The sequence below is a fragment of the Streptomyces sp. NPDC089915 genome (assembly GCF_040684675.1).
GTDB lineage: Bacteria > Actinomycetota > Actinomycetes > Streptomycetales > Streptomycetaceae > Streptomyces.
Map to the genome: position 1 here is coordinate 55813 of NZ_JBFBGN010000008.1, position 44714 is coordinate 100526.

Below are 44714 nucleotides of genomic sequence, written 5' to 3' on the forward strand. Positions count from 1 at the left end.
CGCCACCCTGCGCGGCCTTGGCTATGTGCCGGCCATCGCGTTCGAGAAGCGGTGCAGGAACTACACGTTCCAGGCCCGGGGGCGGCAGATGCTTGCCACCCTGGTCCGCGTCCCCGAACTCGACGGCACCTTCCTCGAACTGGAGGCCCAGGTGGAGGAGAAGGACCTCCCAGCAGCCCTCGACGACATCAGGACGGTCCTGGCCGAACTGGGCATTGCCCCGGACGACCTCACGACCGAGCTGTACACCGCGTCCGTCAAGGCCCAGCGCCTGAGTGGGCAGAAAACGGCATGAGCGCCAGCGCCTCGCCGAGCGGGTCAACGCCACTTCACTCGGTTTCGGTTGCCGGGGTCGTGGTGCGCGATGACGGTCGGCTGCTGGCCATCCGCCCTGCCGACAACGGCACCTGGGAGCTACCCGGCGGCGTGCTGGAGCGGCCCCCACGTCCGCAGCCACGACGGACGCCAACTCCTCCCCGCCCAGCCCAAGACGGCCGTCAGACGCCGAGACCAGCGAAGCGCGTAGCGATCTGACGCGCTCACCCCTCCCGGATGACGGGTCAGTTGGCATTTCATGCGGGTAGCGACCCCAGACGGCCGCCGGACGCTGAGATGAGAGAAGCGCGTAGCGATCTGATGCGTGGGGTGGCACCGATTGCCGCTTGCGGCTGTTGGGGGCCGGATGCTCGGTCTGCCGTGTCCCGACGACCCCGACTCGGCGCTGATTCGGCCGCATGCCCGCTTTACATCCGTCCCGTTCCTTTGGGGGGTTCCCGGCAGTCTTCGGCATTTCGCGGCGGGTCGGTCTGTCAAGAGTGGAGCGCAGCGACATCGCGAAGCGACGCGACGAAGGAGCGCTCTTGACTGACCGGCCCGCCGCGGAAGGACGATGAGACTGGCGGGAAGCCCCCAACCCTCTCTGAGACCGCCCGGCTCGGACCCCGGCCTTCCTGGCCCCGCCCGGCTGTCCAGCCCCGTCCGCCGGGCCCCCGCCCCCACCCACCGCCCCGCACCCGGGGAGGCGGGTGGGCAGCCACCGACCCGCCCCCGGCACCTCGAGGGGGAGGCAGCGGGCCCGCACCGCGAGGTGGGCACCCCGCTCAGCCCGGTAGGGGGATCCCCGTCAGCGCGGCTCCCGCCGTGACCAGGGTGTCGCCCGCCAGGGTCAGTGGCGCGGTGGCCGCCGTCTCGTGTTCCCACAGGCGGCGGGCTCGGCCCGAGGTCAGCTCCAGGCCCGTCACGAACGGCGGGGAACCCCGGCCCAGGAGGCCGCGTCTGGCGCCGTGCGCGGACCTCACGTACAGGACGCCCCGCCGGACGCCCAGCAGTTCGAGTGCGCACTCCGTGCCCTCGCGGCGGGTGAGCGGCTGCTGCCAGCGCGGCGCCCCGGTGCCGCCGTCCAGGGCGAACACCGTGTCCGCGCCCTGCTCCGGCCGGTACGCGGCCACGTACACCACCCCGTCCTCGACCAGCAGCCGCTCCGCCGCCACGCCCGGTTCGAAGCGCCACAGTTCGTAGCCCCCGCGCCGGTCCAGCGCCCGCACGACGCCCCCGTCCAGCACGTGCACCGTGCCCGCCGGCAGGTCCGGGAGCTCCCGCCCGCCGGCGCCGTAGCCGCGCGGCCACGACCAGAGCGGGGACCCGGTCGGCAGGTGCAGGGCCCGCAGCTGGCGGCCGTCGCCGAGGACGAGGCACTCTCCCGACACCGTCACCGTGCGCGGGTTCGGCTCCGGCAGCGGCTGCCGCCACACCGGCTCGCCGGTGTCCTTGCGCAGGGCGCTCAGCCCGCCGTCCGCCGCCAGGAGCAGGAGGCCGGGCGCGGGCGTCAGCGAGGCCGGGCCCGGCAGCGCCCGCCACCACCGCACCCGCCCGTCGGCCGGTTCCCGGACCACCAGCCGGCCGTGCGGCCCGTGCGGCCCGTCGTCCGCCTCCACCACCACGCACACGGTGTCCGCGTCGGCCGCGCACCACACCCGTTCCCTCCCGGGCAGCGGAGGGGCGGCGACGCCCTCGTCGGCGTACGCGGTCCAGTGCGTGGTCCCGGAGTCGGCGTCCAGGCACCCCACCTCGGCCGCCGCCGCCCACACCACCCGCCGCCCGGCCGGGTACAGCGCGTCCGGCCGGGTCTGCCCCGCCTCCCCGGCCTGCCAGCGCTCGGCGCGCGACGGGCCCGGGCGGGCCGGGAGCCCCGCCGCCCGCCCGGGGCCCGAGGTGACGGAGTGCGGCGGGCGGGTGCCGGGGTCGGCGGCGGCGGACGCCAGCCAGGGGGCGTCCGCCGTGCAGTCACGGGCGATCCAGGCCAGCTCGCGGCCCCGCTCGGCCGGGTCGGGGAGTTCCCGTGCGGCGGCGGCCCGCTCCCGTGCGGTGGCCGGCTCCAGTGCCGGCCGGTGGCCCTCGGCGTTCAGCTCCCGGGCGGCCTTCAGGGTGGCGCGGGCCGCCTCCACCTCCTCCTCCCGCTGCCCGGGCGCCGCCACCAGTTCGGCCAGCGCCTCCTCGGCCCGGTCGAGGGCCTCGGCCGCCCCGTCCCGGTCGCCGACGGCCAGCCGTTCGCCCGCCGCCCGGGACAGCGCCCGCACCCTGGACCCGCCGACGGGGATCCGCGCGGCCAGCCGCAGGGCGGTGGGCAGGTCCTGCCGCGCGACGGCGGTGACGGCCTTGGACTCGGTGGCCGTACGGACCGCCGCGCTCGGGATCCGGGCCAGCCAGTGCTCGGCCCGCGCGAGGTCGGTGGGGGCGCTGGCCAGGGCGGCCCGGGCCAGTACCGCCTCCTCGGCCGTGCCGCCGGGGAAGTGCCGCCGGGCCAGGCGCACCCCGCGCTCGGGGGCCACGGCCGCGAGCTCCTCGGCGACCTTGCGCAGCCGGCTCGCGCGGCGGGGCCCGAACACCGGGAACAGGGCCTGCTGCGCGTCGGTCAGGACCCGTTCGGTGCGGGCGGGGGCGTCCCGTGAGATCCGCCGGGCCAGCCCGGTCAGCAGCCCGGCGACGCGGGCGCCGTCGCCGCCGCCGTCGGCCCAGGCCCACCGCTCGGCGTCCGCGAGCAGCCGCCCGGCGAGCCCGGCGTCGAACCGCGCCGCCGCCTCGGCGGCCAGCGCGAGCCCCTCGATCCGTACGTCCCCGGCCCCGACGGGCAGCCCGCCCAACACCTCCTCGGCCTCCGAGAGCAACCCCCGCACGAACCCGAAGCCACCTTCACCGAGCGACCCTTCCCCACCCGCGCCACCACCCTCCGGCCCGCCGCCCGGCGCCCCGCCCCCGGCGGGCGCCCCGGCCCCGTGCCGGTCCGGGGTCCGGTCCCCGCCCACGGTGGGGCGGGGGGCCGGCTCCGCGGCCTCCCGGGAGCGGGGGTCCGGGGCAGGGTCCCGGGGAACGGTGGAAGGGCGGGGCGGGGAGGAGCTCCGCGCAGCGGCCCCCGCCGGGTCCGGGCCCACGGCCGTCGGCCCGTCCGCCACACCCCCGCCGGAGGCCCCCGCCAGCCCCCGCAGGGTGCGGGCCACCGCCTCCGCCGAGGTCGGGCGGTCCGGCGGGGACTTCGCCAGGAGGGTGGCCACGAGGGTCTCCAGGGCCTCGGGCACCGCCACCCCCGCCTCCCGCAGCGGCAGCGGGGTGTCCTCGATGTGGCGGCGCATCAGGACGTACGGGCCCTCGTTCTGGCCGAACGGCGGCTCCCCGCTCAGCAGGGCGTACAGCACGCACCCCAGGGCGTACAGGTCGCAGCGGGCGTCCACGTGCTCGCCCCGCCACTGCTCGGGCGCCATGTACGGCGGGGTGCCGAACATCCGGCCCGTGACGGTCCAGCCCGCCGTCGCGTCCGCCGAGTGCGCGATGCCGAAGTCGCAGATCTTCAGCCGGCCGCCGGGCAGCAGGAAGAGGTTCTGCGGCTTGAGGTCCCGGTGCACCACCGCCCGTTCGTGCGCGGCCGCCAGCGCCTCCGCCGTCTGCGCGGCCAGCTCCACCGCCTCGGCGACCGGCAGCCCGCCCCGCTCGCGCGCGAGCACCGCCCCCAGGTCCTCGCCGGACAGCAGCTCCATCACGATGAACAGCCGTCCCTCGTGCTGCCCCACGTCGTGCACGACGGTGATCCCCGGATGCTGGAGCCGCGCCCCGATCGTGGCCTCCCGCCGGAAGCGGGCGATCAGCTCCTCGTCGGTCGCCGCCTCCAGCAGCACCTTCACCGCCACCGGCCGGTCCAGGGCCAGGTCGTGCCCCGCCCACACCTCGCCCATGCCGCCCGCACCGAGCCGGCGCTCCAGCCGGTACCGGTCCGCCAGCAGTTCCCCCACCCGCACCGCGAAGCCCCCTGACACCACGTCATCCGACGGTCGTCCAGGGGGCATTGTCGCTCGCGAAGTGAACTACCGGGGGTCGGAGGGAGAACGGCGGCGGATCCGGCTGCCCAGCCACACCAGCGGGTCGTACTTGCGGTCCACGGCCCGCTCCTTCAGCGGGATCAGGGCGTTGTCGGTGATCTTGATCCCCTCCGGGCAGACCTCCGTGCAGCACTTGGTGATGTTGCAGTAGCCCAGCCCGTGCTCCTCCTGGGCCGCCCGCTTGCGGTCCAGGCCGGCCTCCTCGGCCGCGTCCAGCGGGTGCATGTCCAGTTCGGCGACCCGCATCAGGAAGCGCGGACCGGCGAAGGCGGACTTGTTCTCCTCGTGGTCGCGCACCACGTGGCAGGTGTCCTGGCACAGGAAGCACTCGATGCACTTGCGGAACTCCTGCGAGCGTTCCACGTCCACCTGCTGCATCCGGTACTCGCCCGGCGCCAGCCCGGCCGGCGGCACGAACGCCGGGACGGAGCGGGCCTTCTCGTAGTTGAAGGACACGTCCGTCACCAGGTCCCGCACCACCGGGAAGGCCCGCAGCGGGGTGATCGTGACCGTCTCGGAGCGGTCGAAGACCGACATGCGGGTCATGCACATCAGCCGCGGCCGCCCGTTGATCTCCGCGCTGCACGAGCCGCACTTGCCCGCCTTGCAGTTCCAGCGCACCGCCAGGTCCGGGGCCTGGGTGGCCTGGAGCCGGTGGACGATGTCCAGGACCACCTCCCCGTCGTGCACCTCGACGGTGAAGTCCCGCAGGTCCCCGCCCTCCGCGTCGCCCCGCCAGACCCGGAAGCTGGCGTCGTAGGTGGTCATCCGTAGAGCTCCTCTTCGGCGAGGTACTTGGCCAGTTCGTCCTTCTCGAACAGGGCGAGCAGGTCGGGGCGGATGGGATCGGTCCGGACGCGTTCGAGCGCGATCCGGTCGGCCGCCGGATCGGCGGGGGCCGGGTCCACGGGGCGGCACAGCAGGTTCACCGGCCGCCACGCCCGCTCCATCGACGGGCGGTCCTCGCGGGTGTGCCCGCCCCGGCTCTCGGTGCGCTCCAGGGCGGCGCGGGCCACGCACTCGCTGACCAGCAGCATGTTGCGCAGGTCCAGCGCCAGGTGCCAGCCCGGGTTGAACTGCCGGTGCCCCTCGACCCCGGCGCGGGCGGCCCGTACGCGCAGGGCGGCGAGCCGTTCCAGGGCCTCGGCCATCTCGGCCTCGCGGCGGATGATGCCGACGAGGTCGTTCATGGTCGTCTGGAGCTCCTGGTGGAGCGTGTACGGGTTCTCCGCGCCCTCGTCGGCGTGGAAGGGGGCCAGCGCCTCGGCGGCGGCCGCGTCGATCCGCTCCTGGGAGACCGCCGGCCGCTCCCCGCCGCCCGCCGCGTGCTCCGCGGCGTGCAGACCGGCGCGCCGTCCGAAGACCAGCAGGTCGGAGAGGGAGTTGCCGCCGAGCCGGTTCGAGCCGTGCATCCCGCCCGCGACCTCGCCGGCCGCGAACAGGCCCGGTACCCCGACCGTGGCGGCGGTGTCGGATTCGACCGCGATCCCGCCCATCACGTAGTGGCAGGTCGGCCCGACCTCCATCGGCTCGGCGGTGATGTCCACGTCCGCCAGCTCCTTGAACTGGTGGTACATGGAGGGCAGCCGCCGTTTGATCTTCTCGGCCGGCATCCGGGTGGAGACGTCCAGGAACACCCCGCCGTGCGGGGAGCCGCGCCCGGCCTTGACCTCGGAGTTGATGGCCCGGGCGACCTCGTCGCGGGGGAGCAGCTCGGGCGGGCGCCGGTTGTGGTCGGGGTCCTCGTACCAGCGGTCGCCCTCCTCCTCCGTCTCGGCGTACTTCTCCTTGAAGACGTCGGGGACGTAGTCGAACATGAACCGCTTGCCCTCGGAGTTGCGCAGCACCCCGCCGTCGCCGCGGACGGACTCCGTGACGAGGATGCCCTTCACGGACGGGGGCCAGACCATGCCCGTGGGGTGGAACTGCACGAACTCCATGTTGAGCAGGGGGGCTCCGGCGAGCAGGGCCAGCGCGTGGCCGTCGCCGGTGTACTCCCAGGAGTTGGAGGTGGTCTTGAAGGACTTGCCGATCCCTCCCGTGGCCAGCACCACCGCCGGGGCCTCCAGGACGAAGAACCGGCCGGTCTCGCGCTCGTAGCAGAAGGTGCCCGCGACCCGGTCCCCCTCCCCGTCCCCGTCCTTGAGGATCCGCGTGACCGTGCACTCCTGGAACACCTTGAGCCGGGCCTCGTGGTCCCCGTGCTCGCGGAAGTCCTCCTGCTGGAGCTGGACGATCTTCTGCTGGAGGGTGCGGATCAGCTCCAGGCCGGTCCGGTCGCCGACGTGCGCCAGGCGCGGGTACTCGTGCCCGCCGAAGTTGCGCTGGGAGATCCTCCCGTCGGGGGTGCGGTCGAAGAGCGCGCCCCAGGTCTCCAGTTCCCAGACCCGGTCGGGGGCCTCCTTGGCGTGCAGTTCGGCCATCCGCCACTGGTTGAGGAACTTCCCGCCGCGCATGGTGTCGCGGAAGTGGACCTGCCAGTTGTCGTGCTCGTTGGCGTTGCCCATGGAGGCGGCGATCCCGCCCTCCGCCATCACCGTGTGGGCCTTGCCGAAGAGGGACTTGCAGATCACGGCCGTACGGGCGCCCCGCTCCCGGGCCTCGATCGCGGCCCGCAGTCCGGCGCCGCCCGCGCCGACCACGACCACGTCCCACTGCTGCCGGTCGACTTGGGTCATCAAAAGATCCTCGGGTCGGTGAAGGTGCCGGTGGCCAGCAGGTACACGTAGAAGTCGCACAGGGCCACGCTGATCAGCGAGGCCCACGCGAGCTGCATGTGCCGGGTGTTGAGCCGGCCGACCCAGCTCCAGAGGCGGTAGCGCACCGGGTGTGCGGAGAAGTGCTTGAGGCGGCCGCCCATGATGTGCCGGCAGGAGTGGCAGGACAGGGTGTAGGCCCAGATCAGCGTGATGTTGACCAGGAACAGCAGGGTTCCGAGGCCCATGTGCCCCCACGCGTAGTGCCCGTCGCGGAAGGTCAGGACGGTGTCGTACGTGAGGATCCCGGCGACCGGGACCGCGGCGTAGAAGAAGTACCGGTGCGCGTTCTGGAGGATCAGCGGGAAGCGGGTCTCGCCCGTGTACCCGGTGTGCGGTTCGGCGACCGCGCAGGCGGGCGGGGAGGCCCAGAAGCCCCGGTAGTAGGCCTTGCGGTAGTAGTAGCAGGTCAGCCGGAAGCCGAGGGGGAAGACCAGGATCAGCAGGGCGGGGGACAGGCCCCACCAGCTGCCGAACAGGTCGAGGTTGGGGCCGCCGCGCATCGTCTCGCAGTTCTCCGCCAGGCAGGGGGAGTAGAAGGGGGAGACGTAGGGGGCCGCGTAGTAGTGGGCGTTCGCGAACGCCCGCCAGGTCGAGTAGACGATGAAGGCGAGCAGCCCGGCCGCGGTGCCGGCGGGGGCCAGCCACCACCGGTCGGTGCGCAGGTGCCGGGGCGTGATCGCGGCCCGGGAGGGGGAGTGGACCCCGCCGGGCCGCTGCCGGGATGGTTCCGTGCCTGTGGCCAAGGAGAACTCCGGGTGGAGTGCGATGAGGGGTGGCCCAGGAGGCCCGGCCGCTCGCGCGGCCGGGCCAGATGGGAGAGGGCGGGTCCGGGGACGTCAGGGGGCGCGGCGGTCGCGGACGCCGAGCCCCTCGTCGTCGGTGTCCGTCCACTTGGACTGGTCGTACGGGGTGTCCGGGACGGAGACCATCCCGGTCGGGCCGGAGGGCCTGGGGGCGGCCGGCGACTGCCGGGCGACGTCCTGCTCCAGCCGTTCCACCGAGCGGACCAGCTCGTTCAGGTTGCGTCGTACGGCCGTCAGATCGTCTTGCAGGGACATGACGTGACCTCACTTCCGCGGGGGTGCGGTGGCAACGCTCACGGGCGCCTGCGAGTGTCGCGCCTCCCGTCCCCGGTTGTGAAGGGACGTGCAGCGATTCCGGGCGCGCAGGCGCAAACCGTGCGCCCCTCCCTGCCCCCATTTTCATCCCTCGAACGAGGGAACGCCCGTCCGGGCCGCAACCGGGATTGGTCCGCACGGGTGGGGTTCGCGGCGTGGCGCGGGTCCGGTCCGGAGCACCCGGCGGGCTGTCTATTTCAGTGGGTTTCGGCACCAGTGTGATCAGCTCCATATACCGCCGAACGTGATCAAGACCCCCCTCTTTCACGGCTCCACGCCCCGCCCCGGAGGTACCACCCATGACCCAGAGAACGCGCAGGTCCTTGGCGCTCCTCACCTCGGGAGTCCTTGCGCTGCCGCTGCTCGCGGGCTGCGGGGCGGGCGACGACGACGGGGGTCCGGCCGCCGCCGCGCCGGACATCGCGCTGACCGCCCGCGACCAGGTCGCCGACGGCGGGGTGCTGCGCTGGGCGGTGGACGCGCTGCCGGAGACCCTGAACGGTTTCCAGGCCGACGCGGACGCCGCCACGACCCGGATCACGGGGGCGGTCCTGCCCCACCTGTTCACGCTGGACGCCAAGGGGCGTCCGGTGGCCGATCCGGACTACCTGGAGAAGGCCGAGGTCGTCGAGCGGGAGCCCAAGCAGGTCGTCCTGTACAAGCTGAACCAGAAGGCGGTGTGGAGCGACGGGCGCGAGATCGGCGCCGCCGACTTCGTGGCGCAGTGGCGGGCCCTGAACGGCAAGGACTCGGCGTACTGGACGGCCCGCAACGCGGGCTACGAGCGGATCGAGAAGATCGAGCGCGGCAAGAACGACCTGGAGGTCAAGGTCACCTTCGTCCGCCCGTACGCGGACTGGCGCTCCCTGTTCAGCCCGCTCTACCCGAAGCAGGTCATGGGCACCCCGGAGGCCTTCAACGAGGGGGCCCGGGGCGCCCTCAAGGTCACCGCCGGCCCCTTCAACCTGGGGGCCGTCGACAAGAAGACCGGCACGGTGGCCCTGACCCGCAACCCCCGCTGGTGGGGGCGGCCCGCCAAGCTGGACACCCTGGTCCTGACGGCGGTCCCGCGCGCGGCCCGTCCGGCCGCGCTGGCCGCCGGGAAGGTGGACCTGGCGGACGTCGACCGCGCGGGCGCCGACCGGATCGCCCTGGCCCACCGCGACGCCGGCCGGGTCGACGGCACCCACGGCCCGGGCGCCTCGCTGACCCCGGCGCAGGCCACCCTCTCCTGGGCGCTGGCCCACGGCGCCGACGAGGCCAAGGCCCGGGAGGAGCAGGAGAGCCGGCAGAAGAACGCCGAGGCGGTGAAGACGTACGCGGACGAGCAGTCGGCCCTGCGCGGCTTCGAGGTCCGCAAGTCGCTGGAGCCCGCGTACACCCAGCTGGCGATGAACGGGGCCTCCGGCCCGCTGTCGGACGAGCGGGTGCGCCGGGCGATCGCCCGGGCGCTGGACCGCAAGGAGCTCGCGGAGATCGTCCTCAAGCCGCTGGGCCTGCCGGCGAAGCCCGTCGGCAGCCACCTGGCGCTGGCCGGGCAGCAGGCGTACGCCGACAACAGCGAGGCCCTCGGCGGCCAGGACACCCACGCGGCCCAGGCCCTCCTCGCGGACGCGGGCTGGCGCAAGGGCGGGCGGCTCACCGAGCCGGCCGGCGCGAAGGCCGGCCCGGAGGGCGAGGGCGGGACGGACGACGGGAAGACCCCGCGCGGGGCCAAGCCCGGACCGGGCGACGGCACCGGCAACGACGGCCTCTACATCGTGGGCCAGGACGACGGCCGCAACGGCGCCGCGCGCAAGGACCGCCCGGACCGCCAGGGCCGGCCGGCGGCCCCCGGCGCCCGTGCCGCGGGCCCGCGGGCGCTCCAGGAGGGCCCGGCGGTCTTCGACGGGGAGCTCGGCCTGGGCGCCCCGGGCGAGCGGCCGTCCCCGGCGCTGGCCCCGTCCTCCCTGGCCGCGCAGCAGGAGGAGGCCCTCCTGGCCCAGGCGGGCGCCGTCGAGGACGGCAAGCGGGCGGCCGCCGCGAAGGCGGCGGCCGCGGCGAAGGCGGAGAACGAGGGCGAGGGCGAGGACGCCAAGGAGCCGGCCCGGGCGACCCCGGCCCCGGCCCCGGCCAAGCAGACCGCCCCGCGCACCTCGGGCGCCATGCTGGCCAAGGACGGCAAGCAGCTCACCCTGCGCTTCGTCCTGCCGGCCGGCCCCGGCTCGGAGGCCCTGCGCGCGGTCGGCGAGCGGATCTCCCGGACGCTCCAGAAGATCGGCATCAGCACCCAGACGACCAAGGTCCCGGACGAGAGCTTCTTCAAGGACCACATCGCCTCGGGCCAGTACGACCTGGCCCTGTACTCCTGGCCCGCGACGGCCTTCCCGGCCACCGACGCCCGGCCGATCTTCGCCAAGCCGGAGCCGGCCGCCGACGGCTCGCTGCTCGTCGAGCAGAACTACACCCGGGTCGGCACCGACCACATCGACCAGCTCTTCGACCAGGCGGCCGGTGAGCTGGACGAGGCGAAGGCCCGCGACCTGGTGCGCAAGGCCGACGCCCGGATCTGGGCCGCGGCCGGCTCGGTCCCGCTCTACCAGCGCCCCGAGCTGGTGGCGGCCAAGCCGGGCCTGGCCAACGCCGGCGCCTTCGGGCTGGGGGTGCCGCGCTTCCAGGACATCGGCTGGAAGAAGCCGCCCACGGCGAAGGACGCGAAGGAGAAGAAGTAGCGGAGCGGCGGGCGTGCGGGGGTCCGCCGGCCGGAAGGCGCCCTGGCGAAGAAGTGGTGAAAAAACGGGGCCTGTCGGGTTGACCGGCGGGTAGCAAGCTCAGAAGTGACTCAAGTTCCTTGCCCGCCGGAATCCCGGCGGGCAAGGTCGTGCGTACCCGTTGACCCGCATGAACACAGGCCGCACCCACAGCCGGGAACCCCCACCCACGTCCCGGCCGTCCTCAGTCGTCCGGCCTCTTGACAGACCCCCCGGCAGGCGGTTCCCGCCGATCGACGTACGATGGGGTAAGGCCGTGGCAGGTTTTCCGCCCGGCAGAGGCTCGCGTGCCAGGCCGTACGCGACGCCATCCACGATCCCGGGAGAAGCGCCGAAGTGCCCACGCGCCACGACATCCGTAACGTCGCCATCGTCGCCCACGTCGACCATGGCAAGACGACCATCGTCGATGCCATGCTCAAGCAGGCCGGTGCCTTCGCCGCCCACCAGCAGCTCGACGACCGCATGATGGACTCGAACGACCTGGAGCGTGAGAAGGGCATCACGATCCTCGCCAAGAACACGGCGGTGAAGTATCACCCCAAGGACGGCGGGGCCCCGATCACGATCAACATCATCGACACCCCCGGCCACGCCGACTTCGGTGGCGAGGTCGAGCGCGGTCTGTCGATGGTGGACGCGGTCGTCCTCCTGGTGGACGCCTCCGAGGGTCCGCTGCCCCAGACCCGCTTCGTCCTGCGCAAGGCCCTCCAGCAGCGCAAGCCGGTCATCCTCTGCATCAACAAGACGGACCGCCCGGACTCCCGGATCGACGAGGTCGTCAACGAGACGTACGACCTCTTCCTGGACCTGGACGCGGACGAGGACCAGATCGAGTTCCCGATCGTCTACGCCTGCGGCCGTGACGGCGTCGCCTCGCTGACCAAGCCGGAGGACGGCACCGTCCCCGCGGACAGCGACAACCTGGAGCCGTTCTTCTCGGCGATCCTGGAGCACGTCCCGGCCCCGGTGTACGACGAGGCGGCCCCCCTCCAGGCCCACGTCACCAACCTGGACGCCGACAACTTCCTCGGCCGCATCGCGCTGCTCCGCGTCGAGCAGGGCGAGCTGCGCAAGGGCCAGACGGTCGCGTGGATCAAGCGTGACGGCTCGATCTCCAACGTCCGCATCACCGAGCTGATGATGACCGAGGCGCTCACCCGCAAGCCGGCCGAGGTGGCGGGCCCCGGTGACATCTGCGCGGTCGCCGGTATCCCCGACATCATGATCGGTGAGACCCTGGCCGACACGGAGAACCCGGTCGCGCTGCCGCTGATCTCGGTCGACGAGCCGGCGATCTCCATGACCATCGGTACGAACACCTCCCCGATGGTCGGCCGCGGCGGCACCGGCAAGGGCGCGGACGCCAAGGCCGCGGTCAAGGACCGCAAGGTCACCGCCCGCCAGGTCAAGGACCGTCTGGACCGCGAGCTGATCGGTAACGTCTCGCTGCGCGTCCTGGACACCGAGCGTCCGGACGCCTGGGAGGTCCAGGGCCGCGGTGAGCTCGCGCTCGCCATCCTGGTCGAGCAGATGCGCCGCGAGGGCTTCGAGCTGACCATCGGCAAGCCGCAGGTCGTCACCCAGGAGATCGACGGCAAGACGCACGAGCCGGTCGAGCGCATGACGATCGACGTGCCCGAGGAGCACATGGGCGCGGTCACGCAGCTCATGGGCGTCCGCAAGGGCCGCATGGACAACATGTCGAACCACGGCTCCGGCTGGGTCCGCATGGAGTTCGTCGTCCCGTCGCGCGGTCTCATCGGCTTCCGCACGGAGTTCCTGACGAACACCCGCGGTACGGGTATCGCCCACTCGATCCACGAGGGCCACGAGCCGTGGTTCGGCCCGCTGGTCACCCGCAACAACGGTTCGCTCGTCGCGGACCGCTCGGGCGCGGTCACCCCGTTCGCCATGATCAACCTGCAGGAGCGCGGCGTCCTGTTCACCGAGCCCGGCACCGAGGTGTACGAGGGCATGATCGTCGGCGAGAACTCGCGCTCCGACGACATGGACGTGAACATCACCAAGGAGAAGAAGCTCACCAACATGCGTGCGGCCTCCGCGGACAACACGGAGAACGTGATCCCGCCGCGCAAGCTCTCCCTGGAGCAGTCGCTGGAGTTCTGCCGCGACGACGAGTGCGTCGAGGTGACCCCGGAGGCCGTGCGCATCCGCAAGGTCGTCCTGGACCAGAAGGAGCGTTCGCGCACCGCTTCCCGCGCCAAGTCGGCCAAGTAGTACCCGAGTAGGCTTCTGGCCGAAACGCGTACGTTCGGCGACGGCCCCTCCCCGCACCGGTCCGGTGCGGGGAGGGGCCGTCGCCGTTTGTCAAACGGATTGTGTCGCTCAAGTGTCCGCATACCGACCGTGACACTCCGGAAGATGAACTAACCGTCCGTTTCGCACGTGTCTGTCTCCTATCCGTTTGTCCGGATTTCGGGTTTTCGCCATACGGTGATGTTGTGAAAACGAGACCACTTAAGTGTGGTTTACGGTCTGGGCGTCCCTGAGGATGGCTCCATTGAGCTCGGGTCAATGGGTCACACGCTGTGGGGAGCGTCGACTCACGAGCACACACGACGGGACCGGATTTCGCTGTCAGGGGTGTCAGCGGAGACCGGGACCACTTCATCGACAGTGACTCCTGAGGAGGCAATTACCCATGCGCGGAGCAACGAGCGCCAAGTGGGTCGTGGGTGCCGTCATCGTGGCGATGGCTGCCACGGCATGCAGCGGTGGCGACAAGGACACCAAGGCTGACGGCGCCAAGGGCGGCACGTTCCGGATGGGCATCACCGAGCCCACCGCGATCGACCCCTACAACTCGCAGGAGTCCGAGGGTGCGCTCGTCACGCACAACCTCTTCACCGGCCTCTACAGCGCCACGGTGGACGGCAAGCTGAAGCCCGAACTCGCCGAGTCGGTCCAGACCAGCGACGACGGCAAGACCTGGACCTTCAAGATCAAGCAGGGCACGAAGTTCTCGAACGGCGAGCCCGTCGACGCCGAGTCCTTCGTCCGCGGCTGGACCCGTGTGGTCGCCAAGGACTCCGCCTCCGACGTCGCGTACCCGTTCGCGGGCATCGCCGGCTACAAGGAGCTCAACGGTGGCGGCGCCACCACCTTCGCCGGTGTGACCGCTCCGGACGCCGGCACCCTCAAGGTCGAGCTCTCCGAGGCCGACTTCGAGTTCGACAAGAAGACCGTGCACCAGGCCTTCAGCCCGGTCCCGAAGGTCGCCGGCGCCGCCAGCAACAAGGCGTTCAACGACGCGCCGATCGGCAACGGCCCCTTCAAGATGGAGGGTTCGTGGCAGCACAACAAGTCGATCACCCTCGTCCGTAACGACGACTACGGTCTGGAGAAGGCCAAGCTCGCCAAGGTCGAGATCTCGATCCTGAACGCGGCCAACGGCTCCACCCTGGAGTACCAGGGCTTCCAGTCGGGCCAGTTCGACTGGGCGCGTATGCCCACCCCGCAGCTTCCGGTCGCGAAGGCCAAGTACTCGCCGAAGAAGCAGTGGATCGAGGCCGACACCTCCGGTGTCAACTACCTGGTCGCCTTCAACCAGGTCGCCCCGCTGAACAACCCCGACGCGCGCAAGGCGATCTCCTACGCGATCGACCGCGAGGCCATCGCCAAGGGCGTCTTCCAGGGCATGCAGAAGCCCGCCACCTCCGTCCTGCCGCCGTCCTTCGCGGACACCTACCAGGACGGCGTCTGCTCCTCCTGCGTCAAGCAGGACAAGGACAAGGCCAAGCAGTACGCGGAGAAGGGCGGCCTGAAGCCGGGCACCGTCCTCGACTTCGGCTACAACACCGGCGCCGGCCACGAAGAGTGGGTCCAGGCCGTCGCGCAGCAGCTGAAGGACGTCCTCGGCCTCGACGTCAAGCTGAACGGCAAGCCGTTCAAGGAGGCCCTGGCGCAGCAGCAGGACAAGGGCACCGGCGGTCTGTGGCGCTCGGCGTGGGGCGCGGACTACCCGACCCCGGACAACTTCCTGTACCCGCTGCTCGACTCCGGTTCGATCAACGAGGACCCGGCGACGGGCAAGGCGGCCGGTGACAACCGCGGCCGCTACAACAACCCGAAGTTCGACGAGCTGATCACCAAGGCCCGCGGCACCAAGGACCCGGCGGCCCGCGCCGCGGTCTACAAGGAGGCCGAGAAGCTGGCGGTCGACGACGAGCAGGGTCTCATCCCGCTGTGGAAGCGCACCCAGTTCCGTCTCGCGGCGAACGACAAGTTCAACAACATCCAGCTGGACTTCTTCGAGGACCCGAACCTCGCTGAGATCTCGGCCAAGTAAGAGCCTCCTCATCAACAGGTAGGCGAAGGTCGTGGGGCCCGGAGTCACACTTCGGCCCCCACGGCCTTCGCCCAGTCCCGGGCGCACCCCTCAGTCTCGTCGATCCGCGCCCGGATGCGGCCAATCTCCCGATCGGATGATGCCGCCAACCCCCACGCCCGGTATGTGAAGGAGGCATCGTGGGAAGGTATGTGATCCGGCGGCTCGGACAGATGGTCGTCGTGCTCTTCGGTGCGACGGTTATTCTCTTCTGCTGTCTTTTCGTGCTCCCCGGCGACCCTGTGGGTTCGCTCGGTGGTGACAAGGCCCGTGACCCGGCCGTCGTCGAAGCGCTCCGCGAGCGCTACGGCCTCAACGACCCGCTGCCCGTGCAGTACGGGCACTTCGTCTCGAACCTCGTGCAGGGTGACCTCGGTGAGGACTACACCCAGCGCCGGCCCGTGACGGAGGTCCTCGGGCCGAAGCTCGCGAACACCGCGCAGCTCGCCCTGGCCGCCATCGTCCTGGACATCCTGATCGGCCTGCTGGCGGGTCTGATCGCCGCGCTGTTCAGATATTCGTTCTGGGACGTGCTGATCACGCTCTTGACCACGATGGCAGTCGGCTTCCCGTCCTTCGTGATCGGCATGGTGCTCCAGAAGGTCTTCGTGGTCCAGCTCGACTGGGTCCCGCTGATCTCCGACGGCACCATGAAGTCGCTGATCCTGCCCGCCTTCACGCTGGCGATCCTCGACGCCGCCCTCGTGGCCCGGCTCATGCGCGGCACCATGCTCGAGGTGCTGCGCGCCGACTACGTCAAGACGGCCGTCGCCAAGGGTCTGCCCCGGCGGACCGTGCTCGTCAAGCACGTCATGCGCAACTCGATCATCCCGGTCGTCACGTACCTGGGTATCTCCTTCGGCTCGCTGCTCGGTGGCGCCCTGATCACCGAGGCGATCTTCAACTGGGACGGCATCGGGCTCGCCCTGGTGCAGGCGGTCCAGCAGCAGAACAACCCGATCATCATCGGCGTGGTGAGCTTCGGCGTCGCCGTGTTCGTTCTGCTGAACCTCCTCGTCGACCTCTTGTACGCGGTCCTCGACCCGCGCATCCGCCTCGCCTGATCCAGGCAGCCCGTTCTAGGAGTTACCCATGACCGAGCTCACCAAGAGCACATCGGTGGCGGGGGACGCGACCGCTCCGGCGCAGGCCGCGAACGCGGAGGCCGAACCGGCCGTCGCCCGCGTGACCCAGTGGGGCGAGATCCGCCACCGCTTCCTCGCCAACAAGCTGGCGGTCGTCGGCCTCGGCCTCGTCGCCCTGCTGTTCCTGACCGCGATCTTCGCCCCGCTGATCGCGCCGCACGACCCGCTGGCCCAGGACCTCACGAACACCCTTCAGGACCCGGGCAACGGTCACCTGCTGGGCACCGACGCCCTCGGCCGCGACCAGTTCTCCCGCATCATCTACGGCACCCGCATCGCCGTGATCATCGGTCTCGCGTCGATCTTCCTGGCCTGCCTCATCGGCATCGTCGTGGGCGCGCTGGCCGGCTACTTCGGCCGCGCCACCGACTCGGTGCTGATGCGCATCGCCGACGTCTTCTTCGCCTTCCCGCTGCTGATCGGTGCCATCGTCATCATCATCGTGATGGGCCGGGGCATCATGCCGGTCATCATCTCGCTGGCGATCTTCTCCTGGCCGACGGTCTCCCGTCTGCTGCGCAGCTCGATCCTGTCGGTCCGCGAGGCCGACTACGTGCTGGCCGCCCGCGCCCTGGGCGCGGACACCCGCCGGATCATCCTGCGGCACATCATCCCCAACTCCATCGCCGCCGTGATGGCCTACGCCGCGTTCAGCGTCGGCGGCGCCATCGTGGCCGAGGCCTCGCTGTCCTTCCTGGGCGTGGGCGTCAGCCCGGAGGTCCCGGAGTGGGGCAACATGCTCGCCGCCGCCAAGGACTTCATGGGTGTCAAGGACTTCCTGTGGACCTACCCCAGCATCGCGATCGTGCTGACGGTCCTTGGCTTCGTATTCGTCGGTGACGGGCTCCGCGACGCCCTCGACCCGAAGCTGCGCTAGAAGGGCGGCACCACCGAAATGACTGCATCAAGCATCACCGCAGACGCGCCCCGCAAGAGCGGCGGCGACGCCGAGGTGCCCGTGCTCGAAGTGCGCGACCTGCACGTCGAGTTCGCGACCCGCGAAGGCGTCGTCAAGGCCGTCAACGGCGTCAACTACAGCGTCTCCTCCGGCGAGACCCTGGCCGTGCTCGGCGAGTCCGGCTCCGGCAAGTCCGTGACCGCTCAGGCGATCATGGGCATCCTCGACTCGCCCCCCGGGCGGGTCGCCAAGGGCGAGATCCTGTTCCGCGGCGAGGACATCCTCAAGCTTCCGGAGAACGAGCGGCGCAAGCTGCGCGGTCCGAAGATGGCGATGATCTTCCAGGACGCGCTGTCCGCGCTGAACCCGGTCTTCTCCGTCGGCAACCAGCTGGGCGAGATGTTCCGCGTCCACCAGGGCATGTCGAAGAAGGACGCCAAGGCGAAGGCCATCGAGCTCATGGACCGGGTGAAGATCCCCGCGGCCAAGAGCCGGGTCAACGACTACCCGCACCAGTTCTCGGGCGGTATGCGCCAGCGCATCATGATCGCGATGGCGCTCGCCCTGGAGCCGGACCTGATCATCGCGGACGAGCCCACCACGGCGCTCGACGTGACGGTCCAGGCCCAGGTCATGGACCTGCTGGCCGACCTGCAGCGCGAGTACAACATGGGTCTGATCCTGATCACCCACGACCTCGGCGTCGTCGCCGACGTCGCGGACAAGATCGCCGTGATGTACGCCGGCCGCATCGTCGAGCAGGCCCCGGTCCACGAGCTGTACTCGCGCCCCGCGCACCCGTACACCCGTGGTCTGCTGGACTCGATCCCGCGCCTGGACCAGAAGGGCCAGGAGCTCTACGCGATCAAGGGCCTGCCGCCCAACCTGCTGAAGGCCCCCTCGGGCTGCGCCTTCAACCCGCGCTGCCCCAAGGCGCAGGACATCTGCCGCACCGAGATGCCGCCCCTGCTCCAGGTGACCGAGCAGGACGGCACCGAGCTGGCCGGCCGCGCCAGCGCCTGCCACTTCCGCGAGGAGCAGCTCCATGGCTGAGTTCGACAAGAAGGACGACGCCGTGGACGCCACCCCCGGCATCAGCGAGGTCGAGGTCGTCGAGGCGGCGACCGAGACGGCGGCCGTGGCCGCCATCGAGGCGCCCGTCGAGCGCGGCGAGCCGATCCTGCAGGTGCGCAACCTGGTCAAGCACTTCCCGCTGACCCAGGGCATCCTGTTCAAGAAGCAGATCGGCGCCGTCCGCGCGGTCGACGGGATCTCCTTCGACCTGCACCAGGGCGAGACCCTCGGCATCGTCGGCGAGTCCGGCTGTGGCAAGTCCACGGTCGCCAAGCTGCTGATGCTGCTGGAGACGGCGACGTCCGGCGAGGTCTTCTACAAGGGCCAGGACATCACCAAGCTGTCGGGCAAGGCCCTCAAGGCCGTGCGCCGCAACATCCAGATGGTCTTCCAGGACCCGTACACCTCGCTGAACCCGCGCATGACGGTCGGCGACATCATCGGCGAGCCCTTCGAGATCCACCCCGAGGTGGCCCCGAAGGGTGACCGGCGGCGCCGGGTCCAGGAGCTCCTGGACGTGGTGGGCCTGAACCCGGAGTACATCAACCGCTACCCGCACCAGTTCTCCGGCGGCCAGCGCCAGCGCATCGGCATCGCCCGCGGCCTCGCGCTCCAGCCCGAGATCATCATCTGCGACGAGCCGGTCTCCGCGCTCGACGTGTCGGTGCAGGCGCAGGTCATCAACCTGATGGCGAAGCTGCAGGACGAGTTCAACCTGTCCTACATCTTCATCGCGCACGACCTCTCGATCGTCCGGCACATCTCGGACCGCGTGGGCGTCATGTACCTGGGCAAGATGGCCGAGATCGGCACCGACACCCAGATCTACGACCACCCCACCCACCCGTACACCCAGGCGCTGCTCTCCGCGGTGCCGGTGCCGGACCCGGCGGCCCGCGAGGGCCGCGAGCGGATCATCCTGACCGGTGACGTCCCGTCGCCGGCCAACCCGCCGTCGGGCTGCCGCTTCCGCACCCGCTGCTGGAAGGCGCAGGACATCTGCTCCACCGAGGTGCCGCTGCTGGCGGTTCCGGAGCGGTTCAAGGGCGAGGCCACCGAGGCCGCGCACGAGTCCGCGTGCCACTTCGCCGAGGAGAAGACGGTCCTGGCCGTCTGATCCCCCGCGCGCAACCGACCGGGCACGGCCGTTCACGGCCGTGCCCGGTCGGCGTTCGCGGGGGCGGGGGCGTACCCGTACCGGCTCGGTAACGTGACCGCTCAGGTATGTTCTATGGGTCCGGGCGTCCCCGAGGATGGCCCCATCGAGCTCGCGTCTCGGGTCAAGCGCTGTGGGGAGCGTCGGCTCACGAGCACACCGACAGTGACTCCTGAGGAGGCAATTTCCCATGCGCGCAGCAACACGCGCCCGGTGGGCCGTCGGCACGGTCGTGCTGGCGATGGCCGCGACGGCCTGCGGCGGCGGTGACGACCCCGCGGCCGAAGGCAGGAACGGCGGCCACATCAGCGTCCGGCTGAGCGAACCGCAGCACGGCCTGATCGGCCAGAACACCGGCGAGTCCGAGGGCGCGGAGGTGCTCCACGCGCTCTTCACCGGCCTCGTCACGTACGACAACAAGACCAGCGAGCCCAAGCTCGCGGTCGCCGAGTCCATCGAGACGACCGACTCCAAGACCTGGACGGTCAAGCTCAAGGACGGCTACACGTTCCACAACGGCGAGAAGGTCGACGCGCAGTCCTTCGTCCGCGCCTGGAACTGGGGGGCCAACCAGGAGAACAACGCCGAGGCGATGGGCTTCTTCTCCAAGATCGAGGGCTCCGACGAGCTGGCTCCGGGCAAGGGGAAGACCCCCACCGCCAAGGAGCTCAAGGGCCTCAAGATCGTCGACAGCAAGACCTTCGTCGTGACGCTGAAGGCGCCGTTCTCCCAGTTCAAGACCATGCTGGGCTACAACGCCTTCTACCCGCTGCCCAAGGCCTTCGAGGCGGACCCGCAGAAGTTCGGCGAGGCGCCGATCGGCAACGGCCCGTTCCAGATGGACGGCCGGTGGGAGCACAACAAGCAGATCAAGGTCAAGAAGTACGCGAAGTACCCGAGCGACGGCCGGGCCAAGCTCGACGGCGTCACCTTCAAGATCTACGACAACCTCGACACCGCCTACGCCGACCTCCAGGCCGGCAAGCTGCAGATCACGGACAAGCTGCCGGTCACCGCGCTGCCCACCGTCTCGCAGGAGTTCGGCGAGCGCTACATCTACAAGCCGGAAGCCTCCATCGGCTACATCGGCCTGCCGCTGGAGGCCAACCGCGAGGCCTTCGGCAAGCCGGAGGTCCGCAAGGCGATCTCCATGGCGATCGACCGGGACGCCATCGCGAAGAGCATCTTCAACGGCACCCGCAAGCCCGCCGACGACTTCATCAGCCCCATCGTGCCCGGCTACCGCAAGGGCGCCCTGGGCGAGGCCGGGCTGTTCAACCCGGTCAAGGCCCGGGAGCTGTTCGAGCGGGCCGGCGGCATCCCCGGCAACAAGATGGAACTGGGCTACGACGCCGACAGCGACAACAAGGAGTGGATCGAGGCCGTCGCCGCCCAGCTGAAGACGAACCTGGGCATCGACGTCACCCCGAAGCCCTTCCCGAAGGCCGGCGCCCTGCTCGACGAGCTGAAGGCCCAGAACTTCGAGGGCGCCTTCCGCACCGGCTGGGCCATGGACTACCCGGCGGCCGAGGACTACCTGCGGCCGGTCTTCTCCAAGGAGGCCATCGCCAACGGCTCCAACTACGGGCACTACAAGAGCGAGGAGTTCGAGGCGGCCCTCGCCGCGGCCGACCGCTCCACCGACCCGGCCGACAGCACGAAGCTCTACCAGAAGGCCGACGACATCGTGATCCGGGACCTGCCGTACATCCCGGTCTTCACGTACATGTCCGCCGCCGCCTACACCAAGGCCGTGACCCACGTCGAGGTCGACGCCCAGGGCCGCATGGACCTGGCGAACGTCCAGATCACCTGAGCCGCCCCGGCCCGCCGACGCCCGCCCCCGGAGCCCCGGGGGCGGGCGAAGCCGGTTGCGGCCGCCCGCCGGCGCGGCCGACAGTGGGCGGATGGCCAACGACACGCTGACCGTCCGCCCCGCCGGTCCCGGGGACGCCCAGGACATCTGCGCCCTGCTCAACGCCGTCGACCTCGCCGAGATCGGCAGACCAGAGACCGACCTCGGCAGCGTCGAGGCCGACCTCAACCACCCCGACGTGGACCTCGCCGCCGACTCCTGGCTCGCCTTCCAGGGCGGCCGGCTCGTCGCCTACGGCCTCGTCTGGGCCGACTCCGGCCCGGGCCTGATCGACGGCGACCACTACGTCCTGCCCGGCCGTGACCGGGCCGGGCTCGCGGTGCTGTCGCGCATGGAGGGCCGGGCCCGCCGGATGGCCTCCGGCGCCGGACCGGGTGCTCGCCTGCGCATCCAGCTCAACGTCCGCCCCACCCTCGACCTCACCCTCCTCACCGGCCGCGGCTACCGCAGCGTCCGCCGCTACCAGGTGATGACCCGCACCCTCGGCCCCGCCGCCGACCTGCCGCCCGAGCCGCCCGCCGGCCTGGTGCTGCGCGACTGCGCCGCCGACGAGGCCGACCGGCGCCGCGCCCACGCCCTGGTCGAGGAGACCTTCGCCGCCCACTTCGGGCACGCCGAGCGCGACTACGAGGCCTGGCTGGACCACGTCGACGGCCGCCGCCTCGACTGGTCCCTGGTGTGGATCGCGAGCCTGCCCGGACAGGGCGACGCGGCCGTCCTCTTCTCCCGCGACGACCGCACCAGCATGGGCTGGATCAGCCACATCGGCGTGCGGAAGGAGGCGCGCGGCCGCGGCGTCGGCTCCCACCTCCTGCGCCACGCCTTCGCCGCCTACGCCGCCCGCGGCCGCGACACCCTGGGCCTCGGCGTGGACGTCCTGAACGAGACCGGCGCCCTGGCCCTGTACGAGGCGCACGGCATGACCCTGCACTACGCGGTCGACACCTGGGAGCTCAGGTTGCACCCCCAGGGGTGACAGGCGGGGGACGCGAGGGTGCAAAACAGCCAACCGGGAGTGAAAGCACCCCTACATAGGGTGACATTGCCCCTAAGTGAGTCTTGGGACCCCTTAGGAGGCAGTCCATGCGCGGAGCCACCCACGCCCAGTGGGCCGCATGTGCGGTGGCCGTCGCCCTCGCGGCGACGGCCTGCGGCGGCGGGAGCGACAGCGGCGGGGGCGGTGGCGGCGCGGCGGGGATCGTCAGCTCCTCCTGGGGCGACCCCCAGAACCCGCTGGAGCCGGCCAACACCAACGAGGTGCAGGGCGGCAAGGTCCTCGACATGCTCTTCCGCGGCCTCAAGCGCTACGACGCCAAGACCGGCGAGGCCCGCGACATGGTCGCCGAGAAGATCGACACCACCGACAGCCAGAACTTCACCATCACGCTGAAGGACGGCTGGAAGTTCAGCAACGACGAACCGGTCACCGCCCAGTCCTTCGTCGACGCCTGGAACTACGCGGCGGACGTGCGCAACAAGCAGAACAACGCCACCTTCTTCTCCAGCATCGCCGGCTACGAGGACGTGCACCCCGCCTCCGGCGAGCCCAAGTCCAAGACCATGTCCGGGCTGGTGGTCAAGGACCCCAAGACCTTCACCGTCGCCCTGAAGTCGAAGTTCTCCACCTGGCCCCAGACCCTCGGCTACCAGGCCTTCTCCCCGCTGCCCAAGGCCTTCTTCACCGACCACTCCGGCTGGCTGAACAAGCCGGTCGGCAACGGCCCCTACACGGTGGACTCGTACACCAAGGGCACCGGCATGAAGCTGCGCAAGTGGGAGGGCTACCCCGGCCAGGACAAGGCGCAGAACGGCGGCGTGGACCTCAAGGTCTACACCGACAACAACACCGCCTACACCGACCTGATCTCCGGCAACCTCGACCTCGTCGACGACGTCCCCGCGCAGCAGCTGAAGAACGTCAAGAACGACCTCGGCGACCGGTACATCAACCAGCCGGCCCTCATCATCCAGACCCTCACCTTCCCCCTGTACGACCCCCAGTGGGGCAAGGAGGGCATGGACAAGGTCCGCCGCGGCATCTCCATGGCCATCAACCGCGACGAGATCACCGAGCAGATCTTCCGCGAGACCCGCACCCCGGCCAAGGACTGGACCTCGCCCGCCCTCGGCGACAAGGGCGGCTTCAAGTCCACGCTCTGCGGCGACGCCTGCAAGTTCAACCCGGCCGAGGCCAAGAAGCTCATCCAGGAGGCCGGCGGCCTGCCCGGCGGCAAGATGACCCTCACCTCGAACGTGGACACCGGCTCCCACCGCGACTGGATGGAGGCCGTCTGCAACAGCGTCAACAACGCCCTGGGCGAGGGCCCCGTCTGCACCGTCAACCCCATCGGCACCTTCGCCGACTTCCGCAACCAGCAGAGCGCCTTCAAGCTGACCGGGCCCTTCCGCTCCGGCTGGCAGGCCGACTACCCGCTCATCCAGAACTTCCTCCAGCCGCTCTACTACAGCGGCGCCTCGTCCAACTACGGCAAGTTCAGCAGCCCGGAGTTCGACAAGCTCGTCGACGAGGCCAACCAGGAGAGCGACACCGCCAAGGCGGTCGGCAAGTTCCAGGACGCCGAGAAGGTCCTCGCCGAGCAGATGCCCTCCATCCCCCTCTGGTACCAGAACGGCAGCGCCGGGCACTCCGAGCGGATCTCCGACGTAGCCCTGAACCAGTTCAGCGTCCCCGTCTACAACGAGATCAAGGTCAGCTGACCCCCGCCGTCGCACCCGACACCCTGGAGCATCCATGGGACGTTACGTGATCCGGCGGCTGCTCCAGATGATCCCCGTGTTCATCGGCAGCACCTTCCTGATCTTCTTCATGGTCTACGCCCTCGGCGACCCGGTGGCGGCCCTGTTCGGGGACAAGGCCCCCGACCCCGCCACCGTCGCCCGCATCCGCAAGGACCTCTACCTCGACCGCCCCCTGTGGGAGCAGTACGTCCACTACATGGGGCAGATCTTCAAGGGCGACTTCGGTACGGCCTTCAACGGCCAGAAGGTCACCGAGCTGATGGGCACGGCCTTCCCCGTCACCCTCCGCCTGACCTGCGTCGCGATCGTCATCGAGATCCTCGTCGGCATCACCCTCGGCGTGGTCAGCGGACTGCGCCGGGGCAAGGCCATCGACACCACCCTGCTGGTGGCCACCCTGATCGTCATCTCCGTGCCCACCTTCGTCACCGGCTACCTGCTCCAGTTCCTCTTCGGGGTGAAATGGGGCTGGGTCCGCCCCACCGTCTCCGCCGACGCCCCCCTCGACGAGCTGATCCTGCCCGGCATCGTCCTCGCCCTGGTCTCCCTGGCGTACGTCACCCGGCTCTCACGGACCTCCATCGCCGAGAACGTCAAGGCCGACTACGTCCGCACCGCCGTCGCCAAGGGACTGCCGCGCCGCCGGGTCATCACCCGCCACCTGCTGCGCAACTCCCTCATCCCGGTCGTCACCTTCATCGGCACCGACATCGGGGCCCTGATGGGCGGGGCGATCATCACCGAGCGGATCTTCAACATCAAGGGCGTCGGCTACCAGCTCTACCAGGGCATCCTGCGCGGCAACTCGCCCACCGTCGTGGGCTTCGTGACCATCCTCGTCATCGTCTTCCTGGTGGCGAACCTGCTCGTCGACCTGCTCTACGCGGTCCTGGACCCGAGGATCCGCTATGCCTGAACCCGAGCCGCAGCCCTACGACCCGCTGAAGCCGGGCGAGAACGGGGCCATCGCCCCGACCGGGCAGGGAGGCGCCATGGACCTCGCGCTGGAGGAGGCCGAAAGCCTGGAGAAGCCCCTCACCCCCGGCCCCGGCGGCCCCCGCGAACGGGCCCGCTCCCTGTGGTCCGACGCCTGGCACCAGCTGCGCCGCAACCCCGTCTTCCTCGTCTCCGCCCTGCTGATCCTCTTCCTCGTCGTCATCTCGATCTGGCCCCAGCTCATCGCGAGCGGCGACCCGCTCCACTGCGAGCTGTCCAAATCCCAGCAGGGCCCCGCCCCCGGGCACCCCTTCGGCTACGACACCCAGGGCTGCGACGTCTACACCCGCACCGTGTACGGGGCCCGCGCCTCCATCACCGTCGGCATCTGCGCCACCCTGGGCGCCGCCCTGCTCGGCTCCGCCCTCGGCGGGCTCGCCGGGTTCTTCGGCGGCTGGGGCGACGCCCTGCTCTCCCGGGTCGCCGACATCTTCTTCGGGATCCCGGTCGTCCTCGGCGGACTCGTCTTCCTGTCCGTGGTCACCAGCACCACCGTCTGGCCGGTGGTCGGCTTCATCGTGCTGCTCGGCTGGCCGCAGCTCGCCCGCATCGCCCGCGGCTCGGTCATCACCGCCAAACAGAACGACTACGTCCAGGCCGCCCGGGCCCTCGGCGCCGGCAACGCCCGCATGCTGCTGCGGCACGTAGCCCCCAACGCCGTCGCCCCCGTCATCGTCGTCGCCACCATCGCGCTCGGCACCTACATCGCCCTGGAGGCCACGCTGTCCTTCCTCGGCGTGGGCCTGCGCCCGCCCACCGTCTCCTGGGGCATCGACATCTCCAACGCCGCGACCCAGATCCGCAACGCCCCGCACATGCTGCTCTGGCCGGCCGGCGCCCTGAGCCTGACCGTGCTCGCCTTCATCATGCTCGGCGACGCGGTCCGCGACGCCCTCGACCCCAAGCTGCGCTGAGGAGTGAGCCGCCAGATGCTGCTCGAAGTCCGGGACCTGCACGTGGAGTTCACCACCCGCGACGGGGTCGCCAAGGCCGTCAACGGGGTGAGCTACTCGGTGGACGAGGGGGAGACCCTCGCCGTCCTCGGCGAGTCCGGCTCCGGGAAATCGGTGACCGCCCAGGCCGTGATGGGGATCCTCGACGTGCCGCCCGGCCGGATCGCGGGAGGCGAGATCCTCTTCAAGGGCAAGGACCTGCTGAAGACGAAGGAGGAGGACCGCCGCAGGATCCGCGGCGCCGAGATGGCGATGATCTTCCAGGACGCCCTGTCCTCCCTCAACCCCGTGCTCAGCGTCGGCGCCCAGCTCGGAGAGATGTACGAGGTCCACCGCGGGATGTCCCGCAAGGACGCCCGCGCCCGCGCCGTCGAGCTCATGGACCGGGTGAAGATCCCCGCCGCCCGGCAGCGCGTGGGGGACTACCCGCACCAGTTCTCCGGCGGAATGCGCCAGCGCATCATGATCGCCATGGCGCTCGCCCTGGAACCCGCCCTGATCATCGCCGACGAGCCCACCACCGCCCTCGACGTCACCGTCCAGGCCCAGGTCATGGACCTGCTCGCCGAGCTCCAGCGCGAACTCAACATGGGCCTGATCCTGATCACCCACGACCTCGGCGTCGTCGCCGACGTCGCCGACAAGATCGCCGTCATGTACGCGGGCCGGATCGTCGAGGAGGCCCCCGTCCACGCCGTCTACAAGGCGCCCGCCCACCCCTACACCCGGGGCCTGCTCGACTCGATCCCGCGCCTGGACCAGAAGGGCCAGGAGCTCTACGCCATCAAGGGACTGCCCCCGAACCTGCTGGCCATCCCGCCCGGCTGCGCCTTCAACCCGCGCTGCCCCATGGCGCGCGCCGCCTGCCGGGCCGAGGTCCCGCCGCTCGCGGAGGTCGCCCCCGGCCGGGCCAGCGCCTGCTTCTTCTGGAAGGAGTGCCTCGGTGCCTGAGCCCATCCTGGAGGTCCGCGACCTCGTCAAGCACTACCCCCTCACCCAGGGCGTCCTCTTCAAGAAGCAGATCGGCGCGGTCAAGGCCGTCGACGGGGTCTCCTTCGACCTCGCGGCCGGCGAGACCCTCGGCATCGTCGGCGAGTCCGGCTGCGGGAAGTCCACCGTCGCCAAGATGCTGGTCCACCTGGAACGCCCGACCGCCGGGAAGATCTCGTACAAGGGCGAGGACATCACCAAGCTGTCGGGCAAGGCCCTCAAGGCCGTGCGCCGCAACATCCAGATGGTCTTCCAGGACCCGTACACCTCGCTGAACCCACGCATGACGGTCGGCGACATCATCGGCGAGCCGTACGAGATCCACCCCGAGGTCGCCCCCAAGGGCGACCGCCGCCGCAAGGTCCAGGAGCTCCTGGACGTGGTCGGCCTGAACCCGGAGTACATCAACCGCTACCCGCACCAGTTCTCCGGCGGCCAGCGCCAGCGCATCGGCATCGCCCGGGGCCTCGCCCTCCAGCCGGAGGTCATCGTCGCGGACGAACCGGTGTCCGCCCTCGACGTCTCCGTCCAGGCCCAGGTCGTCAACCTCCTCGAACGCCTCCAGGCCGACTTCGGCCTCTCGTACGTGTTCATCGCGCACGACCTCTCGATCGTCCGGCACATCTCCGACCGGGTCGCCGTCATGTACCTGGGCCGGGTCGTCGAGACCGGCACCGACACCCAGATCTACGACCACCCCACCCACCCCTACACCCAGGCCCTGCTCTCCGCCGTCCCGGTGCCCGACCCCGAGGCCCGCGCCCACCGCGACCGGATCCTGCTCTCCGGCGACGTGCCCTCCCCGGCCAACCCGCCCTCGGGCTGCCCCTTCCGCACCCGCTGCTGGAAGGCCGAATCCCGCTGTGCCACGGACGTGCCCCGCCCGACCGTCCCGGCAGCCTTCCCCACGGGCCCGGCGGCCCACCCGTCCGCCTGCCACTTCGCGGCGGAGCGGCAGGTGGTCCCGGCCCCCGGCGAACTCCGGCCACCGCCGCCCCCGCTGACGAAGGAGTAGCGACCGATCATTTCCAGCCACCCCGCGCGCCCGGTCCAGGGGTGGCCATGCCGGGTCCAACCACCCACCGGCAAGGGCGACTTGACCGATTCTGCCCCGAGTTCCGACCCTGGCCGACCCGGCTGGTTACGGCCGCACGGGCACCGGAGGCCGCGCGGGCGGGCGCGCGGGGCTCCAGTCGGGCTTTTCCGCGCCCCCGGCCGTGCGCGGTATGCGCCCCTCGTGCTGCCGGAATTCGACCGATGCGCTGGTACGGATAGTTATGATCCGTAGCGCACGGTGGGTATGAATCGCCGAGCAACGAGTACGCGTACCGATGTCCGCTCGACGTGGAGGTGAAACGCCGTGGCACTATCGATCTCCGCCGTGGTGCTGCTGGCGATCGTCGTCTTCCTTCTGGTCCGGAGGTCGGGACTGAAGGCGGGGCACGCGTTCGTCTGCGTACTGCTCGGGTTCTACCTGGCGAGTTCGACGGTGGCTCCCACCCTCAGCCAGCTCACCTCCAACGTGGCGAACATGATCAGTGGCCTCAAGCTGTAGGGCTGCCTCGTAGGCTGGCCCCATGAACGGTCTTCCCGCCCGTCGTCTGCTGCTCGTGCACGCGCACCCCGACGACGAGTCGATCAACAACGGCGTCACCATGGCCAAGTACGCGGCCGAGGGCGCCCATGTCGCGTTGGTGACCTGCACCCTCGGCGAGGAGGGCGAGGTCATCCCGCCCGAGCTGGCCCACCTCGCACCGGACCGCGACGACTCCCTCGGCCCCTTCCGGGTCGGCGAGCTCGCCGCCGCCATGAAGGAACTCGGGGTCGCCGACCACCGCTTCCTCGGCGGCACCGGCCGCTTCCGCGACTCCGGGATGATGGGCGCCCCGCAGAACGCCCGCCCCGGCGCCTTCTGGGCCACCGGGGTGGACGAGGCCGCTGGCCACCTCGTCGGGCTCGTCCGGGAGCTGCGCCCGCAGGTCCTCGTCACCTACGACCCCGACGGCGGCTACGGCCACCCGGACCACATCCAGGCCCACCGCGTCGCCATGCGCGCCGCAGAACTGGCCGCCGACCCCGGCTACCGCCCCGAACTGGGCGCCCCGCACACCATCGCGAAGGTCTACTGGAACCGGGTCCCGCTCTCCGTCGTCGAGGAGGGCTTCGCGCGGCTGCGCGCGCGGGGCGCGGAGCTGCCCTTCCCCGGCCTCGCGACCCCGGCCGACGTGCCGGGCGTGGTCCCCGACGAGCGGATCACCGCCGAGATCGGCGACGCGGAGGGCGAGCGGTCCCTGGTGGAGGCCAAGGCGGCCGCGATGCGGGCGCACGCCACCCAGATCGCCGTCGACGGCCCCTTCTTCGCCCTCTCGAACGACCTGGCCCAGCCGCTGTTCGCCCGCGAGTACTACGAGTTGGCCGTGGGCGAGTCCGGGGCCCCGGCCGGCGAGCGCGAGCACGACCTCTTCGCGGGGGTGGAGGCGTGAGCACGGCGATGACCGCCGGGCGGGTCGCCGCCCTGCTGGGCCTGCTGGTCGCGGGCACGGCCACCGGGCTGGCCGGCTGGATCGTGGTGGACCTGTGGTTCCCGGCCGGGGTGCTGCTGGCGGTGCTCGCCCTCCTCGGGCTGTTCCTCGGGGCCCGGGTGGCGCTCGGCGGGGGGCTCGGCGTGGGCGTCGCGGCGGCCGGCTGGTTCCTCTCGTACGTCCTGCTCGGTGTCCCGCGCCCCGAAGGGGACTTCCTGCTCGGTTCCTCCGGAATCGGTATGTACGCGTACCTTTTGGGGGGAAGTGCGGTCGCTGTGATCTGCGCCACGATGCGCGGTCCGGTGGAACCGCCGGTTTCGGCCTCGAACCGGGGCTGACCGCAGGCCGCCGAACTCCCGCATCCTCCGATCGGGGACGGGTTGCGGGGGTTTGACGGGCCCTCGGCGGCGGGCGCCCCGGGGACTAAGAGGAACCTTTCATTCCCCGGGGACAGTTGCGCGCGGGCGGCGGCCAGTATGGTGGACGGGCCGCCGAGCAGCCCGCGCACGGTATGACGGGCGGCGGAGCCAACCGGGAGAACCTGCCTTGAGTCGTGAAACTGACAGTTCGTCCCCCGGGCCCCAAGGGCACGGTGGAGCCGCCTACCCCTCGGGTACGCCGCCGTATGGAACCGGCCAGTCCGCGCCCGCCCCGGAGGAGAATGCTGTGACTTCGAACCCGTCCACGCCCGACACCGACGGGCCGAAGACCGAGACCACCCTGACGACCCGGATCCGGATCAACATCCCGGGTTCCCGGCCGATCCCGCCCGTGGTCGTCCGCAAGCCCGTGAAGGACGCCGCCCCGGAGGCCGCCCCCGGCTCCGCCGAGCCCGAGCCGGCGCCCGCCCCGCGCGACCCGGCCCCGGTGCGCGCCGCCCTGCCGGCGCGGCCCACCGACCGGACGCCCGGCCCCGCCCCGGCCCCGCGGCCGCCGGCCGGCGGCCAGGCCCCCGGCGAGGCGCCGTCGGACGGCGGCTGGTTCGCCCCGCGCAAGGCGGCGGCGCCCCCGCCGGAGACCCCCGCCGCCCCGGCGCCGGCGGCGAGCTACGGCTCCGCCGCGCCCGGCCCCGGCCGGGGCGCGGGCGGCTTCCCGGGCAACGCCCCCGCCGCCGGCTTCGACGGTGCTCCGGGCCGCGGACCCGGCAACGGCTTCGAGGGCGCTCCCGGCAACGGCCCCGGCAACGGCTTCGAGGGCGCTCCGGGCAACGCTCCCGGCAACGGCTTCGAGGGTGCCCCCGGGACCGGCCCGGGCAACGGCTTCGCCGGTGTTCCGGGCAACGGCCAGGGCGCCGCCCCGTACAACGGCCCCGGCACCGGTGCGGGCTTCGCGCCCCCGGCCGCCCCCGGCCGCCCGCAGCCGCCCGCCCCCGCCCCGGGTGCGGGCACCGGAGCCGGCTTCGCGCCGGGCCCCGCCGTCGGCGGCCCCGGTGTCGGCTCGGCCCAGGGGTACCCGGCGTACGACGGCGGCCCGTCCACCGAGGCCTTCCCCGCCTTCACGGAGCCCTCCGGCCCCACCGGCGGGCCCGCGCTGGGCACCGTACCCGTGGGCGCCGACGAGACCCCGCGCTGGCCCGGCCCCGAGGCCGCCCCGGGCATGCCCGCCCCCGGCCCCCGGTCCGGCCCCGCCGCCCCGCCGCCCGGCCCCCGGCCGCCCCTGCCCACGCCGGTGCCCGCCCCCGCGGGCAAGGCGGGCAAGGCCGGCAAGGCGGCCCCGGCCGGCAAGCCCGCCAAGCCCGCCAAGAAGAAGGGCCGCTCCAAGCTGGTCCTGCTCGGCGGCGGCCTCGTCGGCATCGTCGCCGTGGCGTACGGCGCCGGTCTGCTGATGAACCACTCCGACATCCCCAAGGGCACCAAGGTCCTCGGCGTCGACATCAGCGGCAGCCGCGACGCCGCCGTCGACAAGCTCCAGGCGGCCTTCGGCAAGCGCTCCGCCGCCCCGCTCCAGCTGACCGTCGGCGGCAAGAGCGTCGAGCTGAAGCCCGAGAAGGCGGGCCTGACCCTCGACAGCCAGACCACCGTCCGCAACGCCACCGGCAGCGACTACAACCCGGTCACGGTCATCGGCTCGCTGTTCGGCGTCGAGCGCACGGCCGCCGCCGTCATGCCGGTCGACGAGGAGAAGCTGAAGGACTCCCTCCAGGAGCTCGCCGGCACCGCCGGCACCGCCTCCGAGGGCACCATCACCTTCGACACCGGCAAGGCCGTGGCCGTCCCCGGCAAGGCCGGCACCAGCCTGGACGTCGACAAGTCCGTGGACATGGTCACCAAGGCCTTCCGCGACCTCGTCGCCGACGGCAAGGCGGCCCCCGTCGAACTGCCCACCGCCACCAAGGAACCGACCGTCACCCAGGCGGAACTGAACCGGGCCATGAAGGAGTTCGCGGAGCCGGCCATGTCCGCCCCCGTGACCGTCAAGGCGGGCGGCAAGTCCCTGGCCTTCGGCGCCAAGTCGCTGCCGAAGATCCTCAGCATGCAGCCCGTGCAGGGCAAGCTCGTCGAGAAGTACGACCTGGACGCCCTCAAGGCCACCTACGGCAACGCCTTCGACGGGGTCCTCGTCACCCGGGGCACGGGCCAGAAGACCCCCGTCACCCCGCAGGACGTCGCCGGCGCCCTCGGCAAGGGCCTGGTCGGCAAGACCGCGGCCGAGCGCGTCGTGACGATCGACACCAACGCCAACTGAGGCCCGCCGCGGCCCGCTGAGTCCTAGGGCGGCGAGCGCCGAGCCCCTTCCCGGATCCCGGGGAGGGGCTCGGCGCGTCCGCCGGACCCCCTCCCGGGCGGGCCCGTCACCCCCGTCGCATGACATCTGTCATGCAGCTGTCACGACTGAAGACACTGCCGCGCACACCCCCGTCCGGGGGAAGCTCGGTACATGACGACGACGACCGCGACGCAGTCCGGAGCCCCCGGACCCGCAGGCGGTGCCGGCAGCGGCACCGTGGTGAGCTTCCAGAACGTGACCAAGAGCTACGGCCAGGTCAAGGCCGTCGACGGCCTCACCCTCGAACTCCACCCGGGCGAGACCGTCGCGCTCCTCGGCCCCAACGGCGCCGGGAAGTCCTCCACCCTCGACCTGCTTCTGGGCCTGCGCCCCGCGGACTCCGGCACCGTCAGCCTCTTCGGCACCACCCCCCGCGAGGCCGTCACGGCCGGCCGGGTCGGCGCGATGCTCCAGAGCGGCGGCCTGATGGAGGAGGTGACCGTGCGCGAGCTGATCACCCTCGGCTGCGCCCTGCACCCCCGCCCGTACCCGGTCGACGAGGTGCTCTCCCGCTCCGGCGTCGAGGAGATCGCCGGACGGATGGTCAACAAGCTCTCCGGCGGCCAGGAACAGCGCGTGCGCTTCGCCCTCGCCACCGCCGGGCACAACGACCTGATCATCCTGGACGAGCCGACGACCGGCATGGACGTCACCGCCCGCCAGGCCTTCTGGGCCACCATGCGCGAGCAGGCCGCCCAGGGCCGCACGGTCCTGTTCGCCACGCACTACCTGGAAGAGGCGGACGCGATCGCCGACCGGGTGCTGGTCCTGAACAAGGGCCGGCTGCTCGCCGACGGCACCGCCGCCGAGATCAAGGCCAAGGCCGGAGCCCGCAAGGTCGCCTTCGACCTCGACGGCGACATCGACCAGCAGGCCCTGCGCGCCCTGCCCGGCCTGACCTCCTTCGCGGTCAGCGGCACCACCGTGCGCCTCCAGTCGCGCGACGCCGACGCCACCGTCCACGCGGTGTACGCGCTCGGCCTCTACCCCCGCAACCTGGAGGTCGCGGGCCTCGGCCTGGAGCAGGCCTTCATCGCCCTCACCGAGGCCGAGGAGGCCGACGCATCGTGAACACCGGATCGCTGAACCTGATCAAGCTGGAGATCACCCGCGCCCTGCGGAACAAGAAGTACATCTTCTTCACGATCCTCTACCCCGCCGCCCTCTTCCTGATGCTCGGCGGCACCCTCGACGGCACCACCAAGGTCATGGGCACCGAACTGACCATGCCCGCCTTCTACATGGTCGCCATGGCCTCCTTCGGCGCCCTCACCGCCGTCCTCGTCGGCAACGCCGAGCGCATCGCCAAGGAGCGCGAGGCCGGCTGGGTGCGCCAGCTGCGCCTGACCGCCCTGCCCGGCCACGGCTACGTGCTCGGCAAGACCGCCAGCGCGGGCGTGCTGTCGCTGCCCGCCATCCTGGTGGTCTTCCTCGTCGCCGCCGTCGCCAAGGGCGTCCGCTTCGAGGCCTGGCAGTGGCTGGCCCTGACCGGCGCCATCTGGGCGGGCAGCCTCGTCTTCGCCGCGCTCGGCGTGGCCATCGGCTACCTCGCCGGCGCGGACAACGTCCGGCCCCTGAGCATGCTGTTCTACTTCGGCCTGTCGATCCTCGGCGGCCTGTGGATGCCCACCGCCGCCTTCCCGCAGTGGCTCCAGAACATCTGCGAGTGGCTGCCGACCCACGCCTACGCGGGCCTCGGCCAGGCCATCGAGCTGGGCGGCGCACCGCACCTCAAGGACGTGGCGATCCTCGCCGTGTACTTCGTACTGTTCACGGGTGCGGCCGCCTGGCTGTACCGCAAGGACTCACTGAAGGCGTAGGACCGTGGCGCTGACGCACGAGGCCGGGGACGTGGAGCAGGCCGTCCGGGCACCCGAGGGCACCGTCCACAAGGTGGTCAAGGGCCTCTGGATCGCCATCTGGCTCTTCTACCTCAGCGCCCCCGTCACCGACCTGGTGCACGGCGGGCACAGCGACGGGGCCCGGCTGCTCGGCGGGCTGGGCCTGCTGGTCTTCGTCGGCTGGTACCTCGTGCTGGTGTTCCGGCCGGACCGGCAGAAGCCGGTCCGGCCGGTCCTGCTGTCGCTGGCGGTGCTCAGCGCGGAGGCCACCGTGCTGTCGCTGGCCCTGGGCCGCGAATGGCTCGTGCTCTTCGTCTACGTCTCCATCGCCTCGGGCGCCGCGCTGCCCGGGAGGATCGCCCGCTTCACGGTGCCCGCCGCGACGGCCCTGCTGACGGCGCTGGCCCTCACGGTCCCGGAGGGCGGCGAGTACCTGTGGGGGCTGCTGATCCCGGCCCTGATGGGCGGGTTCGCGATGGTCGGGGTCCGGGCGATGATCCGGACGACCATAGAGCTCCGGCAGGCCCGGGCGACCGTGGCGCAGCTCGCGGCCAACGAGGAACGCCTGCGGATGGCCCGCGACCTGCACGACCTGCTGGGCCACTCGCTGTCCCTGATCACGCTCAAGAGCGAGCTGGCGGGCCGCATGCTGCCCGACCACCCCGACCGGGCCGCCCAGCAGGTCGCGGACATCGAGAAGGTCTGCCGGCAGGCGCTGGTGGACGTACGGGAGGCCGTGAGCGGCTACCGGCGGCCCACCCTGCCCGGCGAGCTCGCGGGCGCCCGGACGGCGCTGGCGGCGGCCGGGGTCAAGGCCGACCTGCCGGCGGACTTCACCGACACCGTGCCGGAGGAGCCCGAGTGCGCCCTGGCCTGGTCGCTGCGCGAGGCCGTGACCAACGTGGTCCGGCACAGCGGGGCCAAGCGGTGCACGGTCACCCTGACGACCCGGCAGACCCTGGCCGGCCCGGTGCTGGAGCTGTCGGTGACCGACGACGGCGCGGGCGGCACCGCGGTCCCCGGCAACGGCCTGACCGGCCTGACCGAACGCCTGGAGGCGGTCGGCGGCACCCTGTGGGCGGGCCCGGCGGGGAAGTCCGGCTTCCGGCTGCTGGCGCGGGTCCCCCTAGGATCCCGGTCATGACCCGAGCCTCCGAAGCCGCCCAGGCCCCCATCCGCATCCTCCTGGCGGAGGACCAGTCCATGGTCCGGGAGGCCCTCGCGGCCCTCCTGGGGCTGGAGCCGGACATCGAGGTGCTGGCGCAGGTGGCGCGGGGCGACGAGGTCGTACCGGCGGCCCTGGCCCACGACGTGAACGTGGCGCTGCTGGACATCGAGATGCCGGGCATGACGGGCATCGAGGCGGCGGCGGCCCTGCGCCGGGCCCTGCCCGACCTGAAGATCGTGGTCCTGACCACCTTCGGCCGCCCCGGCTACCTCCGCGGGGCGATGGAGGCCGGCGCCTCGGCGTTCCTGGTCAAGGACGCCCCGGCCGCGCAGCTCGCCGAGGCCGTGCGCAAGGTCCTGGCGGGCGACCGCGTCATCGACCCCACCCTCGCCGCGGCCGCCCTCGCGGAGGGCGCGAACCCCCTCACCGAGCGGGAACGGGAGGTCCTGCGCGCGGCGGAACACGGCGCGACCAACGCCGAACTGGCGGCGTCCCTCAGCCTCTCCCAGGGCACGGTCCGCAACTACCTCTCGACCGCGATCCAGAAACTGGCCGCCCGCAACCGCGCGGAGGCGATCCGCACGGCCCGCGAAAAGGGCTGGCTGTAGGCCGGGTCCGGCCGGCCGGGTGACCGGCTTGCAGCTTGTGCGCCCCGCGGACGGACGCGCCGCTCCCTTCATCTTGTTGCAGCGACAGGTCATGAGGCCTTGAACGCATTGTCGCCGGTACCTCTCCCGGGACATGCTCTTCATGTCGGAACCGGAGCCCCGGAAAAGCGAAAAGGCCACTGGCCCCCAGCTTTCCGGTCCACCGGTTCGCCTGTTGATACGGGGAACATTTCCCCTTGCTGAAAGGAAGACTCATGGAGTCTCAGGAGAAGAAGAGCATCGAGATCGTCGAGAACCTCGAGCAGTCCATCGAGGACATCGAGATGCTGTCGTGGCCGCGCTGCCTCGCGGCCGTCCCGGCGGACGTCCTCGACCTGGTCTGACACGCCCGACCGGTCTGACCGGTCCGGCTGTCCGACCTGATCCGATCCGGCTCCGCCGGATCCGGTCGGGCGTCCAATGAGCAACGCTGGAGGGTGGGCCGCACCCCGCCGGGTGTCGCCCACCCTCCGCGCACAGAGAGCCTCCGCGCATGAGGATTACCCTTAAGTACCCTCACCTCACGGTGATCGACGATTTCCTCCCGGAAGAGGAATTCCTTTCTCTGGCCTCCTCGATCCAGTTCCTGAACTACCGCCCGATGCATTCCAAGGAATGGGTCAAGGCGTACGGCATGTCGGGTGCGCCGGTGATGCAGAGCGAACTGGTCGCCCGCGGTCAGACGAATTCCACTCCGCACGGCATGGGCCGGGTGGGCGCGCTGGTCGAGCGCATCGCCGACCCGGGGGAGACCCTGGCGGGCGGCTATCCGCAGGGCCTCACGGGGGGACACGGCACGCTGACCGGCCGCACGGTCCTCTCCGGCGTCGGCGCCGGCCTCGACTGGCACAGCGACGCCGAAAGCCTGCTGGGGGCGTACGTCTTCTACGGACACCCGCGGTGGGGGTCCTCCTGGGGCGGCGAGCTGCTCGTCCTCGGTGACGCCGAGGCCGACGACGGATCGCGCCCCACACGGACGCGGGAACGGGCGCGGCCGTCCGGTGACGTCGGCCCCGACTTCGGGTTCGACACCGCCGCCGAGCGGCGCCGCAACGACATCGGGCACGGCCTGTACGTCAGTGCCCGCCCCAACCGGCTCGTCGTGCTCACCTCGCAGATCCACCACCGGGTCACTCCGGTCACCCCCTCCGCGGGGGACCGGCCCCGCACCGCGGTCGTCGGCTTCTTCCACCCGCGCCGTCAACCGTCCTCAGAGGTCCCGGCTCCATGACCACCCCGAAGCCCACAGCCGCCCCCGTGGCACCGACGGACCGGCAGGCGCTGATCGAGGCCGCGCTGGCCCCGGTGATCGCCGAGGCCGGCACGGCCGGCAGCACGGCGGTGCTCCTGGCCGACGGCGACCGGGAGGTCCTCGTGGAACGCGGCGACCCCGGGGCGGCGCTGCGGTTCTACCAGCTGGGCTCGCTGTCGAAGTTCGTCACGGCGGTCGGCTGCCTGGCCCTGCACGAGGCGGGGCGGCTCGACCTGGACCGCCCGCTGGAGACGGTCGGCGCCTTCGTGCCCCACTACCTCGGACACCCGGTCCCGCTGACGCCCCGGCACGTCCTGCACCACCTGACGGGCCTCAACGTGGGCAGCGTCCCCGGATACCCGCGCGCCGAGGCCGTGCCCGACCTCCCGGCGATCCTCCGGGGGCACGGCCGTTCCCCCGGGCTGGCCTTCACCGGACTGCCGACGGGGCGCGTCGTCTACAGCAGCGGAGCCTTCGCGCTGCTCCAGCTGGAACTGGAGCGGCTGCACGGATCCGCGGTCCCGGTGCTGGACGCCGTGGCGGACGCCGTCCCGGGTGCCGGGGTACTGCCGGACCTGCCCGGGACCACGCCGGCACCCGACCTCGCCCGGGGGTTCATCCATGCGGCCGTCCCCGTGCCGTACGGCTCGCTGCACTACCCGGAGACGCTGGCCGGCGGCCTTTGGGCGCGGCCGGGCGACCTGATGGCCCTGCTCACCGGTCTCGGGGCGCACCTGCGCGGTGGCGGCGGCGCCGTGGGGCACCGGATCCGCGAGGACCTGCTGAGCCTTCGCTTCCACCAGCGCATGGCGATGTCGGTGCTCGTGGACAAGGACTCCGCCGGACGGACGTTCTACCACCACCAGGGCTTCAGCGCCGGATTCACCACGGAGTTCGTCAGCTACCCGCACGAGGACGTCCACGTCGTGGCCATGACCTCCGCGGCCATCACACCGCCGGAGCTGCGCGGCGTGGTCAAGCAGGCGGTCGCGGCCTCGTCCGTGGGCGCGCCGTCCTCCTCCGCCCGCGACCTGCTCCTGGGCGGGCCCGCCCGCCCCGGGGAGGTCCGAGCCCCGTCCGCCGGCCGCTACGCCGGTGACTCGCTCACCGTCGAAGTGGCCGGGGAACACGCCTCCGTACGGACCCGCGGAGGCTACGAGACCGTACTGCGGCGAACCGCCGACGGCGCGTACGGCGTCCCGGACCGGCCGTACCCGCGGTGCGTGGTCGACGCGGAACGGCTGCGGTTCGACGACGGCACCCGTCTTTACAAGCTCGCACGCCTCTCCTGACCGGCGCCCCTCGGCCGCCGGACCGGGCCGGGGGCGGTGCCCGAAGTGACCAGAGAGCGAGAAGGCCCAGTGAACCCGCTGCCCGAACCCCTCGTGCTGACCCGCATCCAGTCGGGCTGGGACCTCTTCATGACCGATTACGTGGCGGCGGCGCGGACTCTGTGGCGCGACCCCGACCGGCGCGAGCGGCTCTTCGCCGACCGCCGCCGGGCGGTGGCGGCGCACCCGATGCCGCTCGCCGTGCGCGAGGTCCACCTCGCACAGGTCGAGCGCAGCCGGTCCGCCCTGTGCGCCCTGGGCCGGCCCGGCCTCCAGCAGCACGCCGGCACGGACGTACCCCTGCTCGCGGACGCCTGGCTGCGCGGCCGGCCGCTGCCCGGGGGAGCCGTCGCGGCGGCCGCCGGCGTACTGCGCGGCCTCGGGCTGCCGTACGCGGACGCACTCTCGTCGATAGCGGAGCCGCCGGGTGGCGGACCGGCCGCACGGGTCGCCAGGACGGCGGACGGCTTCGAGATCCTCTTCGCGGACGACGGCAGCAGCGCCGCCCTCGCGGTCCTGTTGCACGAGGTCGGCCACTACCTGTACGAGACGGCCCCCGGCGCGGCACCGGAGGAGAGCTTCCGCCGCTACGTGGAGTCCGAGGCGGCGGCCCTGGCGCTCGGCCGGGTCGGCTTCGCGGCCCACCTCGCCGCGTCCGCCCCGGACGACCCGGAACCGCCGCGGCTCTGGTCGCGGTACTGCGATGCGGAAGCCTGGCTGAACCACTACTACTTGTTGGCCGAAGCCGCCGAACTCGGCCTGTGCCAAGCGCCGAGCGACGCCCTGGGCATGGTCTACCTGCGGGACACGTACAGCACCTCCGTCGGATACCAGGTGGTGTACGCCCTGGCGTCCAGCCTCATCGCCGACGCCCCGGAGCGGGTCGTCGAGCGCCTCGCCTCCGGGACGGACGGGGGCGGTCTGCTCCCGCCGAGGCCCGGATTCGACGACCTGACCCGACTGGCCTGAACCGAAATGAAAGGAAAGGGGATTCCCGTGCAGAGCCACCAGCCCGACCTGACTCCCCAGGACGAGGTCGCGGCGCGCTTCTACGGCAGGCTGGACCGGAACCTGCCCGTCCAGCGAACGGGTGACGGACTCTGGCTCGTCCTCGGCCACCCCGAGGCCGTCCAGCTGCTGCGGAACCGGACCGTGAGCAGTGCGACGAGGAAGCCGGCGGCCGCCGGAACCTGGAACAGGCTCTCGGCACGGTTCTTCATCTTCCACGACGCCCAAAGCCACCTGCGCCTGCGCCGGATGGTCAGCGACTGTTTCACCCCGGCCCGCCTGGACCTGCTCAAGGACGAGATCCGCCGCAGCGCGGCAGCCCGCCTGGGCGAGCTCGCCGCGATCCTCGCCACCGGGGACCGCACCGACATCATGGAGACGGTGGCCTACCCCCTCGCGGCGGAGACCATCTGCCGGCTGCTCGGGGTCTCCCCCGCGGAAGGGGAGTTCCTCGGGGAGTGGGCCGTCGCCCTGTCCCGGCACACCGACGACGAGCAGTTCGACCGGAGCGCGGAGGACGTCCTCGCGTTCTTCCGCGAGCAGCTCGCCCTCCACCGGGCCGCCCCGCAGGGCGCGGGCCTGCTCTCCGTCATGGCGGAGCGCGCCGGGGCGGCCGGCGTCGACGACGAGGAACTGCTGGCCACCTGCATCCTGCTGCTCGTCGCCGGCTTCGAGACCAGCGCGAACTTCTTCGGCAACATGCTGCTCTCCCTGCTGTGGCACCGCGAGCGCTACGAGCAGCTGCTCGCGGACGAGTCCCTGATCGCTCCGGCCATCGAGGAGCTCCTGCGGCTGCACACACCCGCCCACGTGGTGATGCGCCGGACGACGGAGCCCACCGCCGCCGGGGACACCGTGATCCCCGCCGGCGTACAGGTGGGGGTCCTACTCGGACTGGTGAACCGCGACCCGAGGGTGTTCGCCGACCCGGACGCGTACCGTCTGGACCGCACCCCCAACCCCCATCTGAGCTTCTCCCTCGGCGCCCACTACTGCGTGGGGGCCTCGCTGGCCCGGGTCGAGCTGGACGCGCTGCTGCGGGCCGTGCTCGCCGGTCTGCCGAACCTCGCCCTGTGCGAGGAGCAGCAGCTGCGCTGGTCCGGCAGGTTCCTGGGCCGGGGACTGGAACGTCTGCGGGTGCTGGCGGCATGAGGACGACCGACGTCATCCCCGCACCGGGTCCGGCCGCGCCCGCGGGCCCGGCCTGGGGGCCGCTGCGCATGGGGCTGGGCGGCAACCGCCTGGCCGGACCGGACTCCTTCGGCCCGCCCGCGGACGAGGCGGAGGGCCGCCGGGCCGTGGAGACGGCCTGCGACCTGGGTGTGGCCGTCATCGACACGGCCGACTGCTACGGCCCGTACCGGTCCGAGCGGATCATCGGCGACGTGCTGCGCCGTCGTGGCGCCCGCCCGCCGGTCGCGACCAAGGCCGGTGTGGTGCGCGATTCCTCCGGGGGCTGGGCGGTGGACGCCCGCCCGGAGCGTCTCCTGGAGGCCGCCGAGGGGAGTCTGCGCAGGCTGGGGCTGGACGCCCTCGACCTGCTCCAGCTCCACCACCCGTCCACGCGCATTCCGCTGGAGGAGCAGGTCGGGGCGCTCCAGGAGGCCCGGCGGCGCGGCCTGACCCGGCACGTCGGCCTCTGCAACGTGACGCTCGAACAGCTTCGGCTCGCCGAGCGGGAAGGGCCGGTCGCCAGCGTGCAGAACCATCTGCACGCCCGCCGCGTCACCCCGGCGGTGCTGGAGCTCGTGGCGTACTGCCGGGAGCGCGGCATCACGGTCATGGCCTACCAGCCCTTCGCCGAGGGGGCGCTGCTGCGCGAGCCCAGGGTGCTCGACGCCGCGGAGCGGCAGGGCGTCACGCCCGCCCAGGTGGCCCTGGGCGTCCTGCTCGACCTGGGTGACCACGTGCTGCCGCTGCCCGGTGCGGGACGCGCCGTGCACGTCGTGGCCAACGCGCGGGCGACACGGTCCCACCTGGCCCGGCGGGAGGGGCGTTGATGACCCCGCTGCCCACCCGCCCGGGCGAGCCTCCGCTGACCAGCTCCTCGGTCCCGCACCAGCAGCTGACCCAGAACGCCCCCTACCACCTCCAGCGGAGGCTGCTGCGGCGCTGCGCGGACCTGGCCGGAACCACGGTCGCCGCGACGCGCGTATCGGTTCCCGGCGCGGTGGGCCTGCACCTGGCGGTGCCCGGTGACCGTCCCTCGGTCGTCGAGTACGCCCACGCCCATCCGTCGTACGACGGGTCCTGGCACATGTCGCTCCCGGTGGAATCGGCGGCCGAGGTGGTCGCCGCCGGCTGGGGGGAGTACCACCTGCTGGCCGGCCGGGGCCTGCCCCGGGGCACGGTCCTGGTGTACGCGCCGCGTGACGGCGGGGAGGCCGACCTCTGCTTCGAGATCGTGACGCTGGCCCACGCCCTCGCCCGGGACACCCTGGGCGGTGGCCATGGATGAGGCGGACATCCGTACGGTGTGCGTGCTGGGCGCCGGCGGCTTCGGGACGGCCCTGGCCCTGCGGCTGGCCGACCACGGGATCGACACCCGGGTGGCGGCACGCAAGGACGACGGCGGCGCGCCCGCGGCGCCGGAGCCGCTGTGGGCACGGGACCTGGTCCGGCCCGCGCTCGCCGCCCTGGAGGGCGCGGACGCGGTGGTCCTGGCCCTGCCCTTCACCGCCGCGCTCAACCTGGCGGAGCGCTTCCCAGGCTTCGCCGAGGGCCGGATCGTCGTGGACGCCACCAATCCGCTGACCGACGAGGGTGACGGACTCCTCCTGCCCGCAGGAGCTTCGGGGGCCGTCGAGATCGCCCGGCGGATTCCGTACGCCCGGCTGGTCAAGGGGTTCAGTACCCACACCGTGGGTGACCTGACGGGCTCGGGGACCCCGGCGCCGGTCAATTTCGTGGCCGGGGACGACGAGTCGGCCAAGCACTCCGTGATACGGCTGTCCCGTCGGCTGTCCCTGCCGGCCGTGGACGCCGGGGTGCTGGCGCACTGCTCCGTGCTCGAAGGCATGGTCCTGTTGCGCGAGGAGATCACGCGCCGCAACCGGGGCCGTCCGCGCGCGGCGGAGGCAGTGTCCGGCGAACTTTCACGTACCGCATTCCCCGAGGAGAACCGATCATGAGTGTCCGCCCGAAGCCGAATCCGTTCAGGAAGTTGTGGGCGGCGACGGCTACCTCGAACCTGTCCGACGGGGTGAGCCTGGCCGCGGCACCGCTGCTGGCGGCCACGATCACCCGCGACCCGAGCCTGATCGCCGGAATCACCGTGGCGCAGCGGGCCCCCTGGCTGGTGCTGGCCTTCATCTCCGGCGCGCTGGCGGACCGCCTGGACCGCCGGAAGGTGGCCCAGAGCGCCAACTGGATCCGTGTGGCGGCCTTCGCCACGCTCACGGCGGCGGTCCTGGGCGACGGCCTGTCCATGCCGCTGCTGTACGTGGTCTTCTTCGCGATCGGCACCGCGGAGACCCTCTACGACAGCGTGTCGGCCGCGTGGGTTCCGACGCTGGTCGGTTCCGAGGACCTGACCCGGGCCAACAGCCGGCTGCAGACGACGTACGTGGTCTGCAACGAGTTCGTGGGGCCGCCGATCGGCGGCTTCCTCTTCGCGGCCGCCACCTTCGCGCCCTTCGCCCTGGGCACGGCCGGATACCTGGCGGCCGTGGGCCTGCTGGCCCTCATACCCTCCGCGGTACAGCGCAAGGAGGTACCGGCCGGACCGCCGCTCACGGTCAAGAGCGTGGGCGAGGACATCGCCGTCGGCGCCCGGTGGTACTGGTCCTCGCCCACGCTGCGCGCCCTGAGCCTCGTCGCCGCCGTCGGCAACGCGGCCAGCGCGGCCAGCTACGGCCTGATGGTCCTGCTGGCGCAGGACGAGCTGGGCATGTCGGACCAGGCCTACGGCGTGATGCTGGCCGCGGCGGCGATCGGCGCCGTGCTCGGCGGCATGGCGGCGGGCCGGGTCGGCGGATGGTTCGCCCCGGGCACCCTGATCCTCGTGACCAGTCTGCTCTCGGCCGCGGCCACGGCAGGACTGGGCCTGGCGATCAGCCCGGCGGCGACGGTCGGACTCATGGCCCTGGACGGCTTCGTCGTACTCGTCCAGTCCATCCACGTCGTGACCCTGCGTCAGCAGATCGTGCCCAACGACCTCATGGGCCGCGTCACTTCCGTCTACCGGGTCGTCGCCGTGGGCTCCTTCGCCGTCGGCGGCATCGCGGGCGGCGCGGTGGCCGACGCCTTCGGGGTCCCGGCCTCCTTCTACGCGGGCGGTGCGGCCATGGCGGTCGTCGCGGTCCTGGTGCTGCCGGTGCTCAGCAACGCGCGTCTGGCCCAGGTGAAGCGGGAAGCGGAGGCGGCCGCGGTCGCACCGGAACCGCAGCCTGCGGACATCGCCCAGTAACTCATCGCATTCCATCAACAGTTGACGAGAGAAACACGGAGAGAATCATGGCAGTCGTCCGTCTGGTAGGAGCGGGGATCTTCCCGCAGCGGGATCTGAGCATCGGCGGGCGCGAGGCCCTCCTGAATGCTTCGAAGGTGCTGTACGTGAACTTCCCGGGGGCCAGGGAATGGCTCGCCGAACTGGGCCTGGAGCGCGTCGAGGACATCGCCGGCCGCTACAAGGACGGCGCGCAGGACCGGGCGAACTACACGAGCATGCTCGACGCCGTCGTTTCCGCGGCCCGGGAATTCGGGGACGTCACCTATCTGATGCAGGGTCATCCGAACCTCGGTGTCACGCTGACCCAGGAGATATTCCGTCTCGCGGACGATGCGGACGACCTCCGGATCGAGGTGATTCCCGGTATCAGCAGCCTCGACACGATGATGCTCGATCTCCGCATGGACATGCTTGAGCGCGGTTGCACGGTCGTCTGCGCGAACCGGCTGCTGCTCTTCCGCTACCGCCTCGACCCGCGTCTGGGCATGTTCATCTACCACGGCTCCTCCGTCGGCACGAGCAAGACGAACTTCATC

At 71.8% G+C, this 44714-nt stretch carries 38 protein-coding genes and 1 pseudogene (1 of these 39 running past the window's edge); 34 read left to right on the plus strand and 5 right to left on the minus strand.

The features are described 5' to 3' along the window. Positions 1-295, plus strand: partial view of a class IV adenylate cyclase gene (gene cyaB / locus AB0O29_RS04530; RefSeq protein ID WP_365145951.1) — the 3' portion only. 278 nt of this gene lie to the left of the window's left edge; 295 of the gene's 573 nt are visible here — the last part of the coding sequence; its start codon lies off the left edge, out of view; its stop codon occupies positions 293-295. Beyond that, positions 292-435, plus strand: a pseudogene (locus AB0O29_RS04535) (NUDIX hydrolase); the annotation flags it as partial. The gene cyaB and the pseudogene AB0O29_RS04535, both read left to right, overlap by 4 nt. Before the next feature lie 665 nt (positions 436-1100). On the opposite strand, the gene AB0O29_RS04540 reads toward AB0O29_RS04535, so the two are convergent. From AB0O29_RS04540 to AB0O29_RS04560, 5 genes are all read right to left on the minus strand, one after another. After that, entirely contained in the window at positions 1101-4307 is a 3207-nt protein-coding gene (locus AB0O29_RS04540; RefSeq protein WP_365145954.1) for a protein kinase, read from the minus strand. A 45-nt stretch (positions 4308-4352) separates the two neighbouring features. Further along, entirely contained in the window at positions 4353-5135 is a 783-nt protein-coding gene (locus tag AB0O29_RS04545; RefSeq protein WP_365145957.1) for a succinate dehydrogenase/fumarate reductase iron-sulfur subunit, read from the minus strand. Continuing rightward, the gene (locus AB0O29_RS04550; RefSeq protein WP_365145960.1) at positions 5132-7045 is read right to left on the minus strand and encodes a fumarate reductase/succinate dehydrogenase flavoprotein subunit; all 1914 of its coding nucleotides are present in this window, start codon (positions 7043-7045) and stop codon (positions 5132-5134) included. Before AB0O29_RS04550 ends, AB0O29_RS04545 begins: the two co-directional genes overlap by 4 nt. Further along, entirely contained in the window at positions 7045-7869 is an 825-nt protein-coding gene (locus AB0O29_RS04555; protein WP_365145963.1) for a hypothetical protein, read from the minus strand. Before AB0O29_RS04555 ends, AB0O29_RS04550 begins: the two co-directional genes overlap by 1 nt. A 93-nt stretch (positions 7870-7962) precedes the next feature. Continuing rightward, entirely contained in the window at positions 7963-8184 is a 222-nt protein-coding gene (locus AB0O29_RS04560; RefSeq protein ID WP_365145966.1) for a hypothetical protein, read from the minus strand. Between the two features lie 359 nt (positions 8185-8543). On the opposite strand from AB0O29_RS04560, the gene AB0O29_RS04565 reads away from it, so the two are divergent. The 32 genes from AB0O29_RS04565 to AB0O29_RS04720 form a co-directional block, all read left to right on the plus strand. Further along, the gene (locus AB0O29_RS04565) at positions 8544-10955 is read left to right on the plus strand and encodes an ABC transporter family substrate-binding protein (RefSeq protein ID WP_365145969.1); all 2412 of its coding nucleotides are present in this window, start codon (positions 8544-8546) and stop codon (positions 10953-10955) included. Between the two features lie 375 nt (positions 10956-11330). After that, positions 11331-13235 (plus strand): translational GTPase TypA, encoded by a 1905-nt coding sequence (gene typA, locus AB0O29_RS04570; RefSeq protein WP_365145971.1) that lies wholly within the window; start codon positions 11331-11333, stop codon positions 13233-13235. 424 nt (positions 13236-13659) lie between these two features. After that, positions 13660-15306, plus strand: coding sequence for an ABC transporter substrate-binding protein (locus AB0O29_RS04575; protein WP_365145974.1), 1647 nt, complete (start codon positions 13660-13662; stop codon positions 15304-15306). A gap of 179 nt (positions 15307-15485) precedes the next feature. Next, entirely contained in the window at positions 15486-16409 is a 924-nt protein-coding gene (locus AB0O29_RS04580) for an ABC transporter permease (RefSeq protein WP_365145977.1), read from the plus strand. A 28-nt stretch (positions 16410-16437) separates the two neighbouring features. Then, entirely contained in the window at positions 16438-17367 is a 930-nt protein-coding gene (locus tag AB0O29_RS04585) for an ABC transporter permease (RefSeq protein WP_365145979.1), read from the plus strand. A gap of 18 nt (positions 17368-17385) precedes the next feature. Continuing rightward, on the plus strand, positions 17386-18441 hold the full coding sequence (locus AB0O29_RS04590) for an ABC transporter ATP-binding protein (protein ID WP_365145982.1): 1056 nt from the start codon (positions 17386-17388) through the stop codon (positions 18439-18441). Then, positions 18434-19579, plus strand: a complete 1146-nt coding sequence (locus tag AB0O29_RS04595; RefSeq protein ID WP_365145984.1) for a dipeptide ABC transporter ATP-binding protein — start codon at positions 18434-18436, stop codon at positions 19577-19579. Before AB0O29_RS04590 ends, AB0O29_RS04595 begins: the two co-directional genes overlap by 8 nt. A gap of 229 nt (positions 19580-19808) precedes the next feature. Beyond that, on the plus strand, positions 19809-21434 hold the full coding sequence (locus AB0O29_RS04600; RefSeq protein ID WP_365145987.1) for an ABC transporter substrate-binding protein: 1626 nt from the start codon (positions 19809-19811) through the stop codon (positions 21432-21434). Between the two features lie 91 nt (positions 21435-21525). Further along, positions 21526-22470, plus strand: a complete 945-nt coding sequence (locus AB0O29_RS04605; RefSeq protein WP_365145990.1) for a GNAT family N-acetyltransferase — start codon at positions 21526-21528, stop codon at positions 22468-22470. 107 nt (positions 22471-22577) lie between these two features. Next, entirely contained in the window at positions 22578-24212 is a 1635-nt protein-coding gene (locus AB0O29_RS04610; RefSeq protein ID WP_365145993.1) for an ABC transporter substrate-binding protein, read from the plus strand. Positions 24213-24246: 34 nt separating this feature from the next. Then, positions 24247-25170 carry an ABC transporter permease gene (locus AB0O29_RS04615; RefSeq protein ID WP_365145996.1) on the plus strand — a complete coding sequence of 308 codons (924 nt, stop codon included), beginning with the start codon at positions 24247-24249 and terminating at the stop codon, positions 25168-25170. Beyond that, on the plus strand, positions 25163-26164 hold the full coding sequence (locus AB0O29_RS04620) for an ABC transporter permease (protein WP_365145999.1): 1002 nt from the start codon (positions 25163-25165) through the stop codon (positions 26162-26164). The genes AB0O29_RS04615 and AB0O29_RS04620 overlap by 8 nt, the downstream gene beginning before the upstream one ends. A 15-nt stretch (positions 26165-26179) precedes the next feature. Continuing rightward, positions 26180-27154: an ABC transporter ATP-binding protein gene (locus AB0O29_RS04625; protein WP_365146002.1), complete on the plus strand. Its 975-nt coding sequence runs from the start codon at positions 26180-26182 to the stop codon at positions 27152-27154. Further along, positions 27147-28208, plus strand: a complete 1062-nt coding sequence (locus AB0O29_RS04630) for a dipeptide ABC transporter ATP-binding protein (protein ID WP_365146005.1) — start codon at positions 27147-27149, stop codon at positions 28206-28208. Before AB0O29_RS04625 ends, AB0O29_RS04630 begins: the two co-directional genes overlap by 8 nt. A gap of 345 nt (positions 28209-28553) precedes the next feature. Beyond that, the gene (locus AB0O29_RS04635; RefSeq protein WP_042809907.1) at positions 28554-28748 is read left to right on the plus strand and encodes a hypothetical protein; all 195 of its coding nucleotides are present in this window, start codon (positions 28554-28556) and stop codon (positions 28746-28748) included. A 22-nt stretch (positions 28749-28770) separates the two neighbouring features. Then, positions 28771-29676 (plus strand): N-acetyl-1-D-myo-inositol-2-amino-2-deoxy-alpha-D-glucopyranoside deacetylase, encoded by a 906-nt coding sequence (gene mshB / locus AB0O29_RS04640; protein ID WP_365146008.1) that lies wholly within the window; start codon positions 28771-28773, stop codon positions 29674-29676. Then, positions 29673-30053 carry a DUF6113 family protein gene (locus tag AB0O29_RS04645; RefSeq protein WP_365146011.1) on the plus strand — a complete coding sequence of 127 codons (381 nt, stop codon included), beginning with the start codon at positions 29673-29675 and terminating at the stop codon, positions 30051-30053. The genes mshB and AB0O29_RS04645 overlap by 4 nt, the downstream gene beginning before the upstream one ends. Before the next feature lie 328 nt (positions 30054-30381). Next, entirely contained in the window at positions 30382-32400 is a 2019-nt protein-coding gene (locus AB0O29_RS04650; RefSeq protein ID WP_365146014.1) for a hypothetical protein, read from the plus strand. 258 nt (positions 32401-32658) lie between these two features. After that, a complete protein-coding gene (locus AB0O29_RS04655; protein WP_365146070.1) occupies positions 32659-33552 on the plus strand; it encodes an ABC transporter ATP-binding protein in 894 nt (297 codons plus the stop codon). Next, positions 33546-34301 carry an ABC transporter permease gene (locus AB0O29_RS04660; protein WP_365146073.1) on the plus strand — a complete coding sequence of 252 codons (756 nt, stop codon included), beginning with the start codon at positions 33546-33548 and terminating at the stop codon, positions 34299-34301. Before AB0O29_RS04655 ends, AB0O29_RS04660 begins: the two co-directional genes overlap by 7 nt. Positions 34302-34332: 31 nt before the next feature. Beyond that, positions 34333-35466, plus strand: coding sequence for a sensor histidine kinase (locus AB0O29_RS04665; RefSeq protein ID WP_365146076.1), 1134 nt, complete (start codon positions 34333-34335; stop codon positions 35464-35466). Beyond that, complete coding sequence (locus AB0O29_RS04670) at positions 35463-36098, plus strand: response regulator transcription factor (protein ID WP_365146017.1); 636 nt, start codon at positions 35463-35465, stop codon at positions 36096-36098. Before AB0O29_RS04665 ends, AB0O29_RS04670 begins: the two co-directional genes overlap by 4 nt. A gap of 254 nt (positions 36099-36352) precedes the next feature. Next, positions 36353-36481, plus strand: a complete 129-nt coding sequence (locus tag AB0O29_RS04675; RefSeq protein WP_365146020.1) for a hypothetical protein — start codon at positions 36353-36355, stop codon at positions 36479-36481. Between the two features lie 182 nt (positions 36482-36663). Then, positions 36664-37368 carry a 2OG-Fe(II) oxygenase gene (locus tag AB0O29_RS04680; protein WP_365146023.1) on the plus strand — a complete coding sequence of 235 codons (705 nt, stop codon included), beginning with the start codon at positions 36664-36666 and terminating at the stop codon, positions 37366-37368. Continuing rightward, entirely contained in the window at positions 37365-38681 is a 1317-nt protein-coding gene (locus tag AB0O29_RS04685; protein WP_365146026.1) for a serine hydrolase, read from the plus strand. Before AB0O29_RS04680 ends, AB0O29_RS04685 begins: the two co-directional genes overlap by 4 nt. Positions 38682-38750: 69 nt before the next feature. After that, positions 38751-39689 carry a hypothetical protein gene (locus AB0O29_RS04690; RefSeq protein ID WP_365146029.1) on the plus strand — a complete coding sequence of 313 codons (939 nt, stop codon included), beginning with the start codon at positions 38751-38753 and terminating at the stop codon, positions 39687-39689. A gap of 27 nt (positions 39690-39716) precedes the next feature. Then, positions 39717-40880: a cytochrome P450 gene (locus AB0O29_RS04695; protein WP_365146036.1), complete on the plus strand. Its 1164-nt coding sequence runs from the start codon at positions 39717-39719 to the stop codon at positions 40878-40880. Then, entirely contained in the window at positions 40877-41728 is an 852-nt protein-coding gene (locus tag AB0O29_RS04700; protein ID WP_365146039.1) for an aldo/keto reductase, read from the plus strand. The genes AB0O29_RS04695 and AB0O29_RS04700 overlap by 4 nt, the downstream gene beginning before the upstream one ends. Next, entirely contained in the window at positions 41728-42186 is a 459-nt protein-coding gene (locus AB0O29_RS04705) for a phospholipase (RefSeq protein ID WP_365146042.1), read from the plus strand. The genes AB0O29_RS04700 and AB0O29_RS04705 overlap by 1 nt, the downstream gene beginning before the upstream one ends. Then, the gene (locus AB0O29_RS04710) at positions 42179-42859 is read left to right on the plus strand and encodes an NAD(P)-binding domain-containing protein (RefSeq protein WP_365146044.1); all 681 of its coding nucleotides are present in this window, start codon (positions 42179-42181) and stop codon (positions 42857-42859) included. Before AB0O29_RS04705 ends, AB0O29_RS04710 begins: the two co-directional genes overlap by 8 nt. Beyond that, a complete protein-coding gene (locus AB0O29_RS04715) occupies positions 42856-44136 on the plus strand; it encodes an MFS transporter (protein WP_365146047.1) in 1281 nt (426 codons plus the stop codon). The genes AB0O29_RS04710 and AB0O29_RS04715 overlap by 4 nt, the downstream gene beginning before the upstream one ends. A 47-nt stretch (positions 44137-44183) precedes the next feature. Beyond that, positions 44184-44714: SAM-dependent methyltransferase (locus AB0O29_RS04720; RefSeq protein WP_365146050.1), on the plus strand; the 531-nt coding region annotated here is incomplete at its 3' end.

Bases quoted from the DNA above. Each gene is read 5' to 3' on its own strand.
- AB0O29_RS04545 (WP_365145957.1), bottom strand. From the start codon at position 5,135: ATGACCACCTACGACGCCAGCTTCCGGGTCTGGCGGGGCGACGCGGAG.
- AB0O29_RS04550 (WP_365145960.1), bottom strand. From the start codon at position 7,045: ATGACCCAAGTCGACCGGCAGCAGTGGGACGTGGTCGTGGTCGGCGCG.
- AB0O29_RS04560 (WP_365145966.1), bottom strand. From the start codon at position 8,184: ATGTCCCTGCAAGACGATCTGACGGCCGTACGACGCAACCTGAACGAG.
- AB0O29_RS04565 (WP_365145969.1), top strand. From the start codon at position 8,544: ATGACCCAGAGAACGCGCAGGTCCTTGGCGCTCCTCACCTCGGGAGTC.
- AB0O29_RS04575 (WP_365145974.1), top strand. From the start codon at position 13,660: ATGCGCGGAGCAACGAGCGCCAAGTGGGTCGTGGGTGCCGTCATCGTG.
- AB0O29_RS04585 (WP_365145979.1), top strand. From the start codon at position 16,438: ATGACCGAGCTCACCAAGAGCACATCGGTGGCGGGGGACGCGACCGCT.
- AB0O29_RS04590 (WP_365145982.1), top strand. From the start codon at position 17,386: ATGACTGCATCAAGCATCACCGCAGACGCGCCCCGCAAGAGCGGCGGC.
- AB0O29_RS04595 (WP_365145984.1), top strand. From the start codon at position 18,434: ATGGCTGAGTTCGACAAGAAGGACGACGCCGTGGACGCCACCCCCGGC.
- AB0O29_RS04600 (WP_365145987.1), top strand. From the start codon at position 19,809: ATGCGCGCAGCAACACGCGCCCGGTGGGCCGTCGGCACGGTCGTGCTG.
- AB0O29_RS04605 (WP_365145990.1), top strand. From the start codon at position 21,526: ATGGCCAACGACACGCTGACCGTCCGCCCCGCCGGTCCCGGGGACGCC.
- AB0O29_RS04610 (WP_365145993.1), top strand. From the start codon at position 22,578: ATGCGCGGAGCCACCCACGCCCAGTGGGCCGCATGTGCGGTGGCCGTC.
- AB0O29_RS04615 (WP_365145996.1), top strand. From the start codon at position 24,247: ATGGGACGTTACGTGATCCGGCGGCTGCTCCAGATGATCCCCGTGTTC.
- AB0O29_RS04620 (WP_365145999.1), top strand. From the start codon at position 25,163: ATGCCTGAACCCGAGCCGCAGCCCTACGACCCGCTGAAGCCGGGCGAG.
- AB0O29_RS04625 (WP_365146002.1), top strand. From the start codon at position 26,180: ATGCTGCTCGAAGTCCGGGACCTGCACGTGGAGTTCACCACCCGCGAC.
- mshB (WP_365146008.1), top strand. From the start codon at position 28,771: ATGAACGGTCTTCCCGCCCGTCGTCTGCTGCTCGTGCACGCGCACCCC.
- AB0O29_RS04670 (WP_365146017.1), top strand. From the start codon at position 35,463: ATGACCCGAGCCTCCGAAGCCGCCCAGGCCCCCATCCGCATCCTCCTG.
- AB0O29_RS04675 (WP_365146020.1), top strand. From the start codon at position 36,353: ATGGAGTCTCAGGAGAAGAAGAGCATCGAGATCGTCGAGAACCTCGAG.
- AB0O29_RS04685 (WP_365146026.1), top strand. From the start codon at position 37,365: ATGACCACCCCGAAGCCCACAGCCGCCCCCGTGGCACCGACGGACCGG.
- AB0O29_RS04700 (WP_365146039.1), top strand. From the start codon at position 40,877: ATGAGGACGACCGACGTCATCCCCGCACCGGGTCCGGCCGCGCCCGCG.
- AB0O29_RS04705 (WP_365146042.1), top strand. From the start codon at position 41,728: ATGACCCCGCTGCCCACCCGCCCGGGCGAGCCTCCGCTGACCAGCTCC.
- AB0O29_RS04710 (WP_365146044.1), top strand. From the start codon at position 42,179: ATGGATGAGGCGGACATCCGTACGGTGTGCGTGCTGGGCGCCGGCGGC.
- AB0O29_RS04715 (WP_365146047.1), top strand. From the start codon at position 42,856: ATGAGTGTCCGCCCGAAGCCGAATCCGTTCAGGAAGTTGTGGGCGGCG.